Origin of the sequence: Streptomyces sp. NPDC048142 (assembly GCF_043202835.1) — a bacterium.
In the GTDB taxonomy this organism is placed as follows: domain Bacteria; phylum Actinomycetota; class Actinomycetes; order Streptomycetales; family Streptomycetaceae; genus Streptomyces.
In genome coordinates this window covers 57,672-103,751 of record NZ_JBIDBC010000011.1, presented here as the reverse complement: position 1 = coordinate 103,751, position 46,080 = coordinate 57,672, and the positions used below count along the sequence as shown (strand labels likewise).

General features: G+C 71.1%; 36 protein-coding genes and 3 pseudogenes (1 of these 39 cut by a window edge). 25 read left to right on the top strand and 14 right to left on the bottom strand.

The genetic code is table 11. The features are described from left to right. Positions 1 to 176 precede the first annotated feature (176 nt). Positions 177 to 2,384, top strand: coding sequence for an ATP-dependent RecD-like DNA helicase (locus ACGF2Y_RS16760; RefSeq protein ID WP_392947485.1), 2,208 nt, complete (start codon positions 177 to 179; stop codon positions 2,382 to 2,384). 215 nt (positions 2,385 to 2,599) lie between these two features. Further along, positions 2,600 to 3,898, top strand: a complete 1,299-nt coding sequence (locus ACGF2Y_RS16755) for a citrate synthase (RefSeq protein ID WP_392947482.1) — start codon at positions 2,600 to 2,602, stop codon at positions 3,896 to 3,898. Between the two features lie 560 nt (positions 3,899 to 4,458). On the opposite strand, the pseudogene ACGF2Y_RS16750 reads toward ACGF2Y_RS16755, so the two are convergent. The 3 genes and pseudogenes from ACGF2Y_RS16750 to ACGF2Y_RS16740 all read right to left on the bottom strand — a co-directional run. After that, positions 4,459 to 4,734: pseudogene (locus tag ACGF2Y_RS16750) on the bottom strand (hypothetical protein); the annotation flags it as partial. Positions 4,735 to 4,978: 244 nt separating this feature from the next. Next, positions 4,979 to 5,299: a heavy-metal-associated domain-containing protein gene (locus ACGF2Y_RS16745; RefSeq protein ID WP_392947480.1), complete on the bottom strand. Its 321-nt coding sequence runs from the start codon at positions 5,297 to 5,299 to the stop codon at positions 4,979 to 4,981. A gap of 152 nt (positions 5,300 to 5,451) precedes the next feature. Next, a complete protein-coding gene (locus ACGF2Y_RS16740) occupies positions 5,452 to 6,165 on the bottom strand; it encodes a TetR family transcriptional regulator (protein ID WP_392947477.1) in 714 nt (237 codons plus the stop codon). A gap of 158 nt (positions 6,166 to 6,323) precedes the next feature. Here ACGF2Y_RS16740 and ACGF2Y_RS16735 point away from each other — a divergent pair, with 158 nt between their 5' ends. Together ACGF2Y_RS16735 and ACGF2Y_RS16730 are read left to right on the top strand one after the other, a co-directional pair. Continuing rightward, entirely contained in the window at positions 6,324 to 8,672 is a 2,349-nt protein-coding gene (locus ACGF2Y_RS16735; protein WP_392947475.1) for an MMPL family transporter, read from the top strand. 360 nt (positions 8,673 to 9,032) lie between these two features. Beyond that, positions 9,033 to 9,785 carry a class I SAM-dependent methyltransferase gene (locus ACGF2Y_RS16730; protein WP_392947474.1) on the top strand — a complete coding sequence of 251 codons (753 nt, stop codon included), beginning with the start codon at positions 9,033 to 9,035 and terminating at the stop codon, positions 9,783 to 9,785. A gap of 50 nt (positions 9,786 to 9,835) precedes the next feature. Here ACGF2Y_RS16730 and ACGF2Y_RS16725 read toward each other — a convergent pair whose 3' ends face one another. After that, on the bottom strand, positions 9,836 to 10,027 hold the full coding sequence (locus ACGF2Y_RS16725; RefSeq protein ID WP_010064909.1) for an AlpA family transcriptional regulator: 192 nt from the start codon (positions 10,025 to 10,027) through the stop codon (positions 9,836 to 9,838). A 247-nt stretch (positions 10,028 to 10,274) separates the two neighbouring features. Here ACGF2Y_RS16725 and ACGF2Y_RS16720 point away from each other — a divergent pair, with 247 nt between their 5' ends. Continuing rightward, positions 10,275 to 10,799 (top strand): DinB family protein, encoded by a 525-nt coding sequence (locus ACGF2Y_RS16720; RefSeq protein WP_392947471.1) that lies wholly within the window; start codon positions 10,275 to 10,277, stop codon positions 10,797 to 10,799. A gap of 115 nt (positions 10,800 to 10,914) precedes the next feature. Here the strand turns inward: ACGF2Y_RS16720 and ACGF2Y_RS16715 are convergent, their stop codons facing one another. After that, positions 10,915 to 11,841 (bottom strand): sugar phosphate isomerase/epimerase family protein, encoded by a 927-nt coding sequence (locus ACGF2Y_RS16715; RefSeq protein WP_392947468.1) that lies wholly within the window; start codon positions 11,839 to 11,841, stop codon positions 10,915 to 10,917. A 133-nt stretch (positions 11,842 to 11,974) separates the two neighbouring features. On the opposite strand from ACGF2Y_RS16715, the gene iolC reads away from it, so the two are divergent. The 8 genes and pseudogenes from iolC to ACGF2Y_RS16675 all read left to right on the top strand — a co-directional run. Then, entirely contained in the window at positions 11,975 to 13,300 is a 1,326-nt protein-coding gene (iolC, locus tag ACGF2Y_RS16710) for a 5-dehydro-2-deoxygluconokinase (RefSeq protein WP_392947466.1), read from the top strand. Next, positions 13,297 to 14,208, top strand: a complete 912-nt coding sequence (locus tag ACGF2Y_RS16705) for a deoxyribose-phosphate aldolase (RefSeq protein WP_392947463.1) — start codon at positions 13,297 to 13,299, stop codon at positions 14,206 to 14,208. The genes iolC and ACGF2Y_RS16705 overlap by 4 nt, the downstream gene beginning before the upstream one ends. Then, on the top strand, positions 14,205 to 15,158 hold the full coding sequence (gene iolB, locus ACGF2Y_RS16700; protein ID WP_392947460.1) for a 5-deoxy-glucuronate isomerase: 954 nt from the start codon (positions 14,205 to 14,207) through the stop codon (positions 15,156 to 15,158). The genes ACGF2Y_RS16705 and iolB overlap by 4 nt, the downstream gene beginning before the upstream one ends. Positions 15,159 to 15,208: 50 nt before the next feature. After that, positions 15,209 to 17,266, top strand: a complete 2,058-nt coding sequence (iolD, locus tag ACGF2Y_RS16695; protein ID WP_392947457.1) for a 3D-(3,5/4)-trihydroxycyclohexane-1,2-dione acylhydrolase (decyclizing) — start codon at positions 15,209 to 15,211, stop codon at positions 17,264 to 17,266. A gap of 74 nt (positions 17,267 to 17,340) precedes the next feature. Then, a complete protein-coding gene (mmsA, locus tag ACGF2Y_RS16690; protein ID WP_392947454.1) occupies positions 17,341 to 18,843 on the top strand; it encodes a CoA-acylating methylmalonate-semialdehyde dehydrogenase in 1,503 nt (500 codons plus the stop codon). Between the two features lie 248 nt (positions 18,844 to 19,091). Beyond that, on the top strand, positions 19,092 to 20,834 hold the full coding sequence (locus ACGF2Y_RS16685) for a DUF4157 domain-containing protein (RefSeq protein ID WP_392947452.1): 1,743 nt from the start codon (positions 19,092 to 19,094) through the stop codon (positions 20,832 to 20,834). Between the two features lie 94 nt (positions 20,835 to 20,928). Then, positions 20,929 to 21,549 (top strand): DUF4291 domain-containing protein, encoded by a 621-nt coding sequence (locus ACGF2Y_RS16680; protein WP_392947450.1) that lies wholly within the window; start codon positions 20,929 to 20,931, stop codon positions 21,547 to 21,549. Between the two features lie 99 nt (positions 21,550 to 21,648). After that, a pseudogene (locus ACGF2Y_RS16675) lies at positions 21,649 to 21,960 on the top strand (aldo/keto reductase); the annotation flags it as partial. On the opposite strand, the gene ACGF2Y_RS16670 reads toward ACGF2Y_RS16675, so the two are convergent. Then, entirely contained in the window at positions 21,946 to 22,377 is a 432-nt protein-coding gene (locus ACGF2Y_RS16670; RefSeq protein ID WP_392947448.1) for a GNAT family N-acetyltransferase, read from the bottom strand. The pseudogene ACGF2Y_RS16675 and the gene ACGF2Y_RS16670 overlap by 15 nt on opposite strands. Before the next feature lie 143 nt (positions 22,378 to 22,520). Between ACGF2Y_RS16670 and ACGF2Y_RS16665 the strand changes: the two genes are divergently transcribed. From ACGF2Y_RS16665 to ACGF2Y_RS16640, 6 genes and pseudogenes are all read left to right on the top strand, one after another. Continuing rightward, complete coding sequence (locus tag ACGF2Y_RS16665; RefSeq protein WP_392947445.1) at positions 22,521 to 25,175, top strand: alpha/beta fold hydrolase; 2,655 nt, start codon at positions 22,521 to 22,523, stop codon at positions 25,173 to 25,175. Further along, complete coding sequence (locus ACGF2Y_RS16660) at positions 25,172 to 26,107, top strand: ABC transporter permease (RefSeq protein ID WP_392947442.1); 936 nt, start codon at positions 25,172 to 25,174, stop codon at positions 26,105 to 26,107. Before ACGF2Y_RS16665 ends, ACGF2Y_RS16660 begins: the two co-directional genes overlap by 4 nt. A gap of 250 nt (positions 26,108 to 26,357) precedes the next feature. Continuing rightward, positions 26,358 to 27,956: a von Willebrand factor type A domain-containing protein gene (locus tag ACGF2Y_RS16655; protein ID WP_392947440.1), complete on the top strand. Its 1,599-nt coding sequence runs from the start codon at positions 26,358 to 26,360 to the stop codon at positions 27,954 to 27,956. 148 nt (positions 27,957 to 28,104) lie between these two features. Then, a complete protein-coding gene (locus ACGF2Y_RS16650; protein WP_392947437.1) occupies positions 28,105 to 28,572 on the top strand; it encodes a DUF1772 domain-containing protein in 468 nt (155 codons plus the stop codon). Positions 28,573 to 28,828: 256 nt separating this feature from the next. Continuing rightward, a pseudogene (locus ACGF2Y_RS16645) lies at positions 28,829 to 29,122 on the top strand (SAM-dependent methyltransferase); the annotation flags it as partial. A 138-nt stretch (positions 29,123 to 29,260) separates the two neighbouring features. Beyond that, positions 29,261 to 29,707: a hypothetical protein gene (locus ACGF2Y_RS16640; RefSeq protein ID WP_392947435.1), complete on the top strand. Its 447-nt coding sequence runs from the start codon at positions 29,261 to 29,263 to the stop codon at positions 29,705 to 29,707. Positions 29,708 to 30,260: 553 nt separating this feature from the next. On the opposite strand, the gene mgrA is transcribed toward ACGF2Y_RS16640, so the two are convergent. Beyond that, on the bottom strand, positions 30,261 to 31,310 hold the full coding sequence (gene mgrA / locus ACGF2Y_RS16635) for an L-glyceraldehyde 3-phosphate reductase (RefSeq protein WP_392947433.1): 1,050 nt from the start codon (positions 31,308 to 31,310) through the stop codon (positions 30,261 to 30,263). Between the two features lie 263 nt (positions 31,311 to 31,573). Here mgrA and ACGF2Y_RS16630 point away from each other — a divergent pair, with 263 nt between their 5' ends. The 4 genes from ACGF2Y_RS16630 (at position 31,574) to ACGF2Y_RS16615 (ending at position 36,770) form a co-directional block, all read left to right on the top strand. After that, entirely contained in the window at positions 31,574 to 32,365 is a 792-nt protein-coding gene (locus tag ACGF2Y_RS16630; RefSeq protein ID WP_392947761.1) for an isoprenyl transferase, read from the top strand. 395 nt (positions 32,366 to 32,760) lie between these two features. Beyond that, a complete protein-coding gene (locus tag ACGF2Y_RS16625) occupies positions 32,761 to 34,083 on the top strand; it encodes a PhoH family protein (protein ID WP_392947431.1) in 1,323 nt (440 codons plus the stop codon). Positions 34,084 to 34,473: 390 nt separating this feature from the next. Next, complete coding sequence (locus ACGF2Y_RS16620; protein WP_392947429.1) at positions 34,474 to 35,187, top strand: transglycosylase SLT domain-containing protein; 714 nt, start codon at positions 34,474 to 34,476, stop codon at positions 35,185 to 35,187. A gap of 176 nt (positions 35,188 to 35,363) precedes the next feature. Continuing rightward, complete coding sequence (locus ACGF2Y_RS16615; RefSeq protein WP_392947426.1) at positions 35,364 to 36,770, top strand: AI-2E family transporter; 1,407 nt, start codon at positions 35,364 to 35,366, stop codon at positions 36,768 to 36,770. 110 nt (positions 36,771 to 36,880) lie between these two features. Here the strand turns inward: ACGF2Y_RS16615 and ACGF2Y_RS16610 are convergent, their stop codons facing one another. Continuing rightward, positions 36,881 to 37,414, bottom strand: a complete 534-nt coding sequence (locus ACGF2Y_RS16610; RefSeq protein ID WP_392947423.1) for an alkyl hydroperoxide reductase — start codon at positions 37,412 to 37,414, stop codon at positions 36,881 to 36,883. A gap of 12 nt (positions 37,415 to 37,426) precedes the next feature. Then, complete coding sequence (locus tag ACGF2Y_RS16605) at positions 37,427 to 37,981, bottom strand: peroxiredoxin (protein ID WP_007452441.1); 555 nt, start codon at positions 37,979 to 37,981, stop codon at positions 37,427 to 37,429. Positions 37,982 to 38,113: 132 nt separating this feature from the next. Between ACGF2Y_RS16605 and ACGF2Y_RS16600 the strand changes: the two genes are divergently transcribed. Then, on the top strand, positions 38,114 to 39,088 hold the full coding sequence (locus tag ACGF2Y_RS16600; protein WP_392947420.1) for a hydrogen peroxide-inducible genes activator: 975 nt from the start codon (positions 38,114 to 38,116) through the stop codon (positions 39,086 to 39,088). 66 nt (positions 39,089 to 39,154) lie between these two features. Here the strand turns inward: ACGF2Y_RS16600 and ACGF2Y_RS16595 are convergent, their stop codons facing one another. The 5 genes from ACGF2Y_RS16595 to ACGF2Y_RS16575 all read right to left on the bottom strand — a co-directional run bounded on the left by ACGF2Y_RS16595 (position 39,155) and on the right by ACGF2Y_RS16575 (position 44,096). Further along, positions 39,155 to 41,548 (bottom strand): FtsX-like permease family protein, encoded by a 2,394-nt coding sequence (locus tag ACGF2Y_RS16595; RefSeq protein ID WP_392947417.1) that lies wholly within the window; start codon positions 41,546 to 41,548, stop codon positions 39,155 to 39,157. Then, complete coding sequence (locus ACGF2Y_RS16590) at positions 41,545 to 42,231, bottom strand: ABC transporter ATP-binding protein (protein ID WP_392947415.1); 687 nt, start codon at positions 42,229 to 42,231, stop codon at positions 41,545 to 41,547. The genes ACGF2Y_RS16595 and ACGF2Y_RS16590 overlap by 4 nt, the downstream gene beginning before the upstream one ends. Beyond that, entirely contained in the window at positions 42,228 to 42,752 is a 525-nt protein-coding gene (locus tag ACGF2Y_RS16585; protein WP_392947412.1) for a PadR family transcriptional regulator, read from the bottom strand. Before ACGF2Y_RS16585 ends, ACGF2Y_RS16590 begins: the two co-directional genes overlap by 4 nt. 88 nt (positions 42,753 to 42,840) lie before the next feature. After that, the gene (locus ACGF2Y_RS16580) at positions 42,841 to 43,128 is read right to left on the bottom strand and encodes a hypothetical protein (protein WP_392947409.1); all 288 of its coding nucleotides are present in this window, start codon (positions 43,126 to 43,128) and stop codon (positions 42,841 to 42,843) included. After that, entirely contained in the window at positions 43,125 to 44,096 is a 972-nt protein-coding gene (locus ACGF2Y_RS16575) for an SPFH domain-containing protein (RefSeq protein WP_392947406.1), read from the bottom strand. The genes ACGF2Y_RS16580 and ACGF2Y_RS16575 overlap by 4 nt, the downstream gene beginning before the upstream one ends. A gap of 239 nt (positions 44,097 to 44,335) precedes the next feature. Here ACGF2Y_RS16575 and ACGF2Y_RS16570 point away from each other — a divergent pair, with 239 nt between their 5' ends. After that, positions 44,336 to 46,080 carry the 5' portion of a transglycosylase domain-containing protein gene (locus ACGF2Y_RS16570; RefSeq protein WP_392947403.1) on the top strand. The gene runs 487 nt beyond the window's last position, so the window shows 1,745 of its 2,232 coding nt (coding positions 1-1,745); its start codon is at positions 44,336 to 44,338; the stop codon falls past the right edge of the window.

The following is a 46,080-nucleotide window of genomic DNA, read 5'->3' as shown; positions in this document are numbered from 1 at the left end:
CACCAAACAAATGTGGCCCAGGTCACAGGGGGTTGGTGACGTGGATCAGTCGAGTCGCCAGGGTGTTTGTGAAGTGACTGGCGTCCTGGAGCGGATCCCACTTCACCAAACAAATGTGGCCCAGGTCACAGGGGGTTGGTGACGTGGATCAGTCGAGTCGCCAGGGTGTTTGTGAAGTGACTGGCGTCCTGGAGCGGATCACCTACGCCAACGAGGAGAACGGATACACGGTCGCCCGCGTCGACACCGGGCGCGGAGCCGGGGATCTCCTCACCGTGGTCGGTGCGCTGCTCGGCGCGCAGGTAGGCGAGTCGCTGCGGATGGAGGGCCGTTGGGGCTCGCACTCGCAGTACGGCAAGCAGTTCACCGTGGAGAACTACACCACCGTGCTGCCCGCCACCATCCAGGGCATTCGCCGCTATCTCGGCTCCGGGCTGATCAAGGGGATCGGGCCGGTGATGGCCGACCGGATCACCACCCACTTCGGCGTGGACACCCTCGACATCATCGAGCAGGAACCGAAGCGGCTCGTCGAGGTCCCCGGCCTCGGCCCCAAACGCACCAAGATGATCGCGGCGGCCTGGGAGGAACAGAAGGCGATCAAGGAGGTCATGGTCTTCCTCCAGGGCGTCGGCGTCTCCACCTCCATCGCCGTCCGCATCTACAAGAAGTACGAGAACGCCTCGATCTCCGTCGTGAGGAACCAGCCCTACCGGCTGGCCGCCGACGTCTGGGGCATCGGTTTCCTCACCGCCGACCGGATCGCCCAGGCGGTCGGCATTCCGCACGACAGCCCCGAGCGGGTCAAGGCCGGCCTCCAGTACGCCCTGTCCCAGTCCTCCGACCAGGGGCACTGCTACCTCCCCGAGGAGCGGCTCATCGCGGACGGCGTCAAGCTGCTCCAGGTCGACACCGGGCTGGTCATCGAGTGCCTGGCGGAGCTGGCCGCCGATCCGGAGGGCGTCGTCCGGGAGAAGGTGCCGTCCCCCGAGGGCGGCGAACCGATCACGGCTGTCTATCTGGTCCCCTTCCACCGGGCCGAGCTGTCCCTCGCCGGACAGGTGCGGCGGCTGCTGCGGACCGGGGAGGACCGGATGCCGGCCTTCCAGGACGTGGACTGGGACAAGGCCCTGGCCTGGCTCGCCACGCGTACGGGGGCCTCGCTCGCGCCCGAGCAGGAGGAGGCCGTACGGCTCGCGCTCAGCCGGAAGGTGGCCGTCCTGACCGGTGGGCCCGGCTGCGGGAAGTCGTTCACCGTCCGCTCCATCGTCGAGCTGGCCCGCGCGAAGCGGGCCAAGGTCGTGCTGGCCGCGCCCACCGGGCGGGCCGCCAAGCGGCTCGCGGAGCTGACCGGGGCCGAGGCGTCCACCGTGCACCGGCTCCTGGAGCTGAAGCCGGGCGGCGACGCGGCGTACGACCGGGAGCGTCCGCTGGACGCCGATCTGGTCGTCGTGGACGAGGCGTCGATGCTCGATCTGCTGCTCGCCAACAAGCTCGTGAAGGCGGTGGCACCCGGTGCCCACCTCCTCCTCGTGGGTGACGTCGACCAACTGCCCTCGGTCGGCGCGGGAGAGGTGCTGAGCGATCTGCTCGCGGAGGGAGGCCCGGTCCCCGCTGTCCGGCTCACCCGGATCTTCCGCCAGGCCCAGCAGTCCGGTGTCGTGACGAACGCGCACCGGATCAACGCGGGACAGGCCCCGCTCACCGAGGGGCTGAGCGACTTCTTCCTCTTCGTGGCGGACGAGACGGAGGACGCGGGCAAGCTCGCCGTCGATGTCGCGGCCCGTCGCATTCCGGCCAAATTCGGCCTCGACCCGCGCCGTGACGTGCAGGTCCTCGCCCCGATGCACCGGGGCCCCGCCGGCGCGGGCCATCTGAACGGGCTGCTCCAGCAGGCCGTCACCCCGGGCCGCCCCGACCTCCCCGAGAAGCGGTTCGGCGGCCGCGTCTTCCGGGTCGGCGACAAGGTCACCCAGATCCGCAACAACTACGACAAGGGTGAGAACGGCGTCTTCAACGGCACGGTCGGCGTCGTCACCGGCCTGGACGTGGACGAACAGAAGCTCACCGTCCGCACCGACGAGGACGAGGAGATCGGCTACGACTTCGACGAGCTGGACGAGCTGGCCCACGCGTACGCCATGACGATCCACCGCTCCCAGGGCAGCGAGTATCCGGCCGTCGTCATCCCCGTCACCACCAGCGCCTGGATGATGCTCCAGCGCAATCTGCTCTACACGGCCGTGACGAGGGCCAGGAAGCTCGTCGTCCTCGTCGGTTCCCGTAAGGCGATCGGCCAGGCGGTCCGCACGGTTTCCGCAGGCAGACGCTGTACGGCACTGGATTTCCGGCTCCGGGGCGGCTCGGGCGAAGACTTCGCGTGACCCCTGCGCAAAAATGATCGATCAAATCGGTGGGAAACATCACGGAGGCCTTCCGGAACCGCAGTCAAGGGGGCAGGATGAGTAAGTTGGCGGCACTCAGTGCCGTCAGTAGGTCCAATGGACGACCCCGAGTGCACTCTCCTGAGCCGAATGGGGGAGGGTGGAAGACAGTCAGGGCACCTCGAAGAAGAGGCACTACGTCGGTGAGGGATGACGTGAGCGAGCACACCAACAACGCTGTAGTACTGCGGTACGGCGATGACGAGTACACCTACCCGGTGATCGACAGCACCGTCGGCGACAAGGGCTTCGACATCGGGAAGCTCCGGGCCAATACCGGCCTGGTGACGCTGGACAGCGGATACGGCAACACCGCCGCCTATAAATCCGCCATCACGTACCTCGACGGTGAGCAGGGCATTCTGCGCTACCGCGGATACCCGATCGAGCAGCTCGCCGAGCGCTCGTCGTTCCTCGAGGTCGCGTACACGCTGATCAACGGCGACCTGCCGAAGGTCGACGAGCTGGCGGCCTTCAGGAACGAGATCACCCAGCACACGCTGCTGCACGAGGACGTCAAGCGGTTCTTCGACGGCTTCCCGCGCGACGCCCACCCGATGGCCATGCTGTCCTCGGTCGTCAGCGCGCTGTCCACGTTCTACCAGGACAGCCACAACCCGTTCGACGAGGAGCAGCGCCACCTCTCGACGATCCGCCTGCTGGCGAAGCTGCCGACGATCGCGGCGTACGCCTACAAGAAGTCGATCGGGCACCCCTTCGTCTACCCGCGCAACGACCTCGGGTACGTCGAGAACTTCCTGCGCATGACCTTCTCGGTCCCCGCCCAGGAGTACGTGCCGGACCCGGTCGTCGTCTCGGCGCTGGACAAGCTGCTCATCCTGCACGCGGACCACGAGCAGAACTGTTCGACCTCCACCGTGCGTCTGGTCGGCTCCTCGCAGGCGAACATGTTCGCCTCGATCTCCGCCGGCATCTCGGCGCTGTGGGGCCCGCTGCACGGCGGCGCCAACCAGTCGGTGCTGGAGATGCTGGAAGGCATCCAGGCCAACGGCGGCGACGTCGACTCCTTCATCCGCAAGGTGAAGAACAAGGAGGACGGCGTCCGCCTGATGGGCTTCGGCCACCGGGTGTACAAGTCCTTCGACCCGCGCGCCAAGATCATCAAGGCCGCCGCCCACGATGTGCTGTCCGCGCTCGGCAAGTCCGACGAGCTGCTCGACATCGCGCTCAAGCTGGAGGAGCACGCGCTCTCCGACGAGTACTTCGTCTCGCGCAACCTCTACCCCAACGTGGACTTCTACACCGGTCTGATCTACCGGGCCATGGGCTTCCCGACCGAGATGTTCACCGTGCTCTTCGCGCTCGGCCGCCTCCCCGGCTGGATCGCCCAGTGGCACGAGATGATCAAGGAGCCGGGTTCCCGCATCGGCCGCCCGCGTCAGATCTACACCGGCGAGGTCCTGCGCGACTTCGTCCCGGTCGAGGGCCGCTGACCCGGACCTCGTACCGCAGGGTCCGGCACCGCCGGATCCCGCACCGCCCGTAGTGCCCGGCCTCTTCGGCCGACTGCCTTCGCCCCGCGTACCGCGCTTCGCACAGAGCGCGGTGTCCGGGGCGATTCGGCGTTTCAGGGGGGGCGGGAGGCTCCAGAGGGAGGGGCTGAGGCGAGAGGTTCAAGGGCGTTCGACGTGACAGGGGGCCGGAAAGCGAGAAACGCCCCGCCGCCGATCCCCCCACGGGTCGACGGTCGGGACGATTCCCATGTCCCGGAGCGGATTCCCCCCACGGGATCCGGCCGGGCGTCTGCAGGAGCCGAAGCCCCCGTTGTTCTGTTGTGTTCCCTTGCGCTGCGATCTGCCGGGGTACGTACGGACGGGAGGGCCGCTCAAAGCTCCCCGGTGCACGTGCCCCGGCCAAACGCTTGCCACAGGAGCGTCCCCCAAGACACTCCATCGGACGTCCCCCAAGACATCCGTGGCATCGCACTCTAAGACTCGTGAACCCACCGGATGGTTACCCTGAAACCGGTGTGATCTAAATCTCTTTGTGGAAGTTACGTGAAGGCACGCAACCGTAGGCCGCTCGTGACGACGAACGCGGACGAAAACGCCATAGCGACTCCCGTGATCATTGGGTTGAGCAGGCCACTTGCAGCCAGGAGCAAGGCCGCGACGCTGTGCCCGAAGGCCCGGAAGAGGCTGCCCCTGACGGTGGTCAGCGTACGCCTGGAGAAGCGGATTGCGTCAGCCGTCACCTTGAGATCTCCACGAACCGGCGTGCGGCCGCTCGCCTCGACCGCCGCATCCGTCCCGGTGCCCATCACCGGTCCCGGGCCTGTCCCGGGTCTGCCGTGCGGTGGGGCGGCCTCGTCGTCGGCCCCTGCTGCCTTCCGTTCCGGCTGTGCGGCGGGGCGGTCCGTGCGGCCGGTCTTCTCGGCCGTGGCGACGGGGTCACCCGGCTCCGGGGAAGCGCGGATCGGGCCGTGCCCCACCCGTATCGGCTGGTGGGGCAGGGCCCGACGGTGAACGGGGTGCTGCGGCTCCGGGCCGGTGCGGGCCGGTGCGGGTCGGTCTTCAGGCGGCCGGGCCGAGGAGCTCGTATCCGGCCTCGTCGACGGCGGCGCGGACGGCGTCCTCGGCCAGCGGGGCCTTGGATGTGACGGTGACCAGGCCGGTGGCGGCCACGGCGGCGACCGAGGTCACGCCCGCGATCCCGGAGATCTCCTCCGACACGGATCCCTCGCAGTGGCCGCAGGTCATGCCCGTGACCTGGTACACGGTGGTGACCGAGTCGGTCTGCTCGATCCGCACGTCGGCGGCGCCGTCGTGGCAGGAGCCGGTGGGCGAGCAGCAGGAACCGGTGGACTGGGAGGTCTCAGTGGTCTCGGCGGTCATGACGTTCTCCTCTTCGCGAACACGTTTCGGCGGCACGGTGGGGCGCGTGGGGGCGCAGGGGACTCCGTGGCGCCCCGTCCCGCCCGTACTATACCCCTAGGGGGTATCAATCTGCTCCGGTGATGCCACGTGTCGGCCGGTGGCGAGGCGGTCTACGGCGCCTGCGGGGTCCGGTGTGGCGCGTCGTCGCCGACCAGGGGGTCCAGGTAGCGGAACATGATCGTCTTCAGCTCCCGGGTGTAGGCCGCACGCTCCTCGCCCTCGTGGGCCATGATCAGGTCCAGTCCGGCCTTGAACAGCATGAAGGTCATGTCGGCGATCCGGTGGACCTGGTCCGCGGGCGCGTCCGGGAGGTAGTCGGCGAGCACCGCTTCGACCCGCGTCAGCATCGTGGCGTGCAGCGTGTCGTGCTCCTCGGTGATCCGGCCGGGGATCTCCGAGCCGTGCATCAGGACGGAGAACGCCGGGTTCTCGCAGTTGAAGGCGATCAGCGGGTCGAGGATGGCGTCCAGCATGCGGTCGAGCGGGAGTTCGATATGGCTCTGGCTGAAGGCGGTGCCGTAGGTGTCCCGCCAGCGGTTGAGCAGCTGGTCGCCGAGCTCGACGGCGATGGCCTCCTTGTTCGGGAAGAACTGGTAGAGCGTGCCCGGCGACACCCCGGCCTCGCGGGCGATGGCGTTGGTGCTGGACGCGGTGTAGCCGCTGGTGCAGAACACGCTGGCGGCGGCCTGGAGGAGTTGGGCGATACGGGCCTCGCCGCGGGCCTGGCGGCGCCGCGGGCGGGCGGAGCCCGGCGTTCCGCCGGCGGCGGAACCGTCGTCCGCTCCGTCCGCTGCGGTGTCCTGGGTGGCTTTGGCCTCCGACACGGTCAATCCCCGGCTCTCATGATGCGGTTGACAAACACGAGCACTCACTCGCATTCTAGTGAAACGCGAGCGACTACTCGTGTTTGCCAGGGTAAGTGGCAACGATCGACCCATGCTGCCTTGTGCTGCCCGGGTCTCGGTGAAGGGGACACCGCACCATGTCCGAAGTCAACCGTTCCGTGCCACCGCCGGTCGGCGGCTGGACCCGGCTCGTCACCGCCCGGCCGCGGCTCGCGCTGCTGGCCGCGCTGGTGATCACCGCGCTCGCCGTGTTCGCCGGGAGCGGGGTGGCGGACCGGATGGGCAGCGGCGGCTGGCAGGCCCCCGATGCCGAGTCGACCTATGCGACCGACGTGCTGGCACGGGAGTTCCCCGCCTCCCAGCCCAACCTGCTCCTTCTGGTGGACAGCGGCTCCGCGACCGTCGACGATCCGGCGGTGGCCGCCGAAGCCGCCCGCCTCGTCGGCCGGCTGGAGGCCGAACCGGGCATCTCGGGCATCGGGTCCTACTGGGAGGCCGCCTCGCCCGCCCTGCGCTCCGAGGACGGTCACGAGGCGGTCATCGCCGCCCGGATCGGGGGCGACGAGAAGACCGCGGGCGAGACCCTCGACCGGATAGCCCCCGCCTTCGCGGGGGAGCGGGGGCCGGTGACGGTCTCCCTCGGCGGGCCCGTCGCCGTGCAGCACGAGATGCAGACGATCATCCAGGAAGACCTGCTGCGGGCCGAGCTGATCGCTCTGCCGGTGACGCTCGTCCTCCTGGTCATGGTCTTCGGCAGCGCCGTCGCCGCGATGCTGCCGCTCGGTGTCGGCATCGTCGCCATCCTCGGCACCAACGCCGTGCTGCGAGGCCTGACGGAGTTCACCGACGTCTCGGTCTTCGCCATGAACCTCACCACGGCCCTCGGCCTCGGACTCGCCATCGACTACGCCCTGTTCATCGTCCGCCGCTTCCGCGAGGAGCTGGCCGGCGGGGCCGACCCCCGGGCGGCGGTGGGCACGACTCTGCGGACCGCCGGGCGTACGGTGCTGTTCTCCGCGCTGACCGTGGCGGTGTCCCTGTCGGCCATGCTCGTCTTCCCGCAGTACTTCCTGCGGTCCTTCGCCTACGCCGGGATCGCCGTGGTCCTCCTGGCCGCCGCTGCCGCACTGATCCTGCTGCCCGCGGCACTCGTGCTGCTCGGCCCCCGGATCAACGCGCTGGACCTGCGTCGCATGCTCCGCCGCCGGAAGAAGGGCCCGGCGGGCGCGGCGGGCGCGGCGGCCTGCCGCTCCGGGGCGGCCTCCGTCGACGGCGCCGGCGCGTCGCCCGGCCGGGGATGGGCGCGGCTCGCCGTGCTGGTGATGCGCAGGGCGCCCGTCTTCGCCGTCGTCACCACCGTCGGGCTCCTGCTGCTCGGACTGCCCTTCCTGGGCGTCAAGTTCGGCACGGCGGACGACCGTCAGCTGCCGGTCGGCGCGGAGTCCCGGGTCGTCCAGGAGCACATCCGTGACGGGTTCCCCGGCAGCCCCGGCGGCGGGCTGGAGGTGCTGGCCGAGGGGCAGGGTTCCGCTGCCGAGTACGCGGACCTGAAGAATCGGATCGAGCAGCTCCCCGGAGTCCTGCGGGTCGACGGCCCGGTCACCGCGGACTCCGTCGCCTACTACAGCGTGCTGCCCGGGGAAGATGCCGTCGGCGAGGAGACCCAGCAGCTCGTACGGGACCTGAGAGCGGTGCCCTCCGCCTCCTCTCTCGACACCTCGGTGACGGGCACGGCGGCGGTCCTCGTCGACTCCAAGGACGCCATAGCCGACCGGCTGCCCTGGGCACTGGCGATCATCGTGGTGGCGACCCTCCTCCTGGTCTTCCTGCTCACCGGCAGTGTGCTCATCCCGCTCCAGGCGGTCGTGCTCAACGCCCTCAGCCTGACCGCGATGTTCGGAGCGGTGGTCTGGGTCTTCCAGGACGGGAATCTCTCCGGGCTGCTCGCCTTCACCAGTACGGGCGACATCGAGACGACGCTGCCCGTCCTGATGTTCTGCGTGGCCTTCGGGCTCTCCATGGACTACGGGGTCTTCCTGATATCCCGGATCAAGGAGGAGTACGACCGCACCGGCGACCACGAGCACTCCGTCACCTTCGGACTCCGGCACACCGGCGGGCTGATCACCGCGGCCGCCGTGATCCTCGCGGTCGTGATGGTGGCCATCGGCACCTCACGGGTCACCAACACCAAGATGCTGGGACTCGGCATCGCCCTCGCCGTCCTGATGGACGCCATGGTGGTGCGCGGTCTGCTGGTCCCCGCGGTGATGAAGCTGATGGGCCGCTCCACCTGGTGGGCCCCCGCACCCCTGCGCGCCTTCCACCGCAAGTTCGGCCTCAGCGAAGGGGATCCGGTCCCGGCCGGCTCCACCACTGCGGAGTCTCCGGACGGCCGGGGCGGCCCCGGGGGCGCGGGACCCACGGCGGAGGCCGAGGACATATCCGCGGCGGGCGTGGAGATGGCCGAACCGGCGGGACGCTGAGGCCCGCGCAGGGGGCTCCGCGCCGGGGCCCGGGGCTGGGAAACCGTTCGGAACAGCCTTCGGGAAAACCATTCGGAACAGCCCTCGGGGGCCGTTGGGAACAGCCCTCCGGAAGCCCTCCGGAAGCCCTCCGGAAGCCCTCCGGAAGCCGTTCGGAAACAGTCCTCCGGGAGGCCGGAAATGCCCTCGGGACGGGCTCCGGTGGCCCCGCGCGACACCGAACGGGTGGCGGCCGGGGGCCGGGCCCTCCGCCCGGCCCGGAAGGCGTCAGGGGTCGACCGATGGGATCAGTGAGAGGCCGTTGACCTGGGATTTCATGCTCTGATGCCTAGAATTACCTCCTCGGAAGAGGGGGCTCGGATGGACCGGAACGTACGCACGACGGACGACGTACTGGCGTTGATGGACGGGCTGTTCGCCCCGGAGGCGGACCGGTGGACGGCCGGCGGGGCGTCGTGGTGGGACGACTTCTACGCGGACCGTTCGAAAGAGGTGCCGTTCTTCGTGGACAAGCCCGACGAGAGCCTCGACGCGTATCTCCGCCGGGGCCTGATCACCCCGGGCCGGGCGCTCGACCTCGGCTGCGGGCCCGGCCGCAACGCGCTGCACCTGGCCTCGCTCGGCTTCGACGTCGACGCGGTCGACCTCTCCCCGGCGGCGATCGCCTGGGCCCGGGAGCGGGCCGACGAGGCGGGGGCTCGCGGCATCCGGTTCCAGCGCGGTGACGCGTTCGCCCTGACGGCGGCGGGGGCCGCCCTGGCCGGGCCCTACGACCTGATTCACGACTCCGGCTGCTTCCACCACCTGCCGCCCCACCGGCGTATCAGCTATCTCGCCCTCCTGGAGCGCTGCCTCGCGCCCGGCGGCTACTTCACCCTCACCTGCTTCGCCGCCGGGGAGGGCGGGATGGGGTCGGAGCTGCCGGACGCCGAGCTCTACCGGGCGGGGGGTCTGCAGGGCGGACTCGCCTATCCGCCCGAGGCGCTGCGCCGCATCTTCTCCGGCCTGACGGAGATCGAGCTGCGCCGTATGAACGACGAGGCTCCCGCATCCCCGCTCTTCGGGGAGCCGTTCCTCTGGACGGCCCTGTTCCGCTCGGCCGCCCAGAGGTAGCGGGCCGGGGCGTGGGCGGGGCGCCCCGGCGGTCGTCGGGCGGCAGGGCGTCAACGGCCCCGGTTGCGGGGGCGGGAGGCGACCCAGGCTCGGACGGTGTCGCCGTACCAATACGGTTTCCCGTTCTTCACCTGGTCGGGCGGGGGCAGTAGCCCGTGCTTGCGATAGGAGCGGACCGTGTCCGGCTGGACCTGGATGTGCGCGGCAATGTCCTTGTAGGACCAGAGTGTTCTGTCCGTCATGAGTGACACCTCTCTGCGCTTCTCTGCTCTGCTGCGCTCCGCGGCGCAAGCTGACGATCACTCAGCCTGTGCTCGGTTGAACGACCCCGGACGGCAAGCGGGGTGGGGCTGTCGACCGGCTGTGACAGAAAACCCGCGTAACGGAGATATGTGTGCCGAAACGGTTACTGCTGTGCCAGAAGGGGCGAACCGGGGCCGGTGTTGCGGAGGGCGGCCGCTGTCAGACCCGGGTGCCACGATGGAGGACATGAGTACTTCCGAACGCCCGATGCCCCCTCTGGTCGCCGATGAACGCACCTCCCTGGAGAGCTGGCTCGACTTCTACCGGGCCACCCTCGCCCAGAAGTGCGCGGACCTGCCCGGGAAGGGCCTGCGCGAGGCGTCCGCGGCACCCTCGCCGATCACCCTCCTCGGATTGCTCCAGCACCTGACGGAGGTCGAGCGGAACTGGTTCCGCCGGGTCCTGGCGAAGGAGGACGTCCCGCCGCTCTTCGACCCTCCGGCCGGCGGCGGGGACGGGGCCGAGGGCCGCGACGGTGGCTGGGACCTCACCGAGGACTCCACCTATGAGCAGGCGCTCGCGCAGTGGGAGGCCGAGGTGGCGAGGGCCCGGCAGAACTGCGCGGCCCGAGCGCTCGACGACACCAGCCCGTTCATGGGCGGGGAGGTCACGCTGCGCTGGATCTACACCCACATGATCGGCGAATACGCCCGGCACTGCGGCCACGCCGACCTGATCCGCGAACGCGTCGACGGGCGTACAGGGGTCTGACCCGGGGCCCGGCGATCGGGCCCGGGGGCTGGGGCCCGTGACTGGGGGCCTCTGAAACTCAGGACCTCGGACGTCTGGACCTCATGACTCTCGGACGTCCGGACCTCTCGGGATCTCAGGGGGCTGAGGCGGGTGTTCCGCAGGAGCGGAGGAATTCCCGGGTGCGGCGCGCGATGGGGAACGGCTTGTCCGGCGGGCACGGATACATGTCCTGCTCCACGATTGCGAACAGGTCGACGTCCAGGGCGCGGGCCGCGTCCAGGACCGGTTCCAGGGCGGGGACTCCGGCGGGCGGCTCGCACATCACGCCCCGGGCCACCGCCGGGCCGAACGGCACCTCGTCCGCCAGCACCGTCGCCAGGATCTCCGGGTCGACCTGCTTGAGATGGAGGTAGCCGATGCGTTCCCCGTACGTCTCGATGAGCTTGACGCTGTCGCCGCCGCAGTAGGCGTAGTGCCCGGTGTCCAGGCAGAGCGAGACCAGGTCCGGATCGGTGGCGTCGAGGAAGCGGTTGACGTTCTCCTCGGTGTCGATGTGGGTGTCGGCGTGCGGGTGGACGACGATCCGCAGGCCGAACCGCTCCCGGACCTCCCGGCCCAGTCGATCCGTCTGTGCGGTCAGGTCACGCCACTGTGCGGGGGTGAGCGCCCGGTCCTCCAGCACCTCGCCCGTCTTGTCGTCGCGCCAGAAGGAGGGGATGACGACCAGGTGTTCGGCTCCCATGGCCCGGGTCAGTCCGGCGATGTCCGCGACATGCGCCCAGGTCCGGTCCCAGACGGCCGGGCCGTGGTGCAATCCGGTGAAAACGGTGCCGGCGGAGACCGTGAGCCCCCGGCTGCGGGTCTCGTCGGCGAGCCGGGCCGGGTCGGTGGGCAGATAGCCGTACGGGCCGAGCTCGATCCACGCGTACCCGGCCTCGGCCACCTCGTCGAGGAAGCGTTGCCAGGGCACCTGCTTCGGGTCGTCGGGGAACCACACGCCCCAGGAGTCGGGGGCCGAGCCGATGCGGATGCGGGCCGAAGAGCGGACGGAGGGGGTCATAACGGCCAGCCTCGTGGCCCGTGCGGAAGGGTGTCAAGAGTTCGTCCGAATGTCCGGACAAAATATTGACAGGGTTCCCCGGAGGGGGCTAGACCTGGGACGAGCCGGCCACCGGTGCGTCGAAGGGATGCGTATGCCTGAGCCGTACGACGTGATCACCATGGGGCGGATCGGGGTGGACCTCTACCCGCTGGAGGTCGGGGTGCCGCTCGCCCGGGTCGAGACGTTCGGCAAGTTCCTCGGTGGTTCCCCGGCGAACGTCGCGGTGGCGGCGGCCCGGCTGGGGCGGCGGACGGCCGTGATCACCCGGACCGGACGGGACGCCTTCGGTACGTATCTCCACCAGGAACTGGAACGGTTCGGCGTGGACGCCCGCTGGGTGACGGCCGTGGAGGAGTATCCGACCCCGGTCACCTTCTGCGAGATCTTTCCGCCGGACGACTTTCCGCTCTACTTCTACCGGCAGCCCAAGGCCCCCGATCTGGAGATCCACGCGCCGGACCTCGACCTGGACGCGGTGCGCGACGCCCGGATCTTCTGGATGACGGGCACCGGACTCAGCGCCGAGCCGAGCCGCTCCGCCACACTGGCCGCCCTCGCGGCGCGCACCGCCGGCCCGGCGGGTTCGGCGGCGCACGGCACCGGCCGCGCGGGTGGGCGTACGGCGACGGTCTTCGACCTCGACTGGCGGCCCATGTTCTGGGACGGGGGCGATGACAGCACCGAGGCGCCCGCGCGGTACCGCGAGGCGCTGGCCCATGCCACGATCGCCGTCGGCAACATCGACGAGTGCGCGATCGCGACCGGCGAACGCGAACCGTACGCCGCGGCCCGCGCCCTGCTCGCGGCCGGGGTGGAGCTCGCCGTCGTCAAACAGGGGCCGAAGGGCGTGCTCGCCGTCCACCGCGACGGCAGCACCACCGATTGCCCGCCGCTGCCGGTGGAGGTGGTCAACGGCCTCGGCGCGGGGGACGCGTTCGGGGGCGCGCTCTGCCACGGGCTGCTCGCCGGGTGGCCCCTCGACCGCCTCGTGCGGTACGCGAACGCGGCCGGCGCCATCGTCGCCTCCCGGCTCGCCTGCTCGTCAGCGATGCCGTTCCCGGACGAGGTCGAGGGCGCCCTCGCGGCCGGAGCCGTCACGGCGGACCCCGGCGCTCCGGCGGGCCGGAAGGCTCCGGCGGCGACCGGTGCGTCGGCCGGCCTCGGCGGTTCGGCTGATCCTGGGGGGTCCGTAAGCCCTGGCGGTTCGGCTGATGCCGGGGGTTCCGCCGGCCTCGGCGGTTCGGCTGGTCCTGGGGGGTCCGTGGGCCCCGGCGGTTCGGCTGATTCCGGGGGTTCCGTCGGCCTCGGCGCTTTGGCTGATCCTGGGGGGTCCGTGGGCGTCGGCGGTTCGGCTGATCCTGGTGCTTCCGTCGACCCCGGTGCTTCCGCGGGCCCCCGCGCCGGAGCGGGCTCGTGACGCCGCTCGCGCCCTCCCTCTCCGAAGTCGTGCGGCTGCGCGCCGAGCGACCCGAAGCCGTTGCCGAGGCCGCCGCGCGACGGAAGCGGCGACGGCTGGTCCGTACCGCCGGCGACCGGTTGATGATCATCGCGGCCGACCATCCCGCGCGCGGCGCGCTCGCCGTGGGGGACCGTCCCCTAGCCATGGCCAACCGCTTCGAACTGCTGGAGCGGCTCTGCCTCGCCCTCTCCCGTCCCGGGGTCGACGGCGTGCTCGCCTCCGCCGACGTCCTGGACGACCTCCTCCTGCTCGGCGCCCTGGAGGACAAGATCGTGATGGGCTCGATGAACCGCGGCGGGCTGGCCGGCGCCGCGTTCGAGCTCGACGACCGGTTCACCGGACACCGCCCCGAGGACCTGGTCCGGCACGGGTTCGACGCGGGGAAGCTGCTGCTCCGCATCGACCACGACGACCCCGGTTCGCTGGACACCCTGCACACCGCCGCCCGGACCATCGACGCGATGGCCGCGCACCGGCTGCCCGTCTTCGTCGAGCCGTTCCTCTGCCGCCGTGTCGACGGCCGCCTGCGCAACGATCTCGGCGCCGCCGCCGTGGCCACTTCCATCGCCATCGCCTCGGGCCTCGCCGGGACGTCCGCGTACACCTGGCTGAAGGTCCCCGTCACCGACGACCCCGACGCCATGGGCCGGGTGATGGAGGCCTCCACGCTGCCCGCCGTGCTGCTCGGCGGCGAGGTCGGCGACGACCAGGACGCGGCGTACGGGAAATGGCGTGACGCGCTGCGGCTGCCCACCGTGCGAGGCCTGGTCGTGGGGCGCTCGCTGCTCTACCCGGTCGACGGGGACGTGACATGCGCCGTCGACACCGCCGTATCGCTGCTCCGGACGGGTAGGGAGGGGCTATGACGACGCATCACCCCCACCGAGGGCAGCACCGGGACCGGGACCAGGGCCAGGACCCGGGCCAGCACCAGGACCGGTACCACCTGCCTTCCGGCAGCGCCGCGCGTGGGGCGTACGCCGTCGACATCGATCCCGGGCGGGCCGGCTGGGACCGTTCGTCGCTGCGGGTGCTGGAGCTGGAGCCGGGCGGTGTTCACACGCTTGTCACCGGCGGTAGCGAATGGATCGTCCTTCCGTTGGCCGGTGCCTGTACGGTGCATACGGCAGGTGAGACCTTTGAACTGCTGGGCCGGGAAAGCGTGTTCAGCGGGGTCACCGACTTCGCCTACGTACCGCGCGAGGCCCATGCGCAGATCGCCTCCGGCGCAGGAGGCCGCTTCGCCCTGGCAGGAGCGAAGTGCGAGCGACGACTCCCCGCTCGCTACGGCCCCGCGCCGGAGGTACCCGTCGAGCTGCGCGGCTCCGGGACCTGCTCGCGCCAGGTGAACAACTTCGCCGCCGCCGACACCTTCGACTGCGACCGGCTGATCGCCGTCGAGGTCCTCACCCCCGGCGGCAACTGGTCCTCGTACCCGCCGCACAAGCACGACGAGCACGTGCCGGGCGAGGAGTGCGAACTGGAGGAGATCTACTACTTCGAGGTGGCGGACGGCGGGCTCGGCTACCACCGGGTCTCCCCGTCGCGCGACGGCGGTACGGACGTCCTCGCCGAAGTGCGCAGCGGGGACGCCGTCCTCATCCCTGACGGCTGGCACGGCCCGTCCATCGCCCCGCCCGGCCGGACGCTGTACTACCTGAACGTGATGGCCGGGCCGGGGGAGGAGCGCGCCTGGCTGATCCGCGACCATCCCGACCACCGCTGGATCCGCGACACCTGGCGGGACGAGCCGATCGACGCCAGACTCCCGCTGTACACGGCGCATCCGTCGCCCGGCCCGGAGGTAACGCCTTGAGCCCGACGAGTCCCGCGAGCCCGACGAATCCCACCGGCTCCGCGAGTCCCGTGAGCCCGACGAGTCCCGCTGACCGGCTCGGTCCCACCCGCCGTCTGACCACCGCTCAGGCCCTGGTCGCCTTCCTGGCCCGGCAGTACACCGAGCGCGACGGCCGCCGGCAGCGGCTCATCAGCGCCACCTGGGGCATCTTCGGCCACGGCAACGTCGCAGGCATCGGCCAGGCGCTCGTGGAAGCGGGCGGCGGCGGAAGCGGAGGCGGAGGCAGAAACGGGACCGGGACCGGGACCGGAACCGGGATCGGAAGCGGGATCGGAAGCGGGATCGGAAGCGGGATCGCGCACCGGATGCCGTACCTCCAGGGCCGCAACGAACAGGCCATGGTGCACGCGGCCGTGGGGTACGCCCGCCAGTCCGGCCGGCTCTCGGCGCACGCGGTGACCACGTCCATCGGCCCGGGGGCCACCAACCTCGTCACCGGGGCCGCCCTCGCCACGATCAACCGCCTGCCCGTCCTGCTCCTGCCCGGCGACACCTTCGCGACCCGGCCCGCCGACCCCGTACTGCAGCAGCTCGAAGTGCCGTACGCGGGCGATGTCTCGGTCAACGACTGCCTGCGCCCCGTCTCGCGCTACTTCGACCGGATCACCCGGCCGGAGGCGCTGATTCCGGCCGCCCTCCAGGCGATGCGGGTCCTCGCCGACCCCGCCGAGACCGGGGCCGTCACACTCGCGCTGCCGCAGGACGTGCAGGCGGAGGCGTACGACTGGCCGGAGGAGTTCTTCGCCGAGCGCGACTGGCACATCCGCAGGCCCGCCCCCGACGCGCACGAACTGGAAGCGGCGGTACGCGCGGTGCGCTCCGCCCGCCGCCCGCTGATCGTCGCGGGCGGCGGGGTCCGGCACAGCGCCGCCGAGGAGACGCTCGCCGCGTTCACCGCCGCGACCCGTATCCCGGTCGCCTCCACCCAGGCGGGCAAGGGCGCGCTCCGCCACGACCACCCGGCCGATGTCGGCGGCATCGGCCACACCGGCACCGCCACCGCCGACGAACTGGCCCGCACCGCCGACCTGGTGATCGGCATCGGCACCCGCTTCTCCGACTTCACCACCGCCTCCGGCACGCTCTTCGCCGAACCGGCCGTCCGCTTCCTCCATCTCAACATCACCGCCTTCGACGCCCACAAGCTGGCCGCCCTGCCCCTGGTCGCCGACGCCCGCGCGGGACTGGAGGCGCTGACGGCGGCGCTCGCCGGACGCGGCTACCGGGTCGACCCGGCGTACGAGACGGAGTACACCGGCGCGAAGGAGGCGTGGGAGGAACGGGTCGAGGCGTCCTTCGCCACCCCCGACCCCACCGCGCGCCCCACCCAGACCCAGGTCCTCGGCCTCCTGGACGCCCTGGTCACCGAGGACGACATCCTCATCAACGCCGCCGGCTCCCTCCCCGGCGACCTGCACAAGCTCTGGCGCGCCCGCTCACGCGACCAGTACCACGTCGAGTACGGCTACTCCTGCATGGGCTACGAGATCCCGGCCGCGATCGGCGTCCTGCTCGCCACCGAAGCCCGCAACCCGCGCCGCGCCGCCGACCCGCGCCGCCACGACGGGCCGCACCGCCCCGTCTGGGCGCTCGTCGGCGACGGCACATATCTGATGAACCCCACCGAGATCGTCACCGCCGTCCAGGAGAACCTGCCGCTGAAGCTGCTGATCCTCCAGAACCACGGGTACGCCTCCATCGGCGGCCTCTCCGAAGCGGTCGGCGGCGAGCGCTTCGGCACGGCCTACCGCCACCGCGACGCCGACGGCGGCTTCACCGGACCGCCGCTCCCCGTCGACCTGGCCGCCAACGCGGCCTCCCTCGGGATGCGGGTCCTGCGTGCCACCACCGTCGACGACCTGCGTAAAGCCCTGTCCGAGGCCCGCGAAGCGGAGGGCCCCACTTGTGTCTACGTCGAGACCGAAACGCCCGACACAGTGTCGGGCCCCCCTCCGGCACAGGCGTGGTGGGATGTTCCGGTAGCCGAAACCGCGAGCCGGCCGGCGGCGGTCAAGGCCCGGGAGGATTACGACCGGCAGGCCGCCGCCCGACGCCGCCACCTGTGAAGCCCTGCCTGAACGCTGAACCGCCTGAAGCTGTGCCTGTGCCTGTGCCTGCTCGAAGCCTGAAGGAGTACGTCATGACGAAGACCGTCAACCACTGGATCGGCGGCAAGACAGTGGAGGGCACGTCGGGCCAGTACGGTCCCGTCACGGACCCGGCCACCGGCGCGGTCACCACACAGGTGGCGCTCGCCTCCGTGGAGGAGGTCGACGCGGCCGTAGCGGCGGCGAAGGACGCGTACGCCACGTGGGGCACGTCCTCGCTCGCCCAGCGCACCACCGTCCTCTTCCGCTACCGCGCGCTGCTGGACGCCCACCGCGACGACATCGCCGCGCTGATCACCGCCGAGCACGGCAAGGTGCACTCGGACGCGCTGGGCGAGGTCGCCCGCGGTCTGGAGATCGTCGAGCTGGCGTGCGGGATCACCACCCAGCTCAAGGGCGAGCTGTCCACCCAGGTCTCCAACCGGGTCGACGTCTCCTCGATCCGCCAGTCGCTCGGAGTCGTCGCGGGCATCACCCCGTTCAACTTCCCGGCCATGGTGCCGATGTGGATGTTCCCGCTGGCCATCGCCTGCGGCAACACGTTCGTGCTGAAGCCCAGCGAGAAGGACCCCTCGGCCGCCAACCTGCTGGCCGAGCTGGCATCGGAAGCGGGCCTCCCGGACGGCGTCCTCAACGTCCTGCACGGCGACAAGGTCGCCGTCGACGGTCTGCTCAACCACCCCGACGTGGCCGCCGTCTCCTTCGTCGGCTCCACCCCCATCGCCCGCTACATCCACGCCACCGCCTCCGCCAACGGCAAGCGCGTCCAGGCCCTCGGCGGCGCGAAGAACCACATGCTCGTCCTCCCGGACGCCGACCTGGACGCGGCCGCCGACGCGGCGGTCTCGGCGGCGTACGGCTCGGCCGGTGAGCGCTGCATGGCGATCTCCGCCGTCGTCGCGGTCGGCGCGATCGGCGACGAGCTGGTCGCCAAGATCCGCGAGCGGGCCGAGAAGATCACGATCGGCCCCGGCAACGACCCCGCCTCCGAGATGGGCCCCCTGATCACCGCCGCCCACCGCGACAAGGTCGCCTCCTACGTCACGGGCGCGGCCGCCCAGGGCGCGGAGGTCGTCCTCGACGGCACGGGCCACACGGTCGAGGGTTTCGAGGACGGCCACTGGATCGGCCTGTCGCTCCTGGACAAGGTCTCCACCGACTCCGACGCGTACAGGGACGAGATCTTCGGCCCGGTGCTGTGCGTGCTCCGCGTGGACACGTACGAGGACGGCGTCGCCCTCGTGAACGCCTCGCCGTTCGGCAACGGCACCGCGATCTTCACCCGTGACGGCGGCGCGGCCCGCCGCTTCCAGCTGGAGGTCGAGGCCGGCATGGTCGGCGTCAACGTCCCGATCCCGGTCCCGGTGGGCTACCACTCCTTCGGGGGCTGGAAGGACTCGCTCTTCGGCGACCACCACATCTACGGCAACGACGGCGTGCACTTCTACACCCGCGGCAAGGTCGTCACCACCCGCTGGCCCGACCCGGCCGATGCCCCGTCGGGTGTCGACCTGGGCTTCCCGCGCAACCACTGAGGGCCGCCCCCACGGCCCTCATCGGTCCCCGCCCGCACCCCGGTGCCGGCGGGGACCGGTGCGTCCGGCCGTGACGCCCGTCCGGCAGCGGTGGCTCCGGCAGCGGCGGTTCCGGCAGCGGTGGCTCCGGCGGCACCTGACACTGCCCCTCCAGCCGGGGTTCCCTGCCCCGGAGAACCTGGCGCCGGCGCTTCCCGCCGCGTATGCAGGAGAGGACGCCATCCCTCCGCAGGAAGAGAAGCTCCCCCGTGCGAGCACAGGACAACGCCCGAAACGCCGATGCCGAGAACGTTCAAGCGCAGGCCCGCAGAGCGGTGGGGCCGGGTGAAGCGCCGCTCGCCGGGGGCACGGCGCTGCAGGGCACGGCCGGGAACGCGGCCGTCGTCCAGATGCTCCGCAGGGCCGGGCACCCTCCGGCGCTGGACCACGAGCACGGCGACGGATGCGGCCACCAGGAGGACGCCGCGTCCACCGCCGACACGCCCGTGCAACGCCGCTCGGACGCACCCGTGCAGCGCCGTTCCGCCGTCCACGATGTCCTGCGCACCGGTGGCCGGGGTCTCGGCGGCGCCGAACGCGCCGACATGGAGGCCCGGCTCGGCGCGGACTTCTCCGACGTCCGCGTCCACACGGACGCCGCTGCGAAGGCCTCCGCCGCAGAGGTGGGCGCCCGTGCCTACACCTCCGGCAACCACATCGTCATCGGTGAGGGCGGAGGGGACAGACACACCCTCGCCCACGAGCTGACCCATGTCATCCAGCAGCGTCAGGGGCCCGTCGCCGGCACGGACAACGGATCGGGGCTGCGGGTGTCCGACCCGTCCGACCGGTTCGAGCGCGAGGCCGAGGCCAACGCGACACGGGTCATGAGCGGGCCCCGCCCGCAGACGGACATCGCCCGCTCGGTGGACCACGGGGCGTCCGGTGGCGACGGGGCCGTCCAGCGGGCCGTGGACGTACAGCGGGTGGCCGACAAACAACTCGTCATCGACGGTGGTGCGGAAGGCCCCACGACGGTCCGGTCCGCCTCGGACCTGCTCGTGTGGATGGTCGGCCACCCCAAGCGTCCCGCCCCGAGGAACTACGCCAGCCCCGCCACCCTGCAGAGGGTCCTGGCGCACCTGGAACGGTCGGGCGGCCCCATCGACCACGCCGCGGTCTGGCAGGCCCTGGACGAGGTCCTCGCCCAGCTGAATGCCAGTGACAGCAGCAGCAGTAGCGACAGCGAGAGCGACAGCGACAGCGAGGGCGGGGGCGGCTTCTTCCGGCAGGGCAATCGCCGGACCGACGACAGCAGCAGCGAGGAGAGCAGCAGCGACGAGGAGTCGGACCGTTCCAGCGTCGCCTCGTCGGGATCCCGGTCGGGAGCCGACTGGGCGGAGGGCGACTGGGGCGTGGACGGGATCGGCATCGCGGAGGAGCCCAAGGAGTTCCGGCGCGAGATGCCCGAGGCCGAACGCGCGAGGCGGCAGAAGGCGCTGAACGAGAGCCTGAGCGGCTACCGGCTGGTCGGGTTCCACGGAACCCACGTCGAAAGCGTCGGAAGCCTGGTCACACACGGCCCGGACCCGGCCCTGGTCGGCGTGGCCAACGACCTCGGCAAGGGGCGCGGGTTCTACGTCGCCCCTGTCGTGGCCCCCGGCTCCATGAAGGCCTCCGGCACGACCAATGCGAAGAAGGATGCGAAGACCTGGGGCCCGTTCCTGGTGGCCGTCTACGTGAAGGACGACGTTGAGCTGGTGGACAGGAGAGACGGATCCGAGGGCGGCGTCGAGTTCGAGAGCGACAGCGATTCCGGGTCCGCGTCCGGTGCCGGGCCGGTGATGGTCTACTACGGATCGGACGAAGTGGTCATCCCCGAAGAGCTGTTCGGGAGCATCAAGCTGGTCCGCAACGCCGACGACGTCTCGATGACGTCCGACCCCGGCCTTCCCGCGGTCGGCTACGAGGACGGCGTCAGCCGGTACGACAAGGCGAAGTCCAGGAAGTGAACCGGGGCCCCGCCCGCACCGGCGTGCAGGCGGGGCCCGCCGGCCCGCGAAAAGCGGATGCCGGGCCACCGCCCCGCCCCGCATCCTGTGACCCATGAACACTCCGGCCCTCCCGCCCCGTTACGAGATCCGCGCCCGGCAGACAGCCACCACCGTCACCGTCTACCAGGCATACCGCCCCGCCATCGGGCTGCCCGCCGCACGCGACGGGCGGTTCCCCGAAGCCTGGAAGCGGGACCGGATGACCTGGATCAAGCCCAGTTTCCTGTGGATGATGTACCGCTGCGGCTGGGGCACGAAGGAGGGCCAGGAAGTCGTCCTCGCCGTCGAGATCGACCGGAGCGGCCTGGAATGGGCCCTCGCGCACGCCGAACTCTCCTACTACGTACGCGATGTGCACCCCGACACGGCGTCCTGGAAACGGAGCCTGCGCACCGCCCCCGCCCGCATCCAGTGGGACCCCGAACGCGACCTGGACCTGAACCCGCTCCCGTACCGGTCCCTCCAGCTCGGGCTGAGCGGCGAGGCCGCCCGGCGGTACGCGGACGAGTGGACCGTGTCCGTCCGCGACGTCACCCCGCTCGCGCGCGAGGTGCACGCGGCGGTCCGGGCGGGGGAGCGGGAGCGGGCCGCCGCCCTGCTGCCGGTGGAGACACCGCTCGACCTCGCCGTGCCCCGGCCGGTTCGGAACGCTTTCCCGACGTCGGACAGGTGACCTTCGGCAGGGCCGGAAGACTCCCGGTCTCCGTGGCCGTCCCCTCGTGAACAGCTTTTCCCCGGGAATCAGGACGGCTCGTGGGCCCGGCCCGGCCCCGATCGAGCCGGGCTCGACGCGGTCGAGCGGCTCGCCGGGGTCGCCGGTGGCGCGGGACCGACGATGATTCAGCTGGCCCGCGGCTTCGTGACCGCGCACCCCGCCGTGACCAGCGCGCTCATCGGCCCCCGCACGCCGGAGCACCTGCACTCGCAGCTCGCCGCCGCCGACATCGTGCTCTCCGGCCAGGTGCTGGACGTGCTGGACGTGCTGGACGCGACCGACGTCATCATCGCTCCCGGTGCCGACCTCGCGGCACCCGAGGAGAACGACACCCCGGCCGCGCTGCTCGACCCGTCACCGCGTCGCCGGCAGCCCGTCCCCGAACTCCCACGTCAGCATCGCGAACCCCCCGTCGTCCGCCGCCCCCGCCGACCGGTACGTCGTCAGCGCCGCCTCGTTGTCGCGCTCCACGCCGACCCACAGGTCGTAGCACCCGCGCTCCCGGGCGATGTCCACGAGCGCCCGCGTCAGGGCCGCGCCGATGCCCCGGCGGCGGAACGGGGCGTCGACGGCGAGTTCGTACAGGCACATCTCCGTGCCCCTGTCCGGGTGCAGCATCTCGATGCCCGAGACGAAGCCGACCGGGACGCCGTCCACGTACGCGATCAGCATCACGTGACCGTCCGCCGCGAGGAAGCGGGCGGCCCACGCCTTGCGGGGCGGTGCGTCGTAGAGGTGGCCGGCGGCTAGGAGTTCCGTGACGGTCATGGCGCGGCGAATGTCCACAATGGCCTCCCGAGGCAAGGGTTCTGAAGGCATTCTGTACCGCGTCCGGAGTACGCCGGGGGCGGACCGTACCTCTCAGGGAGGCCGCCCGCCTCCCCCTGGCGGCACGTAGCCGGTCCGCATCCTCCGCTTAGGGTCGAGGGATGGAGACCCCTACTGCTCGATGGCGGCGGCTGCTGCCCCGCACCCGTGGCCGGTGGGCCGCGGCCGGCGCCGCGCTCGCCGTGCTCGTGGGCGGTGGCACCTTCACCGCCGTCGCCGACGACGGCTCGCCCACCGTGCGGCGCGAGGACCGGACGCTGCGCATGGACGGGGTGCCGATCGACACCTCGTACTTCTCCGGAGAAGGGTCCGGCAAGCGGCCCGCCGTGCTCGTCGGGCACGGCTTCGGCGGCAGCAAGAACGACGTACGGGCCCAGGCCGAGAAGCTGGCCGCCGACGGGTACGCGGTGCTGACCTGGTCGGCGCGCGGCTTCGGGAAGTCCGGCGGGGAGATCTCCCTCAACGACCCGGACCACGAGGTCAGGGACGTCTCCCGGCTCATCGACTGGCTCGCGGAGCGGCCCGAGGTGGAGCTCGACCAGAAGGGCGACCCCCGGGTCGGCCTCACCGGGGCCTCCTACGGCGGGGCCGTCTCCCTGCTCGCCGCCGGGTACGACGAGCGGGTCGACGCCATCGCGCCCGTGATCACCTACTGGAACCTCGCCGACGCCCTCTTCCCCGACGGGGTCTTCAAGAAGCTCTGGGCCGGGATCTTCATCACCACCGGCGGCGGCTGCGAGAAGTTCGAGAAGCGGCTCTGCGAGATGTACGAACGGGTCGCCGTCAGCGGCAAGCCGGACGCCGAGGCCGTGGGGCTCCTCACCGAGCGTTCGCCGTCCGCCGTCGCCGACCGCATCAACGTCCCCTCGCTGCTCGTCCAGGGGCAGTCCGACTCCCTCTTCCCGCTCGGCCAGGCCGACGCCATGCAGAAGGCGATCAGCGCCAACGGCGCACCCGTCTCCGTCGACTGGATCTCCGGCGGGCACGACGGCGGCGACAGCGAGACCGGGCGGGTGGAGGGCCGGATCGGCTCCTGGTTCGACCGGTATCTGAAGGAGGACACCGGCACCGAAACCGGGCCCGCCTTCCGCGTGACCCGGACCGGAGGCATCGACTCCACCGACGGCGCCGCCCTCCTGCGCGGGGCCTCCAGCGACACCTACCCGGGGCTGCGCGGCGGCGGCCGGGACATCGCGCTCGGCGGCGGGACGAAGACCTTCCGCAACCCGGCCGGCGCCGCCCCGCCCGCCATCTCCGCCGTGCCCGGCGTCGGCGGCGGCCTCGCCCAGCTCTCCTCCCTCGGCGTCGGGCTCTCGCTCGACTTCCCCGGGCAGTACGGCCGGTTCGAGTCCGCCCCGCTGGACACCTCCGTACGCGTCACCGGCACCCCCACCGTGAAGGTGAACGTGACGGCGAGCGGCGGCCGGGACGCGGTGCTCTTCGGCAAGGTGTACGACGTGTCGCCGGACGGCAGGCAGCAGGTGCTGCCCCACCAGCTCGTCGCCCCCTACCGGATCACCCCCGACCAGCAGGGCAGGCCGGTCGAGCTGGCGCTGCCCGCCGTGGACCACGCGTTCGACGCCGGACACCGGCTGCGCCTCGTCCTCTCCGCGACGGACCTCGGTTACGCGTCCCCGGCCGAGCCCGCCACGTACACCGTCACCGCCGACGGACCGCTGACCATCCCCACCGCACCCGCCGTGACGACCGCGGCGGCCGCCCTCCCGTGGTGGACCTGGGGCCTCCCGGCCGCCGCCCTCGTCATCGCGGCCGGACTTCTGCTCACGGCCCGCCGCCGCACCGCGACGCCCGCACCGGACCCCGCGCTCACCGACGTACCGCTGCAGATCACCGGCCTGTCGAAGAAGTACGCGAAGTCCGTGGACCGGTACGCCGTGCGCGAGCTGTCCTTCCGCGTCGAGAAGGGCCAGGTCCTCGGACTCCTCGGGCCCAACGGCGCGGGCAAGACGACCACCCTGCGCATGCTCATGGGGCTCATCACCCCCGACGAGGGCGGGATCCGCGTCTTCGGGCAGGCCATCCGCCCCGGAGCGCCCGTGCTGTCCCGGGTCGGGGCGTTCGTGGAGGGGGCCGGGTTCCTGCCGCATCTGTCCGGGCGCGCCAACCTCGACCTGTACTGGCAGGCCACCGGCCGCCCCGCCGAGGACGCCCGCATCGACGAGGCCCTGGAGATCGCCGGCCTCGGCGACGCGCTCGCCCGTGCCGTACGGACGTACTCCCAGGGCATGCGGCAGCGGCTCGCCATCGCGCAGGCCATGCTCGGTATGCCGGACCTCCTCATCCTCGACGAGCCGACCAACGGGCTCGACCCGCCGCAGATCCGCGAGATGCGGGACGTGATGATCCGTTACGCGGCCGGCGGCCGGACCGTCATCGTCTCCAGCCACCTCCTCTCCGAGGTCGAGCAGTCCTGCACCCACCTGGTCGTCATGGACCGGGGCCGGCTCGTCCAGGCCGGACCGGTCGCCGAGATCACCGGATCCGGCGACATGATCCTGGTGAGCGTGGCGGAGGAGGTGTCCGAGCCGCTGGCCGAGAAGGTCGCGGCCCTGCCCGGCATCGGCTCCGCCGTCCGCACCGACGACGGGCGTGGGCTCCTCGTCCGCCTCGACGGGGCCACCACCTCGCGGCTCGTCGCCGACCTCGTCCGGCTCGACGTCCCGGTCACCGGCGTCGGACCGCACCGCCGCCTGGAGGACGCCTTCCTCACCCTGATCTCCGGAGGAGCAGCATGAGCGCCCCCATCCAGCCCCCCGCGGTCCGGGACGACACCCGGCCCCCCGCGGTCCGCGACGACCCCGGGCATCCCGAGGCCGCCGGCTACCGCGCCCGGCGCACCCTCCCCCTGCGCGTCGAGGCCATGCGGCAGTTGCGCAGGCGGCGCACCCTGCTCATGGGCGGGGTGCTCGCCGCCCTCCCCTTCATCCTGATCATCGCCTTCGCCATCGGCGGCACGCCGGACGGCGAGGACGGCGGCGGGGGCCGGGGCGGCGGCCGGATCAACCTGATGGACGTGGCGACCGAGTCCGCCGCGAACTTCGCCGCCACCTCGCTGTTCGTCTCCGCCGGATTCCTGCTGGTGGTGCCGGTCGCCCTGTTCTGCGGGGACACCGTCGCCTCCGAGGCGAGCTGGTCCTCGCTGCGCTATCTGCTCGCCGCACCCGTGCCGCGCGTACGGCTGCTGTGGTCCAAGCTCGTCGTCGCGCTCGGCTTCAGCCTGGCCGCGATGGTGCTGCTGCCGCTCGTCGCGCTGGCGGCGGGCACGGCGGCCTACGGGTGGGGGCCGCTGAAACTGCCCACCGGGGGAGCGCTGGCCGCCGGGGACACCGTGCCCCGCCTCGCGATCGTCGTGGCGTTCATCTTCGTCTCCCAACTGGTCACCGCGGGCCTGGCGTTCTGGCTGTCCACGAAGACGGACGCCCCGCTCGGCGCGGTCGGCGGCGCGGTGGGCCTCACCATCGTCGGCAATGTGCTCGACGCGGTCACCGCACTCGGCTCCTGGCGTGACTTCCTGCCCGCGCACTGGCAGTTCGCCTGGGCCGACGCGCTCCAGCCGCAGTTGGAATGGGGCGGCATGATCAAGGGCGCGGCCGTATCAGTGACCTATGCCCTGATTCTGTTCGCCCTGGCCTTCCGCGGGTTCAGTCGTAAGGACATCGTGTCCTGAAGCTGATGTTCCGCCGGTTTCCCGCCCGCTGACCGCCGCTGTTGCCGCATCGAGATCGTTCCGCAACGCTTTCGTCGACTCCGGTGGGCGGCCCCGTACGTCACATTCACAGATGTCGAGGACATCGTGACGACGTGGGGGGTTACACATGCATCAGATCGGCCGGCGACAAGAGAAGCGGGCAGGGGGCTGGGCAGGAGACCGGGCAGGGGATTGGGCGGAGGGCCGTCCAGGGAGCCGGGCGGGAGCCGTGGCGCTCCTTCTGGCGGGCGCCCTGCTGCTCACCGCCTGCGGCGGCGGCGACAGCGGCTCGGAGAGCACGCGCGGCCTGACCTCGGACACGCGCAAGGGGCAGGGGGCGACCGGCGGCGGACAGCCCGCGCCGGACGCGGTGGCACCCGAGAACGGCCGGGCCGCACCGGCGGGAGAGGACGGGGACGCGGGCAGGCCGGACATCTCGGCGCCCGACTACCTCTCCACCTTCGCCCTGGACGTGGACACCGCCAGCTACGGCTACGCGCGCCGCACCCTCGGGGACGGCAGGCTGCCCACGCCCGGGGACGTACGCCCCGAGGAGTTCGTCAACAGCTTCCGCCAGGGGTACCAACGGCCGAAGGGCCATGGCTTCTCGGTGAACGTCGACGGGGCGCGCATCGACTCCGGGAAGGGCGGGGGCGGCGGAACCGGAGCCTCCGACTGGTCGCTGCTGCGCGTCGGACTGGCCACCGAGGTCGCCCCGTCGACCGCTGACCGGCCGCCCGCCGCCCTCACGTTCGTCGTCGACATCTCCGGATCCATGGCCGAGACCGGCCGCCTGGACCTGGTCAGGAACTCCCTGACCATCCTCACCGACGAACTGCGCGACGACGACTCCATCGCCCTGGTCACCTTCAGCGACGAGGCTCGGACCCGGCTGCCGATGACCCGCGTGGAGGGCAACCGGAACCGGATCAAGGGCGCGGTGCGGGAGATGCGGCCGGCCCGGTCCACCAACGCCGAGGCGGGCATCACCCTCGGCTACGAGAAGGCCGTCGACGGCCACCGCGAAGGCGCCACCAACCGGGTGGTGCTCCTCTCCGACGCCCTCGCCAACACCGGCGACACCCAGGCCGAAGGAATCCTGAAGAAGATCGACTCCGCCCGCCGCGAGTACGGCATCACCCTCTTCGGCGTCGGCGTCGGCAGCGACTACGGCGACGCGTTCATGGAACAGCTCACCAACAAGGGCGACGGGAACACCACGTACGTCGGTGACGACGAGCAGGCCCGCAAGGTCTTCGTCGGCCAGCTCCCCGCCCACCTCGAAATCCGGGCCCGCGACGCCAAGGCCCAGGTGGCGTTCGAACGGAAGACCGTGAAGCAGTTCCGGCTGATCGGCTACGAGAACCGCAAGGTCGCCGACGAGGACTTCCGCGACGACAGCGTCGACGGCGGCGAGGTCGGCCCCGGCCACACGGTGACCGCTCTGTACGCCGTACGGCTGCGCGAAGGCGCGTCCGGGACCGTGGCCAGGGCCACCGTGCGCTGGCTCGACCCCAGGACCCGCGAGGCCCGGGAGGAGACCGGGACCGTAACGACCGGAATGATCGACGGCCCGCTGTGGAGCGGCGGGCACGACCGGCTGCAAGTGGCGGCCGTGGCAGCCTACTTCGCCGACCACCTGCGGGGCGGCGACCTGCCCGGCGCACCCGGCCTCGGCGCACTCGCCTCCCGGGCGAACGCGCTGGCGGAAGCGACCGAGGACAGTGCCGTCAAGAAGCTGGCCACGGCCATCGGGCAGGCGGACCGGCTCAGGCGCGGAGCAGGAACGGACGGCGAGCCGGATCCGGACGAGGGCGAGATCGGCTGAGGCGGGCGGGGGAGAGAGATCGGCTGAAGGCGGAGAAGGCGAGATCGGCTGAAGGGGGAGAGGCGGGAGGGGCGGCGGGCAGCGGCACCCGGGCCGAAGGGTTCGCACGGTCCTGCGAAAGAGGCCCTGCGAACCGTCGCTCCGGGCCATGATGTCCGCCATGACCTCCCTGTTCCTGGTGCTCTCGGTGATCGTCAACGGCCTCTACGCGGGCTTCATGCTGACCTTCCTGGTCGCGATCATGCCGGGTCTGGCCGAGCTGCCGGATCAACAGTTCACGGCGGCCATGCGCCGCTTCAACGACAAGGTCCCCGGACCCGTCTTCCTCCTCCTCTTCCTCGGGGTCGTCGCGCTTCCCGCCGCCGCGTTCTTCACCGGCCTCGGCGTGCACGGCGGGACGACGGGGCCGGCCATTCTGGGAGCGCTGATCTGCGTGGTCATCAGCCACCTGGTGACCATCGTCGGCAACATCCCGCTCAACAACGCCCTCGCTGCCTCCGAGGGCGGCGACGACAGCGCGGCCCGCACGGCCTTCGAGTCCCGCTGGAACACCTTCCACCAGGTGCGCACCGCGTTCTCGCTGGTGGCGTGCGTACTGCTGGCCGTCGCGCTGTAGGGGCCCTGGCCCCCGCCCGCTTTCGTACGCGGGCGGGGGCCGGCCCCTTTCGTACGCGGGCGGGACGGGACGGGGGCGGGTGCCCGGCCTTCCTCCGTACGCGGGCGGGGCGCTACTGGCGCTCCGCCTCGCCCCGCTGCGGATGACGGGGGCCGAGCAGCACCACAAGGGCGGCCGCGCCGGGCACGGGCGCGTCGACCCGCCGCCAGCCGGACCGCTCGTACAGGCGCAGCGCCGCCTCGGCCCGCACGGAGGTCTCGGCCCCCAGCCGCCCGAGGTCCGCCGGGCCCGGCACCCCGAGGACGCGCGGGCCGCCGCGACGGCGGCCGGTCTCGAGGTGGTGGACCTGCGCTCCGAGACCCTGCGCACCGAGTTCCGCGACATCGGCGCGGTGGTCTACTTCCTGCGCAAGGTGATCTGGATGGTGCCCGGATTCACCGTCGAGCGGTACCGGCCCCAACTGGCCGCGCTGCACCGGCGGATCGAGGCGGAAGGGCCGTTCACCGCCCGCACCGCCCGCTTCCTCATCGAGGCCGAAAAGCCCGGGTGACGGCGGCCGGATCCCCGCCTCACCGGTCAACCACCCTACTTCGTACGCCAGTTCAGCCTTGTCCCGGAGGCAACGGGATCGGGCGGGCGGCCGTCCTACTCGTCGGGAGGAACGCACAGTGAAGGAGTGGGAGCCGTCATGACCGTGGAGAGGGAAGACTGTGCGGGGCCTGCCGGGCGCACGCGGCACGGCAACGCCGACTGGCTCACGGGGGCCAGGATCACCGCCGTCCTCGGGGTCTACTACCGGCCCGAGGGCAGGGCGGGCGAGCCGGAGGCCGTCGAGTTCGTCCTCGCGGAGGATCAGTCCGTCCTGCTGACCTGCGCCTTCGACCGGACGCTGCGCGTCACCCCGGGCACCTGGCCACGGCTGCCCGACTGGTGCGTACCGGCGAGCCGGTGGCAGCACGCCCCGCCCGCACTCCTGCCACCGGTGCCGCACGGGGGAGCGTGGACGGTCGTGGGCACCCAGGAACTCAGGGACGGCGGCGGGGAGGTGCTCCAGGCCGTCATCCGCTGCGAGGAAGGGGACTTCGTGGTGGTCGCCGGAGACACGATGGCGGTCCGCTTCGACCCCCGCCCCTGACGGCACGCCCCGCCCCTGCCCCGTACGCCCCGCCGCGACCTGCGCGAGGCCCCGCCCCGTACGCCGGGGACCTGCGCCGGGCCCGACGCGTACGCCCACCCCCCGGACCCGTAATCCCGGACGGCCCGGCCGCCGGCAGCACCCGGGCGTACGGCGCCGAGGATGCCGCCACCGCCTGGAGCCCCCGGAGGCCAGGCCCTGTCCTCGTGCCGTTCCCCGGCGGCGTCAAGCCGACGCCGTACGGCGACCCCTCGATACGGGGGCCGATATGCGGACCGATGCGAGGGCGGTACGGGGCCGATGCGGCGGCGATACCGGGGGCGCTACGGGGGTGCGTCCTGCCCGGAACGGAGTTCGGCGAATTCGGAGAGTAATAGTGGAGTGGCGTGGCGCGCGTCGGCACTTACGAAGGGTTATGGTGGAAACCCCCCCTCGGGCCGGTCCGTATCCCCCCCCACGGACCGGCCCGTTTTTTGTGGGCCGGGGCGGGCGCCGGTCTCCGGGCCCCGGCCGCCTCCGTTCTTCCTTGTGCGGAAGTCCCGTTGAGCCGACGTCAGCCGCGACCGGCCCAGATGTTCGTGCCCGCCGTGTCCACGGCGAAGGCGTCGATCTCCTTCAGCTCCTCGGCGGTCAGCGCCGGACCCGCGAGGGCCGCCACGTTCTCCTCCAGCTGCCGCACGCTCGACGCGCCGATCAGCGCCGAGGTCATCCGGCTGTCGCGCAGCACCCACGCGATGGCGAGCTGGGCGAGCGACTGGCCGCGGCCCCGCGCGATGTCGTTGAGCCCGTTGAGCCGGCGGAGCACCTCGTCGGAGAGCAGTTCCGGATCGAGGGACTTGCCCTGGGTGGCGCGCGAGCCCTCCGGGATGCCCTTCAGATACTTGTTCGTGAGCAGGCCCTGGGCGAGCGGCACGAAGGAGATGCAGCCCATCCCGGCCGCCTCCAGGGTGTCGAGCAGCCCGTCGTCCTCGATCCAGCGGTTGATCATGGAGTAGGACGGCTGGTGGATCAGCGCCGGCACACCCATCTCCCTGAGCAGTCCGGCCGCCTCGGCGGTCTGCTCGGCGTTGTACGAGGAGACGCCCACGTACAGCGCCTTGCCCTGCTGAACGGCGGACGCCAGGGCGCCCATCGTCTCCTCCAGCGGGGTGTGCGGGTCGAAGCGGTGCGAGTAGAAGACGTCGACGTGATCGAGGCCCATCCGCTTCAGGGAGGCGTCGAGCGAGGACAGCAGGTACTTCCGCGAGCCCCACTCGCCGTACGGGCCGGGGTGCATCAGATAACCGGCCTTGGTGGAAATGACCAGTTCATCATGGTATGGGGCGAAATCCTGGGCGAAGAGCTTGCCGAAGTTCAGCTCGGCGGAACCCGGCGGCGGGCCGTAATTGTTGGCCAGGTCGAAGTGGGTGACCCCGAGATCGAAGGCGCGGCGCAGGATCGCCCGCTGGGAGTCCAGGGCCCGGTCGTCGCCGAAGTTGTGCCACAGGCCCAGCGAGAGGGCGGGGAGCTTGAGGCCGCTGCGTCCGGTCCTGCGGTACTCCATGGAGTCGTAGCGCGAGCCGGCGGCGCGGTAGTGAAGGCCGGGGGAGAGGTAATCAGTCACGTTTCATTCCTTATCACGGAGTTGTGACAGGCCGGGTTGGGCCCCCGTGACCCGGTCGCAGTAATGTGGCGGCTTCGGGGAACGCCGATGTGCGGCGCGGCGAAGGCCCGCGTGGCCCGTGCCAGTGGTAGGGGCGCGGACCGCGGAGGGATCGTGCGGGCGGCGCAGGCCGTGCGGAGATCCCCTGCGGGGGACGGCCCCCGGACCCCCGGCGACGGGGAGGGCGGGCCCCGGGCCCGTACGGAACCGAGAGGGTGAACGCAGTGAACTTCCGCGACCTGGTGTACAGGCTCTACGCGCGCCGGGTGGAAGGCCGCCTGGACCACGACCAGGTGCCGAAGCACATCGGGGTCATCCTCGACGGCAACCGGCGGTGGGCCAAGGCGTCCGGCGGATCGGCCGTGCAGGGCCACCAGGCCGGTGCGGACAAGATCTCCGAGCTGCTCGGCTGGTGCAGTGAGACCGATGTCGAGGTCGTCACCCTCTGGATGCTGTCCACGGACAACTTCGACCGGCCCGAGCACGAGCTCAGGCCGCTGCTCGGCATCATCGAGAACACCGTGCGCAACCTCGCCTCGGACGGGCGCTGGCGCGTCCATCACGTCGGCACGCTCGACCTGCTTCCGCCGGAGACGCAGACGGTGCTCAAGGAGGCCGAGGAGTCGACGTCCGGAATAGGGGGCACCTCCCAGGCCGCAGGGCCTGGGGGAGGAATAATCGTCAATGTCGCGGTCGGCTACGGCGGCCGCCAGGAGATCGCGGACGCGGTGCGCTCGCTGCTCCTGGAGCACTCGGCGAAGGGCACGAGCTTCGAGGAGCTCGCCGAGGTCGTCTCCACCGACCTGATCTCCGAGCATCTCTACACCCGGGGTCAGCCCGATCCCGACCTGGTGATCCGGACGAGCGGCGAGCAGCGTCTCTCGGGCTTCATGCTCTGGCAGAGCGCCCACTCCGAGTACTACTTCTGCGAGGTCTTCTGGCCGGCCTTCCGCAAGGTCGACTTCCTCCGGGCGCTGCGCGACTACGCCGCCCGCCACCGCCGCTACGGGGCCTGAACGCCCCCTGCCCCCTCTGCCGCCCGCCTTGCCCGATGGCTCCCCTTGTACGTGGGGGAGCCATCGCGTATGCGAGCGGGTCACCGCGCGTCCACCGGGACTTCTCCACACCGTGTCATATGCGGCGGCATGGCTTCGCGGGATAAAGGGAATACCCCTGTCAGGTCGACGTCCGGTCACCAACCAGGCGGATGTCGCATCCAAGTGAGCGGCACCCAGCCCGCTCGCCCGGGAGGCCCTTTGCACACGAAGGACCGTACGCAGCGTGCGGCCGACGCGGAGGCCGTGGTCCGGCCCGCGCAGTGGGGCCCGATCCCGGTCCGTCCTCTCCCTTCGGGAAGCTCCGCGACCGTCCGTCGCACTCCCCGACCTCGTCCGAGGGGGTACGTCCTTCCGTGGTGACCAGCACTAAGCGCCGCATGCCCGACAGGCGCACCTACGTTCTCGACACCAGCGTCCTGCTGGCCGACCCAGGCGCCATGGCCCGCTTCGACGAGCACGAAGTCGTGCTGCCGATCGTGGTGGTCACGGAACTGGAGGCCAAACGGCACCATCCCGAGCTCGGGTACTTCGCCCGGCAGGCCCTGCGCCTGCTGGACGACTTCCGGGTCCGGTACGGCCGGCTGGACGCCCCGATCCCCCTCGGGGATCTGGGCGGGACGCTCCGGGTCGAGCTCAACCACTCCGATCCCGGCGTCCTGCCCGCCGGCTACCGGTTGGGGGACAACGACTCACGGATTCTCGCGGTGGCACGCAACCTCCAGGCCGAGGGGTACGACGTCACGGTCGTCTCCAAGGACCTGCCCCTCCGGATCAAGGCGTCCTCCGTGGGCCTCCTCGCCGAGGAGTACCGCGCGGAGCTCGCCATCACGGACTCCGGCTGGACCGGCATGAGCGAACTGTCCCTCGCCGGGGAACAGATCGACCTGCTGTTCGGCGAGGAGACGCTGTACGTCCCCGAGGCCGCCGAACTGCCCGTGCACACCGGACTGGTCCTCCAGTCCGAGCGCGGCAAGGCGCTCGGCCGGGTGACGGCCGAGGGCAATGTGCGGCTCGTGCGGGGTGACCGGGAGGCCTTCGGCATCCACGGGCGCAGCGCCGAGCAGCGGATCGCCCTCGACCTCCTCCTGGACGCCGACGTCGGCATCGTGTCGCTGGGCGGACGCGCGGGCACCGGCAAGTCGGCGCTGGCCCTCTGCGCGGGGCTGGAAGCGGTGCTGGAGCGCCGGCAGCACAAGAAGGTGATGGTCTTCCGCCCGCTGTACGCGGTGGGCGGGCAGGAGCTCGGCTATCTCCCCGGCAGCGAGTCCGAGAAGATGAGCCCCTGGGCGCAGGCGGTCTTCGACACGCTCTCGGCGGTCGCCGGGCGCGAGGTCATCGAGGAGGTGCTCGGGCGCGGGATGCTGGAGGTCCTGCCGCTCACCCACATCCGCGGCCGCTCGCTGCACGACGCCTTCGTGATCGTCGACGAGGCGCAGTCGCTCGAACGGAACGTCCTGCTGACCGTGTTGTCCCGGATCGGGGCGAATTCGCGTGTCGTGCTCACCCACGACGTGGCCCAGCGGGACAACCTCCGGGTCGGCCGGTACGACGGAGTCGTCGCCGTCGTCGAGAAACTGAAGGGCCATCCGCTGTTCGCGCACGTCACGCTCACACGTTCCGAGCGTTCACAGATCGCCGCGCTGGTGACCGAAATGCTGGAGGAAGGCCACATCTGACACGCATGTCCCTTTGATGCCGTCCGGCGAGCCAAAGAGCTTAGCCGGGCGGCATCGTGCTGCGCCGTCATTTCCGGAAAAACGATCGCCCAAACGGGGTGTGACCTTTCCCACGCAACACAGAATTGCCTCCCGGTGTCCCCGTCCGGCAGAGTCTTGCTTCCGTCAGGCCCCGCATACGGCACTTGGGCACCTCCAGAGGCGCCACGCACCACACAACTCAACACAAGACGCCCGTATGCCGCCCGCGAGCACCACGCGGCAGCCTCCTCGCAGGGGTTGCCCAACGGGCCCGTGCCTCCCGTGACCCACGTAGTAAGGGAGGCCAGTGCCAGGGGCGCGATTGCGTCCGCGAGGTCACCTGAGCGGGCGACGCTGGAAGGACATCATGTGAGCCGGATTTCGGTCCGGGGGTTCGCCGTGGCATCTGCCACCGCGGTCACCACCGTAGGCGCCGTCGTAGGCGTTGCTGCGGGCGGCACACCTGCCGCCGACGACAACAACTTCGAGGCGGCCGCAGCCGACACCACGCTGCTCGCAGACATCCCCGCGGGCCAGCAGGCCCAGGTCCAGACCGCTTCGCTGACGCAGCAGGCCGATGCCCAGGCATCCGCGGCCGACGCCGCCGCGAAGAAGTCGGCCGAGGAATCGGCTCGCCTTCAGGCCGCCAAGGACGCCAAGTCCAAGAAGCAGGCGGCCGAGGACCGGGTCGAGGCCGAGCGCAAGGCGGAGCAGGCGAAGAAGGAAGCCGCCGAGCGCGCCAGCCGTTCTTCGGTCCGCGACGCCTCCTCGTTCTCCGCGCAGGGCTCCTACAGCGTGGCCGACGTCAAGGCGATGGCCCGTCAGATGGTCCCCGCGGACCAGTTCCAGTGCTTCAGCAACATCGTGAACCACGAGTCGACCTGGAACTACCGCGCGACCAACCCGTCCTCCGGGGCGTACGGTCTGATGCAGGCCCTGCCGGGCCACAAGATGTCGTCCGCCGGCGCCGACTGGCAGACCAACCCGGCCACCCAGATCAAGTGGGGCCTCAGCTACATGGACGGCCGTTACGGCAGCCCGTGCGGCGCCTGGTCCTTCTGGCAGGCCAACAACTGGTATTAGAGGGAGCGGGGCGAAGTCCACGGACCCGCCCTCTCAACCTCGCGAGGCCCCTCACCGTCCAGACGGTGGGGGGCCTCGCGCGTGTACGGTCGCATCCCGGCGAACCCCGGTGCGTCGCGGGGGGCCCGGACGGGCCGAGGCCGCCGGGTGGCGATGATGGGGGAAGGAAAGCAAGCATGCCGAAACTGCCGGGCTGGCTGGGCCGCTTCGGGTCCGAACTGACGGAGCTGGGGGCGCGCCTGGACGAGCGGCGGGCGCGCGCCGCCGCCGACGCCGAGTCCCCCGCACCACGAGGGACCCTTGCCGTCCCCGAGGCGGGCGACGACCCCGGGCAGGTGCCCGCGCCGCCCTCGTACGCCCCCTCGGTCGCCGCGAGGCCGGATCCGGTGGCGGCGCTCCCGTGGGGGATGCGGGTCGCCGCCGAGGCCGGCTGGCGGCTCCTCGTCCTCGCGGGGACGCTCTGGGTGCTGATGCGGGTGATCAGCGCGGTCCAGCTCGTGGTGCTGGCCTTCGCCGCCGCGCTGCTCGTCACCGCGATGCTCCAGCCGACCGTCCTCCGGCTCAAGCGGTTCGGGCTGCCCCACGGGCTCGCCACCGCCGTGACCGCCGTACTCGGGTTCGTCATCATCGGCCTGGTCGGCTGGTTCGTGGTGTGGCAGGTGCTGGAGAACCTCGACACGCTCTCCGACCGGGTCCGCGACGGCATCGACGAGCTGAAGCGCTGGCTGCTCGACAGCCCCTTCCATGTCACCGAGTCGCAGATCAACGACATCGCCCAGAACCTCAACGACACCATCGGCACCAATACCGAGGAGATCACCTCCGCCGGGCTCCAGGGCGTCACCGTGATGGTGGAGTTCCTCACCGGGCTGCTGCTGGCGATGTTCTCGACGCTGTTCCTGCTCTACGACGGCCGGCGCATCTGGGAGTGGTCGCTCAAGCTGGTGCCCGCCGCGGCCCGCCCCGGGGTCGCCGGCGCCGGACCGCGCGCCTGGCGCACCCTCACCGCGTATGTGCGCGGTACGGTGCTCGTCGCGCTGATCGACGCCATCTTCATCGGTTTCGGGCTCTACGTCCTCAACGTTCCGCTCGCCGTGCCGCTGGCCGTCTTCATCTTCCTGTTCGCCTTCATCCCGCTCGTCGGCGCCGTGGTCTCCGGGGCGCTCGCGGTGGTCGTCGCGCTGGTCACCGAGGGGGTGTGGACCGCGCTGTGGGCGCTGGTGGTGGTCCTGGCGGTGCAGCAGATCGAGGGCCACATCCTGCAGCCGTTCATCCTCGGCCGCGCGGTCCGGGTCCATCCGCTCGCGGTGGTCCTCTCGGTCGCGACCGGCGGACTGGTCGCGGGCATCGGCGGCGCGGTGGTCGCCGTACCGCTGGTCGCCGTGATCAACACGGTGGTCGGCTATCTGCGCTCGTACGGGGAGCCGGGGCCCCCGGGCGGGAGCGGCGGGCACCACGGGGCCACCGCTCTGTCGATGGCCCCGACGCAGGCGCAGGCGCAGACGCCGGCGCCGACGAGCCCGAGTCCGCAGGACTCCCCGGGCGAGCGCGCGCAGGAGAACGGGCCGCCGCCGCAGGAGTAGCGGAGCGGCACGGGAAACGACACGGGAAACCGTACGGAACGAAAAGAAGAGCCCCGGGGACGGTCGGTCGTCCTCGGGGCTCTTCTCGTATCAGGGGTGGTGCGGTGTCACTACTCGGCGAGTACGGCCTCGGCGTCGAGGGTCACACCGACCGCCTGGATCACCGAAGCGACCTTGACGGCTTCCTGAATGGTCTCACGGTCCACGCCGGCCTTGCGCAGCACCTGCTCGTGGGAGTCCAGGCACTGGCCGCAGCCGTTGATCGCGGAGACGGCCAGCGACCACAGCTCGAAGTCGACCTTCTCCACGCCCGGGTTGCCGATGACGTTCATCCGCAGGCCCGCGCGGAGCGTGCCGTACTCCGGGTCCGACAGCAGGTGCCGGGTCCGGTAGAAGACGTTGTTCATCGCCATGACGGCGGCCGCGGACTTCGCCGCGGTGTACGCCTCGGCGGAGAGGTTGGCCTTCGCCTCGGGCTCCAGCTCGCGCAGCACCTTCGGCGAACGCGAGGCGATCGCGCAGGCCAGCACGGTGCCCCACAGCTGCTGCTGCGGGAGGTCGCTGTTGCCGATGACCGAGCCGAGGTTCAGCTTCAGGTCCTTGGCGAAGTCCGGGAGGGCGGACTTCAGTTCGTCGAGAGCCATGTCGGTATCAGCTCACTCGCCCGAGAGCAGCGCGACCGGGTCGAGGGTGTTCTCGCCCTTGGTCCAGTTGCACGGGCACAGCTCGTCGGTCTGCAGGGCGTCGAGCACCCGCAGGACCTCCTTGGGGTTACGGCCCACGGAACCGGCGGTCACCATCGTGAACTGGATCTCGTTGTTCTGGTCGACGATGAAGACGGCGCGCTGGGCGAAGCCGTCCTCGCCCTCGATGCCGAGGTCACGCATGAGCTCGTGCTTCGAGTCGGCCAGCATCGGGAAGGGCAGGTCGGTCAGGTCCGGGTGGTCCTTGCGCCAGGCGTGGTGCACGAACTCGGAGTCACCGGAGAAGCCGAGGACCTGGGCGTCCCGGTCGGCGAACTCCTCGTTCAGCTTGCCGAAGGCGGCGATCTCGGTGGGGCACACGAAGGTGAAGTCCTTCGGCCACGCGAAGACGATCTTCCACTTGCCCTCGTAGGTCTTGTGGTTGATCTGCTCGAACTCCTTGCCGCTCTCCAGCGAGACACAAGCAGTCAGGTCGAACTCGGGGAACTTGTCACCGACAGTGAGCACGCGCTCTCCTTGCAACGTCTGGAATTCCCTTTTGAGGGAGTTCCTGAGGGTTGGACGAGCTCCACCTTGGCACAGAGTGCATTGATCGCGGAAATAGCTACACTCGGTCGATATGATCGGAGGTGCCTATCAGTGGGCCAGGGAAACCAGGGCATACGCCCCAAGTCGCACACCAAACAGCCGAGCCTGTCGCAGCTGCGCGCCTTCACGGCCGTGGCGGAGCATCTGCACTTCAGGGACGCGGCGGCAGCAATCGGGATGAGTCAGCCCGCACTCTCCGGAGCGGTGTCCACCCTGGAGGAGGCACTGGGTGTCCAGCTCATCGAGCGTACGACGCGCAAGGTGCTGCTCTCACCCGCGGGGGAGCGGCTCGCGGTGCGGGCCGGGGCGGTGCTGGAGGCCGTCGCCGCGCTGATGGAGGAGGCGGAGGCGGTCCGGGCCCCGTTCACCGGAGTCCTCCGGCTCGGCGTGATCCCGACCGTCGCCCCGTATCTGCTGCCCACCGTGCTCCGGCTGGTCCATGAGCGTTACGTGGACCTCGACCTCCAGGTCCACGAGGAGCAGACCTCCTCACTGCTGGAGGGCCTCGCCGCCGGCCGGCTCGACCTGCTGCTGCTCGCCGTGCCGCTCGGGGTGCCGGGCGTCACCGAGATCCCGCTCTTCGACGAGGACTTCGTGCTGGTCATGGAGCAGGACCACTGGCTCGGCGGCCGCTCGGACATCCCCCGCGAGGCGCTGCGCGAACTGCCGCTGCTGCTCCTGGACGAGGGGCACTGCCTGCGCGACCAGGCCCTGGACATCTGCCGCGAGGCGGGCCGCACCGAGGGCGCGCCGGTGACCACGACCGCCGCCGGGCTCTCCACCCTGGTCCAGCTGGTCGCCGGCGGGCTCGGGGTGACGCTGCTGCCCCGGACCGCGGTGACGGTGGAGACCGGCCGCAACGAGGCGCTGACCACCGGGTATTTCGCGGACCCGGCGCCCGCCCGGCGGGTGGCGCTGGCGATGCGGACCGGGTCGGCGCGGGGCGGCGAGTTCGAGGAGTTCGCCGCCGCCCTGCGCGAGGCGATGAAACCCCTGCCGGTGCGGCCGGCGGCGGAGGGCGCCTGAGAACGCGAGGTACGGCCGGGGCCCCCGGTTTCCAGGAGCCCCGGCCGTACGCGGATCAGGCGGGTGTCACTCGGTGCGCAGTCCGTCCGGGCGCATCATGCGCCACAGCGGCGGCAGCGACAGCAGGGTCACCAGCACGATCAGCGCGCCCCCGACCCCCGTCATCGGCCAGAACAGCCACCAGTCGGCGACCTGCTTCTCGATCAGCCAGGTGAGCGCCCCGCCGAGCCCCAGGCCGCCCGCGACCGCCACCGCCAGACCGAGCACCACCGGCACGGCGGTCTGCCACAGCACCGACCAGCTGAGCGTGGAGCGCCGGGTGCCGAAGGCGACCAGCACCGACAGCAGCCGCCTGCGCTCCCGCAGCTGCTCCAGCTGGGAGACCAGCATCGACGCGGCGATCAGCAGCAGCACCGCGGAGGCCCCCACCTGGAGCCCGGTCTGGATGCTGGCGTACTGCCGGTCGCGCTCCACCGAGTCGAGCGTGACGAAGCGCATCCCGGGGTCGACCCTCGCCGCCGTGTTGCGCACGTACTCGGCGACGTCCGGCAGGCTCCGGTCGACCCGGATCTGGACGCTGATCGTCGCGCCGGGCAGCTTGCCCGCGTCGACCGCGCCGGTGGTGGCCATGATCCCGTAGTGGACCTCGCCCATCGGGTCCTCGCGGCCCTGCACGGTCGTGGAGTCCGCTGGCAGCGTCCACCGCATCGGCCTGCTCCCGGAGCCGATCTCGACCACCTCGCCCTTGCGGGCGGTCGCGTCGACCCAGTCGGTCATGTCCTTGCCGCCCGGCGGGTGGACGACGAACGTGTCGCCGTCCTCGCAGGCGCCGATCCGGGCCAGCTCGCGCAGGGTCGCGCAGGTGCCGACGGTCAGCGAGGTGGTGGGCTGCACGTCCTCGTCGGCGTACTCGCCGGGCCTGGACGCGTAGGCCTCCACCGATCCGATGACCACCTCCACGCCCTTGGTGGCGCGGAACTGCTCGATGGCCGAGGTGGCAGCCTCACCGGTGACGTCCTTGGAATACCCGGCGAACTGGGCCCGCGTGGGGTCCTGGCCGGTCATCCGGTTGAAGTCGGCGTTCATCGCGGCGAACATCATCTGCAGTGCGATCGCGCCCGCCACCGCCACCGTGACCCCGCTGACCGCGCGGGACGCGGCCCCGCTGCCCAGCTGGAGCCTGCGGGTGGCGAGCTGCCAGGGCACCGGGCCGCCGCGCAGCCGGTTCACACAGGCCTCGACCAGCCAGGGCAGCAGCAGCGCGAGTCCGACCAGCACCAGCACGGCACCGGCCGCGATCCCGAACGGCTTCATGGGCGCGTACTCGTACGCACTGATCCTGCCGGTGAATCCGAACACCGCCAGGCCCGCGAGCGGCATCAGCAGCCGCCACCAGAGCCGGCGCCCCCGCTCGCGCCCCCGGCGTACGACGCCGAGCGGCTCGATCACCACGGACCGCATCGCCACCAGGGTGACCAGGACGGCGGTCAGCGGTACCGCGACAGTGATCAGTAGAGCGAGCATCGGATCGGGCACCAGGTCCGCCGGGAACGCGCTGACGTCCCAGATCTCCACCGCACCGACGAACTGCCTCCCCCCGAGGAAGAAGGCCAGACCGAGGAGCAGCCCGAGGACCGCGCCGAACAGTGCCTCCCCGGCGGCGATCCGCCGGGTCGTCCCGATGTCCGCGCCGACCAGCCGCAGCGCGGCCAGCCGGCGGTCCCGGCGGTCGCCGCCGAAGCGCACGGCCGTGGCGATGAAGATCGCGACCGGCAGCAGCAGCACGACGCAGACCATCACGACGAGCACGGTCAGCAGCGGCGGGAGGGGGTCGCCCCCGCGCTCGTCCCCGTACCCGGCGATCCGGTGGCCGCCCGAGGCGGGCGTCAGGGTGTCGCTGCCCGCGTAGTAGAGGAGTTCGCCGGGGGAGCGCAGCCCGGCGTCGCCGATCGTGTCGGTGATCTCGTACGGCAGCCGCTCGCGCAGCAGTTCGTTGCCCGGGGCGGCGAGCAGCTCATCGAGCGCGGGGGAGACGACCATCTCGTCCGCGCCGGGGAAGCGTCCGACCCCCGGCGGCAGGACGGGCTTCGTACCGTCCGGGCGCATCAGATATCCCGCGACGGTCCGGTCGTGGTACTCGGTGGTCGCGTTGATCCGCAGCACCGAGCTGTCCGACTTCACGGCGTTCGCGTCCGGCGAACCGGAGATCCGCGTCTCGCTGCGGGCCTGCTCGCGGGCGTTCCGCTCGTCGAGCAGATGCGGTACGGAGGAGGCGAGCAGCAGGAGGGCGACGCCGAGGCCGACGCCGACGGCGGTCAGCAGCGTACGGATCCAGCCCTCGCGGCCCCCGGCGGCGGCGAACCGGATGCCGAGGCCGAGATCGCGGAGGGTCACCGCGCCCCAGGAGGGCGGTGTCGGACGCGGTGGTGCCACGGCGCGCTTCTCGTCGAGCAGGGTCATGCGGAGTGCTCCAGATCGCGGGCCCGGCCGTCGCGCACGGTGACGTCACGGTCGGAATAGGCGGCGACCCGGGCCTCGTGGGTCACCAGGACCACGGCGACGTTGGCGGAGCGGGCGGCCTCGGTGAGCAGCTCCATCACCCGCTCGCCGTTGAGGGAGTCCAGCGCGCCGGTCGGCTCGTCCGCGAAGATCACCTTCGGCGACGCCGCCAGCGCACGGGCCACGGCGACCCGCTGACCCTGTCCGCCGGAGACCTCGCCGGGACGCTTGGCCCCGAGGTCGTCGACCTCCAGACGCTCCATCCACTCCAGGGCGGTGCGCTCGGCGGCCTTGCGCCTGACCCCGTTCAGCCGCAGCGGCAGGGCGACGTTCTCCACACAGGTCAGCTCCGGGACGAGCTGGCCGAACTGGAAGACGAAGCCGAAGTCGCTGCGCCGCAGGGCGCTGCGCTCGGCGTCGGACATCGCGGACAGCTCGCGGCCCGCGTAGGTGATGGTGCCGGAGTCGGGCGTGATGATCCCGGCCAGGCAGTGCAGCAGGGTCGACTTGCCGGAGCCGGAAGGGCCCATCACGGCGACGACCTCGCCGGGGTGCACGGAGAACGAAGCGCCGTCCAGGGCGGGCGTCGAGCCGTAGGTCTTGCGCAGATCGTGCGCGGCGAGCAAGGAGCCTTCGGGGATCACGCGGCTACCACCTTGGCGAGCTGGTCGAGTCGGGCAGCGGTCAGTTCCAGCCAGCGCAGGTCGGCTTCCAGATGGAACAGGGCGTGGTCGCAGATCAACTGGTCGGCGAGGTCGCCCTGGCGCTTGCGGTCGGTGAGGATACGCATCAGCCGCAGATGCGCCGAGCGCTGGGAGTCCAGCAGATCGGCCGCGCTGCGATCGGTCAGGAGCGCGAGGACGACCTTGGTGTAGAGCGTCGACTGGAGGTAGGGCTCCGGCTTCTCGGGCTGCGCCAGCCACCGCGAGACATCGGTGATCCCGGCGTCGGTGATGGCGTACCGCTTGCGCTCGGGCCCCCCTTCGCTCTCGACGCCGTCGACCTCCACGAGTCCGTTCTTCAGGAGCCGGGACATCGTCGAATAGACCTGGCCGTAGTGCAGCGGGCGGTCCTGGCCGAACTTCTCGTCGAAGGTCCGCTTCAGGTCGTAACCGTGGCGGGGGCCGGACTCCAAGAGCCCGAGGAGGGTGTGACCGATAGACATGAGGAGCACTGTACATGGTGTGTATACCTGCTGTGTATACGCGTCCGAAAAGCGACCCCGGCCCATGGAGAGGGCCGGGGCCGGGGTACTACGGAGTGTCCCGGGCGTCGGGTCCAGGTGGAGGTTCCGGCTGCTCCGGCGGCTGTTTGGGGGGCCGCCCCCGGCGGGCGATCGGCCGCGCCGCCCCCGGCAGCCGGCCCGCCTCCGCGAGCGCCCGCCGCAGCAGGAACTCGATCTGCGCGTTGGCGCTGCGCAGCTCGTCGGAGGCCCAGCGGGCGAGTGCGTCGTGCACCGCGGGGTCCAGCCGCAGCAGCATCTGCTTGCGCTGCTGCGACCGGGACGCCTGCGTCCGCCGGGGAGGCGTCGGCCCGGTCACTGGTAGAGGGAGCCCGTGTTGAGGACCGGCTGGGCCGCGCGGTCGCCGCACAGCACCACCATCAGATTGCTGACCATGGCCGCCTTCCGCTCGGAGTCCAGCTCCACGATGTCCTGCTCGGCGATCCGGGTCAGGGCCATCTCGACCATGCCCACCGCACCCTCGACGATCTGCTGGCGGGCCGCGACGACCGCGCCGGCCTGCTGGCGCTGGAGCATGGCGGAGGCGATCTCGGGGGCGTACGCGAGGTGGCTGAAGCGCGACTCGATGATCAGGACGCCCGCGGCCTTCACCCGGGCGGTCAGCTCGACGGCCAGCTTCTCGGTGATCTCCTCCGCGTTGCCGCGCAGCGAGAGGCCGCCCTCCTCGTGGGCGTCGTACGGGTACTCGATGGCGATGTGCCGCACGGCCGCCTCGGTCTGCGTGGCGACGAACTCCAGGAAGTCGTCGACCTCGAAGAGCGCCTGGGCGGTGTCCTCGACCTTCCAGACGACGATCGAGGCCAGCTCGATCGGATTGCCGTAGGCGTCGTTGACCTTCAGGACGGCGGTCTCGTGGTTGCGGACGCGGGTGGAGATCTTGCGGCTGGAGGTCAGCGGGTTGATCCAGCGCAGTCCGTCGGCGCGGATGGTGCCGACGTACCGGCCGAAGAGCTGGATCACCCGGGCCTCGCCCGGAGCGACCATCTTCACACCGCTCATGCAGAAGAACGAGGTGATCACGAGGAGCACCCCGACGATGAAGAGCGGGATGCCGACCGCGTTGTTGCCGCCCGCCCCGATCACCCCGCCGACGATGGCGAGGCCGGCCCCCGCGAACACCCCGAGCACCGTCAGCAGCAGCCCGAGGCCGCCCGGTATGGAGTGCGCGGTGACCTCCCTGACCTGCGGTTCGGGCAGGTCGGGCGCGTCGATGCCGAGCTCGGCCGCCGTGGTGGCCGAGCGGTGGTCGTCGTGCTGTCCGGTCATGGGATCCCCCGTTCGGCGCGGTCTCGTACCGCGCTATCAATGTGATTACACATTAACGGCTTTCGCAACCTTGTCGGCCCGTGGGGAGTCGGTTCCTAGGGAACAGGTGCTGATTCTCACGTCCGTAAAAGACCGGATCGCTTGCCTTTTGTCCCTGTCGGCGGTGTTAGCTGGCAGGTCTGAGCGAACTGAGGAAACCGAGCGAGCCGGTCGAGCAGAGAAGCGGGAGCAACACACCAATGGGTCGAGCGGATGCGCGACGAGCCCAGGCGCGGGAGTCGCGCCGGGCCCCGAAGAGCGGCGGCATACGCAGACTCTTCACGTGGAAGAAGCTGCTGGGCGCGTTCTTCGGGATCATCCTGCTGGGCATGGGCGCCTTCGGCGCGCTCTATGCGTACGTGGACATCCCCGCCGCCAACGCCATGGCGGAGCGGCAGAGCAACGTCTACAAGTACAGCGACGGCACGGTCCTCGCCCGGACCGGCAAGGGCGTCAACCGGCAGATCGTCGACCTGGGCCAGGTGCCGAAGAAGGTGCAGCACGCCTTCGTCGCCGCCGAGAACAAGTCGTTCTACAAGGACCAGGGCGTCGACCTCAAGGGCACCACCCGCGGTCTGTTCAACACCCTCAGCGGCAAGGGCAAGCAGGGTGGCTCGACCATCACCCAGCAGTACGTGAAGAACTTCTACCTGACGCAGGACCCCACCGTGAGCCGCAAGCTCAAGGAACTGGTCATCTCGCTCAAGATCGACCAGCAGAAGTCCAAGGACGAGATCCTCGCCGGGTACATCAACACCGCCTACTACGGACGCGGCGCCAGCGGCATCCAGGCCGCCGCCCAGGCGTACTACGGCGTCGACGCCAAGGACCTGGACGTCTCCCAGGGCGCCTACCTCGCCTCCGTCCTCCAGGCCCCCAGTCAGTACGACTGGAGCTCCGCCACCGACACCGGTAAGAAGCTGGTCAAGGAGCGCTGGGCCTACACCCTGCGCAACATGGTCGAGATGAAGTGGCTGACCGAGTCCGAGAGGGCCGGCCTGGAGTTCCCCGTCCCGCAGAAGCCCAAGCCCGCCCAGGGCATGGAGGGCCAGACCGGCTACCTCGTCGAGGCGGCCAACAAGGAGCTGGAGAAGCAGGGCGTCTCCGCCGCGGACCGCGAGGCCGGCGGCTGGACCTTCACCCTCACCGTCGACAAGAAGCGCCAGAAGGCGCTGGAGAAGTCGGTGGAGGACCAGCTGGAGTCCAAGCTCGACCGCGAGGGCAACAAGATCGACGCCACGGTCCAGGCGGGCGCCACCTCCGTCGACCCGAAGACCGGCAAGGTCGTCGCCCTGTACGGCGGCGAGGACTACATCAAGCACTACATCAGCAACGCCACCCGCCAGGACTACCAGCCCGCCTCCACCTTCAAGCCGCTGGTGCTCGCCTCCGCCCTGGAGAACGAGTCGAAGACCCAGGACGGCAGCCTGATCGGGCTCAACACGGTGTACGACGGCACCAGCAGGCGGCCCGTCGTCGGCAGCGACACCCCGTTCAACCCGCAGAACGAGGACGACCGCAGCTACGGACCGGTCTCCGTGCAGAAGGCGATGAACAGCTCGGTCAACTCCGTCTTCGCGCAGATGATCGTCGATGTGACGCCCGCCGCCGTGAAGCAGACGGCGCTCGCCGTCGGCGTACCGGACAAGAACTTCCCCGAGCGGCCCGCCGTCTCGCTCGGCACCATGAACGCCTCGACCTGGGACATGGCCGGCGCCTACGCCACGCTCGACAACCACGGCCAGAAGGTCACCCCGCACATCCTCCAGTCCGCCGAGCACCGCGACCGCACGGTCGAGCCCGAGGAGCCCAGGCGGGAACAGGCCATCAGCCGCGCCTCGGCCGACACCGTGACCAAGGCGCTCACCGGGGTCGTCGACGCCGGGTCCGGCGGTGCGGCCAACACCGGCGCCTACGACGCGGCGGGCAAGACCGGCACCTCCGA

What these genes read in the sequence shown, in the direction of transcription:
- ACGF2Y_RS16745 (WP_392947480.1), bottom strand. Translation starts at nt 5,299, where the DNA reads ATGACCGCCGAGACCACTGAGACCTCCCAGTCCACCGGTTCCTGCTGC.
- ACGF2Y_RS16735 (WP_392947475.1), top strand. Translation starts at nt 6,324, where the DNA reads ATGTCCGAAGTCAACCGTTCCGTGCCACCGCCGGTCGGCGGCTGGACC.
- ACGF2Y_RS16730 (WP_392947474.1), top strand. Translation starts at nt 9,033, where the DNA reads ATGGACCGGAACGTACGCACGACGGACGACGTACTGGCGTTGATGGAC.
- ACGF2Y_RS16725 (WP_010064909.1), bottom strand. Translation starts at nt 10,027, where the DNA reads ATGACGGACAGAACACTCTGGTCCTACAAGGACATTGCCGCGCACATC.
- ACGF2Y_RS16720 (WP_392947471.1), top strand. Translation starts at nt 10,275, where the DNA reads ATGAGTACTTCCGAACGCCCGATGCCCCCTCTGGTCGCCGATGAACGC.
- ACGF2Y_RS16715 (WP_392947468.1), bottom strand. Translation starts at nt 11,841, where the DNA reads ATGACCCCCTCCGTCCGCTCTTCGGCCCGCATCCGCATCGGCTCGGCC.
- iolC (WP_392947466.1), top strand. Translation starts at nt 11,975, where the DNA reads ATGCCTGAGCCGTACGACGTGATCACCATGGGGCGGATCGGGGTGGAC.
- iolB (WP_392947460.1), top strand. Translation starts at nt 14,205, where the DNA reads ATGACGACGCATCACCCCCACCGAGGGCAGCACCGGGACCGGGACCAG.
- mmsA (WP_392947454.1), top strand. Translation starts at nt 17,341, where the DNA reads ATGACGAAGACCGTCAACCACTGGATCGGCGGCAAGACAGTGGAGGGC.
- ACGF2Y_RS16680 (WP_392947450.1), top strand. Translation starts at nt 20,929, where the DNA reads ATGAACACTCCGGCCCTCCCGCCCCGTTACGAGATCCGCGCCCGGCAG.
- ACGF2Y_RS16665 (WP_392947445.1), top strand. Translation starts at nt 22,521, where the DNA reads ATGGAGACCCCTACTGCTCGATGGCGGCGGCTGCTGCCCCGCACCCGT.
- ACGF2Y_RS16660 (WP_392947442.1), top strand. Translation starts at nt 25,172, where the DNA reads ATGAGCGCCCCCATCCAGCCCCCCGCGGTCCGGGACGACACCCGGCCC.
- ACGF2Y_RS16650 (WP_392947437.1), top strand. Translation starts at nt 28,105, where the DNA reads ATGATGTCCGCCATGACCTCCCTGTTCCTGGTGCTCTCGGTGATCGTC.
- ACGF2Y_RS16640 (WP_392947435.1), top strand. Translation starts at nt 29,261, where the DNA reads ATGACCGTGGAGAGGGAAGACTGTGCGGGGCCTGCCGGGCGCACGCGG.
- ACGF2Y_RS16615 (WP_392947426.1), top strand. Translation starts at nt 35,364, where the DNA reads ATGCCGAAACTGCCGGGCTGGCTGGGCCGCTTCGGGTCCGAACTGACG.
- ACGF2Y_RS16610 (WP_392947423.1), bottom strand. Translation starts at nt 37,414, where the DNA reads ATGGCTCTCGACGAACTGAAGTCCGCCCTCCCGGACTTCGCCAAGGAC.
- ACGF2Y_RS16595 (WP_392947417.1), bottom strand. Translation starts at nt 41,548, where the DNA reads ATGACCCTGCTCGACGAGAAGCGCGCCGTGGCACCACCGCGTCCGACA.
- ACGF2Y_RS16585 (WP_392947412.1), bottom strand. Translation starts at nt 42,752, where the DNA reads ATGTCTATCGGTCACACCCTCCTCGGGCTCTTGGAGTCCGGCCCCCGC.
- ACGF2Y_RS16575 (WP_392947406.1), bottom strand. Translation starts at nt 44,096, where the DNA reads ATGACCGGACAGCACGACGACCACCGCTCGGCCACCACGGCGGCCGAG.